Annotated in this window: 33 protein-coding genes, 2 tRNA genes and 1 pseudogene; 20 read left to right on the top strand and 16 right to left on the bottom strand. The window is 61.2% G+C overall.

Going from position 1 to position 40760, the window contains the following annotated elements; genetic code table 11:
• Positions 1-91: 91 nt before the first annotated feature.
• From AC07SU_RS07965 to edd, 4 genes are all read right to left on the bottom strand, one after another.
• On the bottom strand, positions 92-1519 hold the full coding sequence (locus tag AC07SU_RS07965) for an ATP-binding protein (RefSeq protein ID WP_176994414.1): 1428 nt from the start codon (positions 1517-1519) through the stop codon (positions 92-94).
• A 31-nt stretch (positions 1520-1550) separates the two neighbouring features.
• Entirely contained in the window at positions 1551-2327 is a 777-nt protein-coding gene (locus AC07SU_RS07960; protein WP_494996684.1) for a response regulator, read from the bottom strand.
• A 77-nt stretch (positions 2328-2404) separates the two neighbouring features.
• Positions 2405-3361, bottom strand: a complete 957-nt coding sequence (locus AC07SU_RS07955; protein ID WP_494996683.1) for a glucokinase — start codon at positions 3359-3361, stop codon at positions 2405-2407.
• Entirely contained in the window at positions 3358-5184 is a 1827-nt protein-coding gene (gene edd / locus AC07SU_RS07950) for a phosphogluconate dehydratase (protein WP_494996682.1), read from the bottom strand. Before edd ends, AC07SU_RS07955 begins: the two co-directional genes overlap by 4 nt.
• 221 nt (positions 5185-5405) lie before the next feature.
• Between edd and gap the strand changes: the two genes are divergently transcribed.
• The 8 genes and pseudogenes from gap to AC07SU_RS07910 all read left to right on the top strand — a co-directional run bounded on the left by gap (position 5406) and on the right by AC07SU_RS07910 (position 14388).
• Complete coding sequence (gene gap, locus AC07SU_RS07945) at positions 5406-6407, top strand: type I glyceraldehyde-3-phosphate dehydrogenase (RefSeq protein WP_176994352.1); 1002 nt, start codon at positions 5406-5408, stop codon at positions 6405-6407.
• 184 nt (positions 6408-6591) lie between these two features.
• Positions 6592-7110: an RNA polymerase sigma factor gene (locus tag AC07SU_RS07940; protein WP_176994353.1), complete on the top strand. Its 519-nt coding sequence runs from the start codon at positions 6592-6594 to the stop codon at positions 7108-7110.
• 74 nt (positions 7111-7184) lie between these two features.
• Positions 7185-8153: a FecR family protein gene (locus AC07SU_RS07935; protein WP_494996681.1), complete on the top strand. Its 969-nt coding sequence runs from the start codon at positions 7185-7187 to the stop codon at positions 8151-8153.
• Between the two features lie 116 nt (positions 8154-8269).
• On the top strand, positions 8270-10834 hold the full coding sequence (locus AC07SU_RS07930) for a TonB-dependent receptor (RefSeq protein ID WP_494996680.1): 2565 nt from the start codon (positions 8270-8272) through the stop codon (positions 10832-10834).
• Positions 10835-10969: 135 nt separating this feature from the next.
• Positions 10970-11578 carry a biliverdin-producing heme oxygenase gene (locus AC07SU_RS07925; protein WP_494996679.1) on the top strand — a complete coding sequence of 203 codons (609 nt, stop codon included), beginning with the start codon at positions 10970-10972 and terminating at the stop codon, positions 11576-11578.
• Positions 11579-11708: 130 nt separating this feature from the next.
• On the top strand, positions 11709-12110 hold the full coding sequence (locus AC07SU_RS07920) for a YbaN family protein (protein ID WP_176994357.1): 402 nt from the start codon (positions 11709-11711) through the stop codon (positions 12108-12110).
• Between the two features lie 85 nt (positions 12111-12195).
• A pseudogene (locus tag AC07SU_RS07915) lies at positions 12196-13530 on the top strand (methyl-accepting chemotaxis protein); the annotation flags it as partial.
• Positions 13531-13632: 102 nt separating this feature from the next.
• On the top strand, positions 13633-14388 hold the full coding sequence (locus AC07SU_RS07910; protein WP_494996687.1) for a methyl-accepting chemotaxis protein: 756 nt from the start codon (positions 13633-13635) through the stop codon (positions 14386-14388).
• Between the two features lie 120 nt (positions 14389-14508).
• On the opposite strand, the gene AC07SU_RS07905 is transcribed toward AC07SU_RS07910, so the two are convergent.
• A complete protein-coding gene (locus AC07SU_RS07905) occupies positions 14509-15072 on the bottom strand; it encodes an NAD(P)H nitroreductase (RefSeq protein ID WP_176994359.1) in 564 nt (187 codons plus the stop codon).
• Positions 15073-15211: 139 nt separating this feature from the next.
• Between AC07SU_RS07905 and AC07SU_RS07900 the strand changes: the two genes are divergently transcribed.
• Genes AC07SU_RS07900 through AC07SU_RS07890 form a run of 3 tightly spaced genes read left to right on the top strand, consistent with a single transcriptional unit; the run spans position 15212 to position 18835 of the window.
• Positions 15212-16639: a di-heme oxidoreductase family protein gene (locus AC07SU_RS07900; protein WP_494996678.1), complete on the top strand. Its 1428-nt coding sequence runs from the start codon at positions 15212-15214 to the stop codon at positions 16637-16639.
• A 31-nt stretch (positions 16640-16670) separates the two neighbouring features.
• Entirely contained in the window at positions 16671-17735 is a 1065-nt protein-coding gene (locus AC07SU_RS07895) for an imelysin family protein (protein WP_494996677.1), read from the top strand.
• Positions 17736-17737: 2 nt separating this feature from the next.
• On the top strand, positions 17738-18835 hold the full coding sequence (locus tag AC07SU_RS07890) for a DUF1513 domain-containing protein (RefSeq protein WP_494996686.1): 1098 nt from the start codon (positions 17738-17740) through the stop codon (positions 18833-18835).
• Between the two features lie 69 nt (positions 18836-18904).
• Here the strand turns inward: AC07SU_RS07890 and AC07SU_RS07885 are convergent, their stop codons facing one another.
• The 5 genes from AC07SU_RS07885 to colR all read right to left on the bottom strand — a co-directional run bounded on the left by AC07SU_RS07885 (position 18905) and on the right by colR (position 22676).
• On the bottom strand, positions 18905-19132 hold the full coding sequence (locus tag AC07SU_RS07885; RefSeq protein ID WP_494996676.1) for a hypothetical protein: 228 nt from the start codon (positions 19130-19132) through the stop codon (positions 18905-18907).
• Positions 19129-19848 carry a lipopolysaccharide kinase InaA family protein gene (locus tag AC07SU_RS07880; protein ID WP_494996675.1) on the bottom strand — a complete coding sequence of 240 codons (720 nt, stop codon included), beginning with the start codon at positions 19846-19848 and terminating at the stop codon, positions 19129-19131. Before AC07SU_RS07880 ends, AC07SU_RS07885 begins: the two co-directional genes overlap by 4 nt.
• A 4-nt stretch (positions 19849-19852) precedes the next feature.
• A complete protein-coding gene (locus AC07SU_RS07875; RefSeq protein WP_176994364.1) occupies positions 19853-20533 on the bottom strand; it encodes a class I SAM-dependent methyltransferase in 681 nt (226 codons plus the stop codon).
• Between the two features lie 189 nt (positions 20534-20722).
• The gene (locus tag AC07SU_RS07870) at positions 20723-22003 is read right to left on the bottom strand and encodes a sensor histidine kinase (RefSeq protein ID WP_494996674.1); all 1281 of its coding nucleotides are present in this window, start codon (positions 22001-22003) and stop codon (positions 20723-20725) included.
• Positions 21993-22676, bottom strand: coding sequence for a two-component system response regulator ColR (gene colR / locus AC07SU_RS07865; protein ID WP_003175870.1), 684 nt, complete (start codon positions 22674-22676; stop codon positions 21993-21995). The genes AC07SU_RS07870 and colR overlap by 11 nt, the downstream gene beginning before the upstream one ends.
• A 201-nt stretch (positions 22677-22877) precedes the next feature.
• On the opposite strand from colR, the gene AC07SU_RS07860 reads away from it, so the two are divergent.
• Positions 22878-24827, top strand: a complete 1950-nt coding sequence (locus AC07SU_RS07860; RefSeq protein ID WP_494996673.1) for an LTA synthase family protein — start codon at positions 22878-22880, stop codon at positions 24825-24827.
• A 182-nt stretch (positions 24828-25009) separates the two neighbouring features.
• On the opposite strand, the gene groL is transcribed toward AC07SU_RS07860, so the two are convergent.
• From groL to AC07SU_RS07835, 5 genes are all read right to left on the bottom strand, one after another.
• The gene (groL, locus tag AC07SU_RS07855) at positions 25010-26656 is read right to left on the bottom strand and encodes a chaperonin GroEL (protein ID WP_176994367.1); all 1647 of its coding nucleotides are present in this window, start codon (positions 26654-26656) and stop codon (positions 25010-25012) included.
• A gap of 50 nt (positions 26657-26706) precedes the next feature.
• Positions 26707-27003, bottom strand: coding sequence for a co-chaperone GroES (locus AC07SU_RS07850; RefSeq protein WP_016975516.1), 297 nt, complete (start codon positions 27001-27003; stop codon positions 26707-26709).
• A 247-nt stretch (positions 27004-27250) separates the two neighbouring features.
• Complete coding sequence (locus AC07SU_RS07845; RefSeq protein ID WP_176994368.1) at positions 27251-27727, bottom strand: FxsA family protein; 477 nt, start codon at positions 27725-27727, stop codon at positions 27251-27253.
• A 66-nt stretch (positions 27728-27793) separates the two neighbouring features.
• Positions 27794-28525 (bottom strand): HugZ family pyridoxamine 5'-phosphate oxidase, encoded by a 732-nt coding sequence (locus AC07SU_RS07840; protein ID WP_494996672.1) that lies wholly within the window; start codon positions 28523-28525, stop codon positions 27794-27796.
• Between the two features lie 108 nt (positions 28526-28633).
• On the bottom strand, positions 28634-29641 hold the full coding sequence (locus tag AC07SU_RS07835) for a DUF481 domain-containing protein (protein ID WP_176994370.1): 1008 nt from the start codon (positions 29639-29641) through the stop codon (positions 28634-28636).
• Between the two features lie 154 nt (positions 29642-29795).
• Here AC07SU_RS07835 and AC07SU_RS07830 point away from each other — a divergent pair, with 154 nt between their 5' ends.
• The 4 genes from AC07SU_RS07830 to AC07SU_RS07815 all read left to right on the top strand — a co-directional run bounded on the left by AC07SU_RS07830 (position 29796) and on the right by AC07SU_RS07815 (position 34607).
• Positions 29796-30158, top strand: a complete 363-nt coding sequence (locus AC07SU_RS07830) for an MGMT family protein (RefSeq protein WP_256349773.1) — start codon at positions 29796-29798, stop codon at positions 30156-30158.
• Between the two features lie 43 nt (positions 30159-30201).
• Positions 30202-31746 carry an AmpG family muropeptide MFS transporter gene (locus AC07SU_RS07825; RefSeq protein ID WP_494996671.1) on the top strand — a complete coding sequence of 515 codons (1545 nt, stop codon included), beginning with the start codon at positions 30202-30204 and terminating at the stop codon, positions 31744-31746.
• A gap of 171 nt (positions 31747-31917) precedes the next feature.
• Positions 31918-33633, top strand: coding sequence for a proline--tRNA ligase (locus AC07SU_RS07820; RefSeq protein ID WP_494996670.1), 1716 nt, complete (start codon positions 31918-31920; stop codon positions 33631-33633).
• Between the two features lie 20 nt (positions 33634-33653).
• Entirely contained in the window at positions 33654-34607 is a 954-nt protein-coding gene (locus AC07SU_RS07815) for a hypothetical protein (protein WP_176994374.1), read from the top strand.
• 84 nt (positions 34608-34691) lie between these two features.
• Here AC07SU_RS07815 and dinB read toward each other — a convergent pair whose 3' ends face one another.
• A complete protein-coding gene (gene dinB, locus AC07SU_RS07810; RefSeq protein WP_176994375.1) occupies positions 34692-35759 on the bottom strand; it encodes a DNA polymerase IV in 1068 nt (355 codons plus the stop codon).
• Between the two features lie 278 nt (positions 35760-36037).
• Between dinB and AC07SU_RS07805 the strand changes: the two genes are divergently transcribed.
• The 4 genes from AC07SU_RS07805 (at position 36038) to AC07SU_RS07790 (ending at position 40643) form a co-directional block, all read left to right on the top strand.
• Positions 36038-36116 (top strand) — tRNA-Met (locus AC07SU_RS07805).
• 242 nt (positions 36117-36358) lie between these two features.
• A tRNA-Met gene (locus tag AC07SU_RS07800) sits at positions 36359-36435 on the top strand.
• Positions 36436-36714: 279 nt separating this feature from the next.
• Positions 36715-39357 carry a bifunctional lysylphosphatidylglycerol flippase/synthetase MprF gene (gene mprF / locus AC07SU_RS07795; protein WP_176994376.1) on the top strand — a complete coding sequence of 881 codons (2643 nt, stop codon included), beginning with the start codon at positions 36715-36717 and terminating at the stop codon, positions 39355-39357.
• Complete coding sequence (locus tag AC07SU_RS07790) at positions 39357-40643, top strand: virulence factor family protein (RefSeq protein WP_494996669.1); 1287 nt, start codon at positions 39357-39359, stop codon at positions 40641-40643. The genes mprF and AC07SU_RS07790 overlap by 1 nt, the downstream gene beginning before the upstream one ends.
• The last annotated feature ends 117 nt before the right edge of the window (positions 40644-40760 follow it).

The following is a 40760-nucleotide window of genomic DNA, read 5'->3' as shown; positions in this document are numbered from 1 at the left end:
CCCCCCCCCCCCCCCCCCCCCCCCCCCCCCCCCCCCCCCCCCCCCCCCCCCCCCCCCCCCCCCCCGGGCTCCTACAAGGGATGCGGTGTAGTCAGTCGAGAGTGCGAGGGAGCTGCAAGGTGACCCGCAATCCACCCTCGCGCAAATTCTGCAAACTCACTTCCCCGCCATGGCTGTGCGCAATGTTGCGCGCAATCCCAAGGCCCAGCCCGTAGCCCTGCTGCTGGCCGGCGAGGCGGAAGTGCGGTTCGAAGACTTGCTCCAGGCGCTGCTCCGGCACGCCCGGGCCTTCGTCGTCGACGTGCAGGATAAATTCCGCGCCATCGTCCTCGATGTGCAGGTGCGCGTTCTGCCCGTACTTCAAGGCGTTGTCGATCAGGTTGCCAATGCAGCGCTTGAGCGCCAGCGGCTTGCCCGGGTACGGCGCCAGCGCACGGCCGTCCTGGGTGATCCGGCCGTTGCCGTTGGGGGCGAGGTAGGGTTCCACCAGGCAATCGAGGACGTGGTTGAGGTCTACGGGCTCGATGTTTTCGTGGATGTCGGTGTCTTTCACGCATTGCAGCGCACCTTTGACCAACAACTCCAGTTCGTCCAGGTCGCGCCCGAACTTGGTTTGCAGGTTCTCGTCTTCCAGCAGTTCCACACGCAAGCGCAGCCGCGTGATCGGGGTGCGCAGGTCGTGGGAAATGGCGCTGAACAACTGACTGCGCTCGGTGAGGTAACGGCTGATGCGTTCACGCATGGCGTTGAAGGCCCGCCCCACTTCCACCACTTCACTGCCGCCGCCTTCGGCCACCGGTTCTACATCGGCGCCCAGGGACATGTCCCGCGCGGCCCGCGCCAGTCGCTTGAGTGGCCGGCTCTGCCAGTGCACCAGCAGGCCGATGAACAGCAGCAGGAAACCGCTGGTGAGCACGATGAACCACACTTGCTGGGACGGCAGGCCTTGCTCCTCAAGGCTGGTGTAGGGCTCGGGCAGCAGCGAGGCGATGTACAGCCATTCGCCGGGTGCGAGTTGGATCTGGGTGACCAGCACCGGCGGGTTCACCGGTTCGAGGGTCAGCGCATAGTGCGCCCAAGAGCGCGGCAGCTCATCAAGCTTCAAGCCGGCGTTGAAGATGCGCAGGTCTTCGGCGCTGACGAATTCCACCGAGATATGCACGTCGGCGCCCAGGGTCTGGCGCAGCACTTCATCCACCGCCTCCAGCACCGCTTGCTTGCGCGGGGTCTGGGGCAGGATGGCCATGTCCAGGGGACGGTCGTTAAGGGTCACCACAAAACGGGTGCCGCCCATGCTGCGCAATTGGTCCAGGACCAACGGGCGATAGGCCACCGGCAACGAACGGAAGTAACTCACGCTGGCCGTCATCGAATGCGCCAGGCTACGGGCGCTGGTGACCAGGCCTTCGAGCTGGGTGGCGCGCAATTGCGAGACCCAGATCACGCTCGACAGCGCCTGGGCAAACAACACCGCCAGCAACGTCAGCAAGAGCATCCGCCCCAGCAGCGAACGCGGCACCGGGAAGCGACGGCGGCGCTCGGTCAAATGCTCAGTGGGCATTGCCGGCAACCACGCTGGCTGCCAGTTGATAACCGCTGCCACGCACGGTGCGGATCAGTCGCGGAGGTTTTTCGGTATCGCGCAGGCGCTGGCGCAAGCGGCTGACGGCCATGTCGACGATCCGGTCCAGCGGCATCAGGTCCCGGCCCCGGGTGGCGTTGCCGATGGTGTCGCGGTCGAGAATTTGTTGGGGGTGGTCGAGAAACAATTTGAGCAGGGCAAAGTCGGCACCCGAGAGAATCACCTCTTCGCCATCCACGTGGAACAGCCGGTGGCTGATCATGTCCAGGCGCCACTCGTCAAAGACCAATACATCGCCCGCGCCACTGCGCTCCTGGCCAAACTGGGCACGGCGCAGCAACGCCTTGATGCGAGCCTGCAATTCGCGGGGGCTGAAGGGTTTGCCGATGTAGTCGTCGGCGCCCAGCTCCAGGCCGATCACGCGGTCGGTTTCGTCGGAGCTGGCGGTGAGCATGATGATCGGCACCTGCGCCTGGCGCGGGTGCTGGCGGATCCAGCGGCAGAGGCTGAAACCGTCTTCGTCCGGCAACATCACATCGAGGATGACCAGGTCGCAGGGCGCCTCGTTCATCGCCTGACGGAACCCCGCACCGTCCGGCACCCCACGCACCTGGAAACCGGCGCGGCTGAGGTAGGTTTGCAGCAATTCGCGGATTTCCTGGTCGTCGTCGACGAGGAGAATCGATTTACTGATTACGCTCACGGGGTCCTCCTTGTTGTTATGGGGTGTTCTTCGGGGCTTCATCGCCGGCAAGCCGGCTCCTACAGGGAAATGCATTCCAACTGTGGGAGCTGGCTTGCCTGCGATGGCGCCATCACTGTCTACGCAAATGCCTGCTCCAACGCCACGCCCGCCCCAGTCAACCCGGAGTAAGGCGCCGTCACCAACCACACCGGAATGCCTTTGAAGTAGTCACTCATGCAGCCCTTGTCACCGAAGCTCTTGGCAAAGCCGCTGTTGATAAAGAAGTCGGCAAACCTGGGAATCACCCCGCCCACGATATACACACCGCCGCGTCCACCCGTGGTCAGCACATTGTTACCAGCCACCCGGCCCAGCCAGATACTGAACTGGTTCAACACTTCCATGGCCACCGGGTCGCCCGCCAGGCCCGCTGCGGTAATGGCTTCGGGCGTATCGAGCACCGGCGTATGGCCGTCGACCGCGCAAATCGCGCGGTACACACGCGGCAAACCGCCACCGCTCAAGGCGGTCTCGGCGCTGACGTGACCGATATCAGTGTAGATGTGTTGCCACAGCTGGGTTTCACGCGGGCTGCTCAAGGGCAGGTCGACATGGCCGCCTTCCCCCGGCAACGCAGCCCAACGGCCGCCGCCCAAATCCAGCAGCGTGCCGACGCCCAGGCCGGTGCCCGGGCCGATCACCACCGCTGGGCGCAATGGTTCCGGCGTGCCTTCGCAGACCACGCGGAATTCGTCCGGCTTAAGGCGGGTCATGCCCAAGGCCATGGCCGAGAAGTCGTTGACCAGCAGCAGTTCATCCACCTGCAGGGTTTTGCAAAACGCAGTCTTGCTCAGGCGCCAGTGGTTGTTGGTGAATTTAAATTCATCCCCGCTCACCGGCCCGGCGACTGACAGGCACACCGCGCCGATGTCCCCGATTTCCAGGCCCTCTTCCTTGAGGTAGACCTTGATGGCCTCCTCAGGGCTTTGGTGATCCGCCGTGGCATGCACGCGGATCGAATGCAGTTCCTGGTCCCGCCACAACGCAAAACGGGCGTTGGTGCCCCCGATATCACCGACCAGCGCAAGCTTCACTTAAGCGTCTCCAAAGCAGCGGTAAAGGCGCTGGCGCCTTGCTCTGCGGAGCTTGCGGCCAAGCGCATAAATGCAAACAGCTCGCGACCGGCCCCCACGTTATTGCCCAACAGGCCCGTGGCAGGCGTGCGCGCTGCAAATTCTTCGGCGTCCACCTTAAGCTCCAAGGTGCCGGTGACGCCATCGACGCGAATGATATCGCCATCTTGCACTCGCGCCAGCGGCCCGCCGCTCTGGGCTTCGGGGTTGACGTGAATCGCGGCGGGGATCTTACCCGAGGCGCCGGACATACGCCCGTCTGTTACGAGGGCCACTTTGAAGCCACGGTCCTGCAACACACCGAGGAACGGGGTCATCTTGTGCAATTCGGGCATGCCGTTGGAGCGCGGGCCCTGGAAGCGCATCACCGCGACGAAATCCTTTTCCAGCTGGCCGGCCTTGAACGCATCGGCCAGGTCTTGCTGGTCCTGGAACACCACCGCCGGTGCTTCGACGACCTGGTGCTCAAGGGCCACGGCCGAGACTTTCATTACGCCACGGCCGAGGTTGCCTTCCATCACACGCAGGCCGCCTTCCGGCGAGAATGCCCGGGCCACGGGGCGCAGGATGGTTTCGTCGAGGCTCTCGATAGGGCCGTCGCGCCAGATCAGTTCGCCGTCCACCAGGAACGGCTCCTGGGTGTAGCGGCTCAAGCCCTTGCCGGCCACGGTGTTGACGTCTTCGTGCAGCAAGCCGGCTTCGAGCAGCTCGCGGATCAGGAACGACATGCCGCCCGCCGCCTGGAAGTGGTTGATGTCGGCCTTGCCGTTCGGATACACGTGGGACAGGGTCGGTACCACCTCGGAGAGGTCGGCCATGTCCTGCCAGGTGAGGATGATGCCCGCCGACATGGCGATGGCCGGCATGTGCAGGGTGTGGTTGGTGGAACCACCGGTGGCATTGAGGGCGACGATGGAGTTGACGATGGATTTTTCGTCGACGATCTCGCCAATCGGCGTGAAGTTGCCATTGGCCTTGGTCAGGCGCGTGACCTGGTGCGCGGCTTCGCGGGTCAGCGCGTCACGCAGCGGCGTGTACGGGTTGACGAACGAGGCGCCCGGCAAGTGCAGGCCCATGACTTCCATCAGCAACTGGTTGGTGTTGGCGGTGCCGTAGAAGGTGCAGGTGCCCGGGCTGTGGTAGGACTTCATCTCCGATTCCAGCAACTCTTCGCGGGAGGCCTTGCCTTCGGCGTAGCGCTGGCGCACGTCGGCCTTTTGCTTGTTGGAGATACCCGACGGCATCGGGCCGCCCGGCACGAAGACCATCGGCAGGTGACCGTAGCGCAGTGCGCCCATCATCAGGCCCGGTACGATCTTGTCGCAAATGCCCAGCATCAGCGCCGCGTCGAACATGTTGTGGGACAGCGCTACCGCCGTGGACATGGCAATCACTTCACGGCTGAGCAGGCTCAGCTCCATGCCGGGCTCGCCCTGGGTCACGCCGTCGCACATGGCGGGAGTGCCACCGGCGAACTGGCCGACCGAGCCGACTTCGCGCAGGGCTTTCTTGATCTGTTCAGGGAAATGTTCGTACGGCTGGTGCGCCGAGAGCATGTCGTTATATGACGAAACAATTGCCACGTTGGCGGCATTCATCATGCGCAGACTATTTTTATCTTCAGTGCCGCAACCGGCCACGCCATGGGCGAAGTTGGCGCACTGCAGCTTGCCGCGCATCGGACCGTCGCTGGCTGCGCCGCGAATGAGCGCAAGGTAGGCCTCGCGGGTGGCGCGGCTGCGGGCGATAAGCCGTTCGGTGACCTCAAGGACGCGGGGATGCATGTGTAGAACTCCAGGCTAACGGATGTGGCGACCTGAGTGTCTATGCTGGTCAAACGCCCGCCGCGAAGAGGTTGGCAGGGTGTTACTTGACCAATCGGACCAGTTGATTCAGGTCACTCGTTGTAGATTGAACAAAATATTGCCACTAAAAAGGCTTGTTTTCTATTTTTATGCGAATAATCTTGTAATTCTTACAACAAATCGACGACAGGCACTTTCCAATGACTCTTCGTATCGCAATCAATGGTTTTGGCCGTATCGGCCGTAATGTCCTGCGCGCACTGTATACCCAAGGCTACCGTCAGGATTTGCAGATCGTCGCCATCAATGATTTGGGCGACAGCGCAATCAATGCCCACCTGCTCAAGTACGACACCGTGCATGGCACTTTCGAAGCAGAGGTCGCCCACGATCAGGAAAGCCTGACCGTCAATGGTGACCGGATCGCCGTCAGCGCCATTCGCAACCCGGCCGAACTGCCGTGGGCCGCGCACAAGATCGACGTGGTGTTCGAATGCACCGGCCTGTTCACCGACCGCGACAAGGCCGCCGCCCATATTACCGCTGGTGCGCGCAAGGTGATCATCTCTGCACCCGCCAAGGGCGCTGATGCGACCGTGGTTTATGGGGTTAACCATGACATTTTGCGTCAATCCCACCAGATCATCTCCAACGCGTCGTGCACCACCAACTGCCTGGCGCCTGTGGCGCAGGTGCTGCATCGTGAACTGGGCATCGAAAGCGGCCTGATGACCACCATTCACGCCTACACCAACGATCAGAACCTGACCGACGTCTATCACACCGACCCGTACCGTGCGCGCTCGGCCACCCAGAACATGATCCCGAGCAAGACCGGCGCCGCCGAAGCCGTGGGCCTGGTGCTGCCGGAACTGGCCGGCAAGCTGACCGGCATGGCCGTGCGTGTACCGGTGATCAATGTGTCGCTGGTGGACCTCACCGTCACCCTGAAAAAAGACGCCACGGCCGAAGAGGTCAACGCGCTGCTCAAGGAAGCCAGCCAACATTCGAAGATCCTTGGCTACAACACCCTGCCGCTGGTTTCCAGCGATTTCAACCACAACCCGCTGTCGTCGATTTTCGATGCCAATCACACCAAGGTCAGTGGCAAATTGCTGAAAGTGCTGGCCTGGTACGACAACGAGTGGGGTTTCTCCAACCGTATGCTGGATAACTGCCTGGCGTTGTGCAACGCCGAGTAATCCCCACCCTTTGTAGGAGCCGGCTTGCCGGCGATCGCATCGACACGGTTTTCCAGGAAACCGAGTTGCCTGCATCGCCAGCAAGCCGGCTCCTACAAGGTTTTGCAACGCCGGCCAACGTGCCACTTGCCATTTGAGTTGATGATAAGCATTATCATTCACTGCAAATCGGTCTGGTATCACTGTGAGCCAATCTCGCTTCAACCACGTCTTTCTCACCCAACGGGTGATTCTGCTTCGCACCTTGCAGCGGATGGTGAATAACCACAGCACCGCAGAGGACCTGTTGCAGGAAACCTACCTGCGCGTCACCCGGGCCTTGAGCGAGCGGCCCATCGATCACCTCGAACCTTTCGTCTATCAAACCGCGCGCAACCTGGCGCTGGATCACCTGCGTTCGCGCAGGATCCAGGCTCGCACCTTGCAGGAAGATGTACCGCTGGACATCCTGCAAAGCGTCGCCGCCCCCATCAGCACCCCGGAAGACGCCACTCAGGCCGAGCAATTGCTTGAGCACCTGAGCGTCAGCCTCGGCCAGTTGAGCGCCCGCCAGCAACAGATCTTCATCCTCAGCCGCCTGCACGGTTGCAGCTATCAGGAGATCGCCGATCAGCTCGACGTGTCCTTGAGCACGGTGCAAAAGGAACTGAAATTGATCATGGCCATCTGTGTAGGTGTGGCCGAACGGCTGGATCAGCCTTAAGCTTCACCCGGCAGATAGGTCGATCCAGGCTGTAGGAAAGATGAATAAGACGTGGCGAAGACCCGAGGAACACCGTGACGGACCCGAATAAACTGCGCCCCCATGAGCTGGCTCATGAGGTGCTGCAAGACGTGGCTATGGACCAAGCCCTCGACTGGCTGATCGCCTTGCAGTGCCCGCAACCCGGGCAACAGGCCGAGTTCGAGGCTTGGCTGGCCAAAGACCCTGCCCACGTCCACGCCTTCGCCAAAGCCCAGGCTGCCTGGGGTGGCGCGCCGGTGTACAGCGCCGCCGTGGCGCTGGCAGCACCGCGCAAGCCGTCGGCCTGGCGGCGGCTCAAACCGCACTGGAAACCCTTGGCCACCGCCGCCGTGCTGCTGATCGGCCTGTTCAGCTTCAGCAACTTGCCCGTGCGCCTGCAAGCCGACCACCTCACCGTGGTGGGCGAACGCCAGCGCCTGCAGCTGGACGACGGCTCCAAAGTATTGCTCAACACCAACTCGGCGTTTTCCAGCAGCATCAAGGATCACCAGCGCATCGCGCGCCTGTACCAGGGCGAGGCGTTTTTCGAGGTTCTGCCCACCCATGGACTGCCGCTGGAAATCGATGCAGGCCCGGTGCGGGCGAGCGTGCGCGACACCTCCTTCGCCGTGCGTTACCTCAATGGCGAAGCCCAGGTGCAGGTACAGCGCGGCGATGTCGACCTGAGCAATACCGTCAACGATGCACGCGTACGCCTGAGCGCCGGTGAAAGCATCCGTATCGGCCCCACAGGTTTCGGCCAACCGGCCAAGCTTGATCTCAACAAAGACCTGGCCTGGGTGCAGGGCCGGCTGATTTTCGAAAACTGCCCGATGAGCGAAGTACTCGCCGAGCTGCGCCGCTACTACCCGGGCTGGATCGTGAATAACAACGACAAGCTCGCCAGTGTCGCGGTCACCGGCAATTACCGCCTCGACCAGCCGCTGGACGTGGTGCGTTCCCTGGCCCACATCACCTCGGCCAAGCTCTCGGAATACCCCGCGCTGGTCATCCTGAACTAAATGAGAATTATTTTTACTCGATAGCTGTCGGTGGTACGTCTCGTCTTAGCCAATGCAACTGATTCCTATTTGGTTCGGTTCGCAACTATAAGATTCGTACCCCCGGAGCGCTCTCGATGTCCTCTTGTTTCAATCGCCGGTCTTCTTCGCCCGTTCTGTCCTTGCTGACCGCCGCCATCCTGCTGGCCGCAACGCCAGTCATGGCCGCCACGGCCACTGAACCGGCCGCGCGTAGCCACGGCAACTACACCTTCAGCATCGAACAACAACCGCTGGTCTCGGCATTGAACGCGTTCACCGCGGTGACCGGCTGGCAAGTCGGCCTGCCTGCTGAACTGGGCCAGGGTGTGTCGTCACCTGGCGTGCGCGGCCCGCTGACACCAGAAAAAGCCCTGGATCGCTTGTTGGTGGGGACCAACCTGAGCTACCGCAAACTGGGCAACAACAACATCGTGTTGGAAAAACGTGCCGCCGGCAGCACTCTCAACCTGCAACAGGTGACCATCAGCGCCACCCGCACCGAGCAGGACGTGAGCAGCGTGCCCAGCACCGTCACCGTGCATGATCGCCAGGACCTGGACCGCGACAACGTGAACACCATTCGTGAACTGGTGCGCTACGAGCCCAACGTATCCGTCGGCGGTGCCGGCACCCGCGCCAGCAATGCGGGCTACAACATTCGCGGCATCGACGGTGACCGCATCCTCACCCAGGTCGACGGCGTCGAAGTACCGGACAACTTCTTCAACGGCCCCTACGCCAAGACCCGTCGCAACTACGTCGACCCGGAAATCGTCAAGCGTGTGGAAATCCTGCGTGGCCCGGCCTCGGCCCTGTACGGCAGCAGCGCCATCGGCGGCGCCGTCAGCTATTTCACCCTCGACTCGGATGACATCATCAAGCCCGGCCAGGACTACGGCGCCCGCTTGAAAACCGGCTACAGCTCGGCCGACGACAGCTGGCTGACCTCCGGCACCGTCGCCGGACGCGTGCAGGACTTCGACGGTTTGCTGCACCTGAGCCAGCGCAATGGCCACGAGATGGAATCCTACGATGGCAACAACGCCACCGGCCTCGCCCGCACCGGCGCCAACCCGGAAGATGCGCGCACCACCAACGTGCTGGCCAAACTGGGCTGGAACTACGGCGATGACAACCGCCTGGGCCTCACCTACGAGAAGTTCAAGGACGACCGCGACGTGAACCTGAAAAACGCTGTGGGCGGCCCGTTCACCGGCGGCCGTGGCTTCAACTTCTACCGTGCACGTTCGGGTAACGACACCATCACCCGTGAACGTTTCGCCATTGAAAACCGCTTCGCCCTCGACTCGCCGATTGCCGATCACATCAAGACCAGCCTCAACTACCAGATCGCCAAGACCGACCAGACCACTGCCGAGATCTACCAACCCTCACGCCGCGTGTTGCGCACCCGCGAAACCCTGTATGAAGAAAAACAGTGGGTATTCGACGCGCAGTTGGACAAGGCCTTCAGCATCGGCGAAACCGATCATCAGGTGACCTACGGCACCACCCTGAAACAACAAAAAGTCACCGGCTCCCGCGAAGGCGGCGCGACCTGCCTGGCCGTCGGCGGCGGTTGCACGGCCATTGGCGCGCCGAGCCCACAGGCCAGCGACAGCGTGAAAAAGGCCAGCGACTTCCCGGACCCGACCATCAACACCTATTCGCTGTTCGCCCAGGACCAGATCACCTGGGACAAATGGACCTTCCTGCCGGCCGTGCGTTACGACTACACCCAGCTCAAGCCCAAGCTGACCGAAGAGTTCCTCAACACCGTTGACCCGACGCGGATCTATGACCACAGCGACGCCGACAAAACCTGGCACCGTGTCACACCCAAATTCGGCCTGACCTACGCGCTGACCGACCATTACACCTGGTTCGGCCAATACGCCGAAGGTTTTCGCACGCCCTCGGCGAAAGCACTGTATGGCCGTTTCGAAAACCTGAACCAGGGCTACACCGTCGAGCCCAACCCGAACCTCAAGCCGGAAACCAGCAAAGGCATTGAAACCGGGATTCGCGGCAACTTCGACGAGGGCTCGTTCGACATCGCCGTGTTCTACAACAAATACCGCGACTTCATTGACGAAGACGCCTCAGTTGCCGGCGGCACCGTGCAGCAGTTCGAAGCCAACAACATCAAGCACGCCACCATCAAGGGCATCGAAGCCAAGGGCCGCCTGAACCTTGATGCGTTCGGTGCACCGCAAGGCCTCTACACCCAGGGTTCCGTCGGTTACACCTATGGCCGCAACGACGACAACGGCGAGCCGCTAAACAGCGTCAACCCGCTCAAAGGCGTGTTCGGCCTGGGTTACGACCAGGACAACTACGGCGGCCTGCTGAGCTGGACCCTGGTGAAAAAGCAGAACCGTGTGGACAGCACCACCTTCCACGCACCCGACGGCAGCACCAGCGCCCCCTTCAAGACCCCGGGCTTTGGCGTGCTGGACCTGACCGCCTTCTACAAAGTCACCGACGACGTGACCATCAACGGTGGCGTCTACAACCTGACCGACAAGAAGTACTGGAACTGGGATGACGTGCGCAGCTACGACGGTGTCGGCGAAGCCGGCGTGACCGCGCCCGCCAATCTCGACCGTTTGACCCAGCCGGGCCGAAACTTTGCGATCAACCTGATCTGGGACATCTGATAACGCCCGCCTCACCCCGCTGGAATTTCATCGGCGGGGTGAGGATTTTTTACTGTGCTGCGTCTTCTTGTTCGTCTAGTTGATAACAGCTCTCTTTAGAGCCACAAGGCGCTACCCTTCTCAAGGACTTTCCCCATGACCGCTTCCCCTACCGCAGAACGCCCAAGCCTGCGCTCCCAGCGCCTGAACCAGATCACCAACGAGCCACACACCAAGCTCGACGCCCTGGTCAAGGCTCACGCGCCGTTTGAAACCCGGGCCAACTTTGCCCGTTTCGTGGTGGCACAGTACCTGTTCCAATCGGAACTGGTTGCGCTGTACAACGACGCCGAGTTGATCAAGATTGTGCCGGACCTGGCCGAGCGCTGCCGCGCCGAAGCCGCCAAACTGGACCTGGGCGACCTGGACACCGACGTACCGCCCCCTGTTGCCGGCGCGGTGAAAAACCCGAGCAAGGCCGAAGCCCTGGGCTGGCTGTTTGTGTCCGAAGGTTCCAAGCTGGGCGCTGCGTTCCTGATCAAACGTGCCGTGGGCCTGGGCCTGAGCGAAACCTTCGGCGCCCGCCACCTTGGTGAGCCGGCCGGTGGTCGTGCCGAAGGCTGGAAAAGCTTCACCCGCACCCTCGACGGCCTGGAATTCAGCGCCGAAGAAGAAGCAGCGGTGGAAAAAGGTGCAATCGACGCGTTCGTGCGCTTCACCGTGCTACTGGAACAGGCGTACGCTAGCGCCCCTGAACTCGCCTGATTCAACACTCCCTGTAGGAGCCGGCTTGCCGGCGATAAGGCCATCAGCCTTGCGCTGATTTCAAAGGCCTCATCGCCGGCAAGCCGGCTCCTACAATGGGTGTAATCCCTCTCTCTGCAAATCACTCCCCATGACCGGCAAAACCCAATCCACCTCGAAAATCGCGCAGATCCTCTTCGGCCTGCTGGCCTACGTCAGCCTGGGCATCGGGTTGGTGGCGATTGTCATCCCTGGTTTGCCCACCACCGAATTCATCCTGCTCGCCGCCTGGGCCGCTACCAAAAGTTCGCCGCGCCTGAGTGCCTGGCTGGAAAACCACCGGTTGTTCGGGCCGATCCTGTTCAACTGGCGCAACGGCAAGATCATCGCGCGCCGCGCCAAAATCAGCGCCACCATCAGCATGTTGGTCTGCGCCGTGCTGATGCTGGTCATGCTCGAACACGGCTGGCCGGTGTACCTGGCCATTGCCGGGATGAGCCTGGGCAACCTGTGGATCTGGTCCCGCCCGGAACGGCTTGCAGCCCCCGTATAACGCTGCGTGTAGCCTTTTGCCTACCGCTCATCGCCTTCCCCTCATGAAACATCCCGTAACGCCGATGTTCCGGATATAGCGCCGAATGGACTTGGCTCGCCCTGCTTGCATTCCAACAAGTCCATACGCGAGTGAACCTATGTTCGACACCCTCTCAATCCGCTTGAAAATCGTGCTGCTGTCCGGCCTGTGCCTCTTGGGCGTCATCGCGCTGGTGGTGGGGGTCAACCTGTACGAGGCCGATCAGAACAACCGAGTGGTCAGTGATTCAAGCTCGCGGATGCTCACCCACAGCGTGCAAAACCTGTTGCAAGCCAAGGCCGCGGAACAAGCGGTGCAGTTGCAGAAAACCTTCGGTGAAAACCTGATCGTCATCACCGCGCTGGCCGACCAGATCAAAGGCTTGCGCACCACCGCCGCCAAGCGCGGGCTTGAAGCCGGCGCCCTGCGTGAAGAACTCAACCAAAGCCTCAAGACCACGTTCGAGCGCAACAGCAAGGTGCTCGGCATCTGGCTGTCCTTCGAACCCAACGGCCTGGATGGCAAGGACAGCGAGTTCATCGACGACAAGGCACGCGTCTCCAATGAAAAAGGCCGCTTCTCCAGCTACTGGAGCCGCGCCGGCGGCGACGGCTTGAACACCATCATGGTTGAGGATGACCTGACCAAGACCACCCCCAACCTCAGCGGTACGCCCTACAACATCTGGTACACCTGCCCACGGGACACCCGCAATGTGTGCCTGCTGGACCCTTACGCCGACGAAGTGGCCGGCAAATCGATGCTGATGACCACCATCGCCCTGCCCTTGCTGGTAGACGGTAAAGTGATTGGCGTGGTGGGGATCGATATCGCCCTCAACACCCTGCAGGCCGTGACGGACGCTGCGCAAAAAGAACTGTTCGATGGTGCGGCGCACCTGGAAATCCTGGCCGGTACCGGCTTGATCGCGGCCTACAGCGGCCAACCGGACAAAGTCGGCAAGAACCTGATCGACACCATCGGCGCCGAAGGCAAAGAGATTGTGCAGTTGCTGGCCAGTAACACACAGATGATCCGTGAACAGGACGACACCATCCGCGCCGTGTACCCGGTCAAGCCGATTGCCGACGCCAAAGCCTGGGGCATCGTAATCAAGCTGCCCAAAGACGTGATGCTGGCCGATACCGTGAAGCTGCAAGGCGTGCTCAACAAAGCCCAGGCCGCCTCCACCTTCAAGGCATTGCTGGTCGGCGCTGCGGCCGCCTTGCTCGGCTTGCTGCTGATCTGGCTGACCGCAACCGGCGTCACCCGCCCCATTAACAACGTGGCGGCCATGCTCAAGAACATCGCCAGCGGCGAAGGCGACCTCACCCAGCGCCTGGCCTACGCCAAGAAGGATGAATTGGGCGAGCTGGCCAACTGGTTCAACCGTTTCCTCGACAAGCTGCAACCGACCATCGCGCAGATCAAGCAAAGCATCACCGAAGCCCGTGGCACCGCCGACCAGTCCTCGGCCATCGCACGCCAGACCAGCGAAGGCATGCAAGTGCAGTTCCGCGAAATCGACCAAGTGGCCACCGCGTCCAACGAGATGAGTGCCACCGCCCACGATGTGGCCAACAGCGCATCCAATGCCGCGAGTGCGGCACGCGGAGCTGACCAGTCGGCGCGTGAAGGCATGTCGATCATTGAGCAGAGCACACGTGACATCACCACCCTGGCCGAAGAAGTCAGTAAGGCGGTGAGCGAAGTCGAAGCCCTGGCGGTGAACAGCGAGCAGATCGGTTCAGTGCTGGAAGTGATCCGCAGCATCGCCGAACAGACCAACCTATTGGCACTCAACGCTGCCATCGAAGCGGCCCGCGCCGGGGAAAGCGGCCGGGGTTTTGCGGTGGTGGCTGACGAAGTGCGCAACCTGGCCAAGCGCACGCAGGACTCCGTTGAGGAAATCCGCCTGGTGATCGAACGCATCCAGACTGGCACCCGAGGGGTGGTGGCAACCATGCATTCCAGCCAGAGCCAAGCGCAAAGCAACGCCGGGCAGATCCATCAAGCCGTGCAGGCCTTGGGCAAGATCAGCGATGCGGTGACGGTGATCAGCGACATGAACCTGCAGATCGCCAGCGCCGCCGAACAACAGAGCGCCGTGGCCGAAGAGGTCAACCGCAACGTCTCGGCGATCCGCACCGTGACCGAAACCCTGACCGGCCAGGCCACTGAGTCGGCGGCCATCAGCAGCCAGCTCAATGCCCTGGCGACGCAGCAGATGACGCTGATGGACCAGTTCAAGGTCTGACCGCTTATTCAAACCCCACGCTAAACCCTGTGGGAGCCGGGCTTGCCCGCGATGGCGGTGGGTCAGCAATGACTCTATTGGCTGACACACCGCTATCGCCGGCAAGCCGGCTCCTACAGATTAACGCCCGGGCCAGGCCTGGACGAACGCTGCTACGTCTTCTTTGCCCGCCGTGCGCGGCGGGTTCTGCGGCGTGCCCAGGTACAGGAAGCCAATCACTTCCTCATCCGCCGTCAGCCCGAGGCCTTTGGCGACGTGGGCTGAGTAGGACAATTCACCGGTGCGCCACACCGCACCGATCCCCTGGGCGTAGGCCGCCAGCAGGATCCCGTGGGCTGCACAGGCGGCGGCCAACAGTTGCTCGGACTTGGGCACCTTGAAGTGCTCCTGCAACCGTGCAATCACCACCACCACCAACGGCGCACGCAGCGGGCCGTTCTGGGCCTTGTCGATCACCGCTTGCGGCGCGTCGGCGTCTTGCAGGCGGGCGGCCTCGGCCAGCAGCGTGCCCATTTGCTCGCGGGCGGCGCCTTCCACAGTGAGGAAACGCCATGGGCGCAGTTGGCCGTGGTCAGGCGCGCGCATGGCGGCGGCGAACAGCACGTCGCGCTGCTCCTGGGTCGGCGCCGGCTCCAGCAAACGCGGCACGGAAACACGGTTGAGCAAAGCGTCGAGAGCCTGCATTGGCCACCTCCAGAGAAAAATGTGCGGCCATTCTAGCGGGATTGAATCGGATTGGACCAAACGATAATTGCTCTTATTCAATCCGCCCCGCCCTGTTAGACTTTGCGACCTTATTTTCAGCCGCCGTTCAGGAAACTCGATGTTCCGTTCGCTTTTTCGCCTGTCCGCAGCATTGATGGCCTTGAGCCTCACGGCCTGCGATGACGCCCCTCGCTTCACCAAGGCCGAGCCGGGTGAATCGCGCAGCGGTGGCGCCACGACGGTGAACAAGCGCGACCAGAACGCGTTCTCCCTACCCTCGGCCAACCTGCCCCCTACCCGCCGTCTGGACTTCAGCGTCGGCAACAGCTTCTTTCGCAGCCCGTGGGTGATCGCGCCGTCCACCACCACCGCACGGGATGGTCTGGGCCCGCTGTTCAACACCAATGCCTGCCAGAACTGCCATATCAAAGACGGCCGTGGCCATCCGCCGCTGCCCGACGCACCCAACGCGGTGTCGATGCTGGTGCGCCTGTCGATCCCGGGCACGCCGGCCTATGCCAAGGTCATCGAACAGATCGGCGTGGTGCCCGAGCCGGTCTACGGCGGTCAACTGCAGGACATGGCCGTGCCCGGCGTGGCTCCGGAAGGCAAAGTGCGGGTGGACTACACACCGGTCAACGTCACGTTCAAGGACGGCACCGTTGTCGAGTTGCGCAAGCCCAACCTGCAAATCTCCCAGCTCGGCTACGGCCCGATGCATCCAGATACACTTTTTTCCGCGCGAATTGCGCCGCCCATGATCGGCCTGGGGCTGCTGGAAGCCATCAGCGACGCCGACATCCTGCGCAACACCGACCCAAAAACCGCCGACAAGGAAGCCCTCATCGGCCGCGCCAACCGGGTATGGGACGACGCCCAGCACACCACCGTCCTCGGGCGATTTGGCTGGAAAGCCGGGCAGCCAAACCTCAATCAACAAAATGTTCACGCATTTTCTGGTGATATGGGCCTCACCACGTCACTGAGACCCTTTGATGATTGCACCGATGCACAAGTCGCCTGCAAACAGGCGCCCAATGGCAATGGCCCGGATGGCGAGCCGGAAGTCAGCGACAATATCCTGCGCTTGGTGCTGTTCTACACGCGCAACCTGGCCGTACCCGCTCGCCGAGGCGTCAACACGCCGCAGGTACTGGCCGGCAAGAACCTGTTTTACCAGGCCGGCTGCCAGGGTTGTCACAAACCGTCGTTCACCACGGCCGCGACTGCCGCCGAGCCTGAGCTGGCCAACCAGGTGATCCACCCCTACAGCGACCTGTTGTTGCACGACATGGGCGAAGGCCTCGCCGACAACCGCAGCGAATTCAAGGCCGGTGGCCGCGATTGGCGCACCGCGCCGCTGTGGGGCATTGGCCTGACGCAAACCGTGAGTGGCCATACCCAGTTTTTGCATGACGGCCGCGCCCGCAACATGCTCGAAGCCGTGCTGTGGCACGGCGGTGAAGCACACGCGGCGCAGCAGCATGTGCTGTCCTTTAATGCCGAGCAGCGCGCTGCGTTGCTGGCGTTCCTGAATTCTTTATAAGCGTTGCCCCAATTACAGAAGGGAGCTCTACATGTTCCGTCCCAAGTTGTTGTTCACCAGCCTGGCCGCCCTCGCACTGGGCGCCTGCTCGCCACAAGACCCGCAGGCCGTGACCTCGGCGGCCATCGCCAAGCAAGTGATCCTGCCGACCTACAGCCGCTGGGTCGAAGCCGACCGCCAACTGGCCGTCAGCGCCCTCGCCTACTGCCAGGGCAAGGAAAGCCTGGAGACCGCCCGCGCCGATTTCCTGCACGCACAAAAGGCTTGGGCCGAGTTGCAACCGCTGCTGATCGGCCCGCTGGCCGAAGGCAACCGTTCGTGGCAAGTGCAGTTCTGGCCGGACAAGAAAAACCTGGTCGGTCGCCAGGTTGAACAACTGGTCACCGCCCAGCCACAGATCGATGGCGCAGCGCTGGCCAAATCCAGCGTTGTGGTACAAGGCCTGTCGGCCTACGAATACATCCTCTACGACGCCAAGACCGACGTCGCTGACGAAGCCCAGAAAGCCCGTTACTGCCCGCTGCTGGTGGCCATTGGCGAGCGCCAGAAAGCCCTGGCCGAAGAGATCCTGGCCAGCTGGAACAGCACCGACGGCATGCTCGCGCAGATGACCAAGTTTCCGAACCAGCGCTACGCCGATTCCCACGAGGCCATCGCCGATCTGTTGCGCGTGCAGGTAACCGCACTGGACACGCTCAAGAAGAAACTCGGCACGCCGATGGGCCGCCAGACCAAGGGCATCCCGCAGCCGTTCCAGGCCGATGCGTGGCGCAGCGAGTCGTCCCTGCAAAGCCTCGAAGCCAGCCTGGCCGCCGCTCAGACCGTATGGGTCGGCATCGACAACAAGGGCCTGCGTGGCCTGTTGCCGTCGGACCAGAAGCCATTGGCTGACAAGATCGACGCCGCCTACGCCGCCTCCCTCAAACTGTTTGCCAGCAACCAGCGCACCCTCAATGAGTTGTTGGCCGACGATGCCGGGCGCCAGCAACTCAACGACCTCTATGACAGCCTCAACGTCGTCCACCGCCTGCACGAAGGCGAGCTGGCCAAGGCGCTAGGCATTCAACTGGGCTTTAACGCCAACGACGGTGACTGATGATGCTCAGGCGACAGGCTTTGGCCGTTGGCAGCGTGCTGCTCAGTGCGATTACTTTGGGTGGCTGGACGCTGTTTAAAAGCAAAGACAAGGGCCCGCTGCTGCTGTCGGCACGGGATGATGCGGACGGCAAGCACTATGCCGTAGGGTACCGCCTGGACGGTAAACCCGTGTTTGCCACCCAGGTCGGCCAACGCTGCCACGACATCATCAACCATCCGACGCTGCCAATTGCGCTGTTTGTCGCCCGTCGCCCGGGCACCGAGAGTTACCTGATTGACCTGCGCGATGGCACGCTGCTGCAAACGATCACCTCCAAGGCCAATCGTCACTTCTATGGCCACGCGGTCATTCACAAGGGCGGCGAGTGGCTGTATGCCACCGAAAACGACACGTCCGACCCCGGCCGTGGCCTGCTCGGCGTGTATAAATTCGAAGGCGAGCGGCTGGTGCATACAGGTGAGATTTCCACCCATGGCATAGGCCCGCACCAGGTGTCCTGGATGCCCGACGGCGAAACCCTGATTGTGGCCAACGGTGGCATTCGCACCGAGGCCGAAAGCCGCGTGGAGATGAACCTCAACGCCATGGAACCGAGCCTGGTGCTGATGCACCGCGACGGGACGCTGATCAGCAAGGAAACCCTCGGCCAGCAGATGAACAGCGTGCGGCATATGGGGATCGCCAGCGATGGCACGATCCTCACCGGGCAGCAATTCATGGGGCCGTCCCAGGAGCGTTCCGAGCTGCTGGCGATCAAGCGTCCAGGGCAACCGTTCGTGGCGTTTCCGGTGGCTGATGAGCAGTTGCAGGCCATGGGGCACTACACCGCCAGCGTTGCGGTACACAGTGAGCTGCGGCTGGTGGCGCTGACGGCACCGCGTGGCAATCGCTTCTTTATCTGGGACATGGACAGCGGTGAGCTGCGCCTGGATGGGCCGCTGCCCGATTGCGCCGGCGTGGGTGCGGTGGCCGATGGGTTTGTTGTCACCTCAGGCCAGGGGCGCTGCCGTTTCTACGACTGCCGCCAGAAACCGTTGGTGGCCAAACCACTGGAGCTGCCGACCGGGCTTTGGGACAACCACCTGCACCTGGTCTGACGCCAGGGTATTCAAGGCAAAAAAAAGGGCCTCGCATCGCAAGGCCCTTCTCCGGGGGTTTGAATAATTTCAACTTTGCGGCCTCATGCCTTGAGACATCCCGAACATGAACAGCAACAGCTCATGATCGGGTTTGACCGCCACACTGGCCTTGGCGACGCGTGGCAACAGGCATTGCCCGCCACCTTGCACCGCATGCAGAACCTGTGTGCGAGGCTGCTCCCACGCCGCCAGGGCGAGGGCTGCAATGCCCAATGCCCCGACCAGAAACAAACCTCGTGCTATTTCTAGCTTCATCTGGTTAAACCCTTGATAGCGCTGCCAAACGCCGTCTCGTAAAAGTAGCTGAGTTTTTTCCAGTCGGTGCTGTTCCACGACGAATGGCGGCGCAATTGCAGCATGTCGTGGGAGGCGGCCCGATAAGCGGTCAAACGTTGGCGACACTTCTCAAAATCCAGCAGCGCCACCTCCACATTGGCCGAGTCACCCTCACCCGTTACCCGCACAAAAATGTGCTTGATGTAGAGGCAACCATGCTGCCAACGGCCCTTGTGCATGCGCGCCAGGGTGCCCGCCAGTTCCTTGAGCAAACGCTCGTGAACCTGTTCGCCGTACTGCTCACGCCCACCGGCGGCGTACCAGTTTTCGATCTCGTCGAAACCGTCCAGGGATGCGGTCACCAACAGGGCCTTCCACTGATGCTCCGGGTCGCGACGCGCCTCGCAGAACACCAACTCCGGGACCCGCACATCGAGTAAACGCAGGCCCTTGAGGGCGTCACGTTCGCGCAAAACCGTCGGGCGTCCAAAAGGGTGCAACAGGCTGCGGTAGATATGCCCGGTCTGGCGCTTGCTGTAGAGCAAACGGCCATTGGGGCTGATCACCCGTTGCACACCACTTTCACCGCCGCGCCGACGGTTAGGCTCTTCCACCCACTCGCCCTGCTGGCGCCAGAAAAAATCGAATCGTTCTTCGGGAGCTACATGACTGCCTACTGCGCACTCAACTGCCATCCTGTTACCTCTTACGCAAGACATACACTCGCCACATGGCGTAGAGCGGTATGAAGTCCAGGGATTCCTGAACACGGAAACCGGCCTGCTCAAACTCTGCCTCAACAGTAGCAGCCGGTAGCACAAAGCGGTTTTGGTAACCTTCCTGCTCACCTTTCTCGCGACGTTTCGCTTCGGTGCGCTTGCGCTTCCATGCCTTGAAATTGCCATCCACCCACAGCGAAATAATCACGCTGTCACGGGTAACCCGCTGAAATTCCTTCAAAATCGCCAACCGATGCGCAGGCTCACCAATGTGGTGCATCAAGCGCATGCAAAAAATGCTGTCGACCGAGTTATCGGGCAGATCGATATCAAAGGCAGATGTCTGCAAGGGCCGTACCCGTTTCACCACATCGGCGGGCTGGGCGGCTGTAGCAACCTTTAACATCGACGCTGAATTGTCGGCCCCGATAATCACACGGTTGGGTTTTTCGGCCAGTAACGGCCAGAAACGCCCCGCCCCGCAAGGCAGGTCCAGCACCAGGCCGGGCTCACCAGCCATCGCCAGTGCACCACGCGCCAATTGCTCGTCGCGTTTGTGGGACAACCGGCGAGCCAGATTGTCCTGATGCTTGAGCAAATATTTCTGAGCGTGCTGATCGTCGTACTTTTCAGAAAATTCGAGTTTGGTCGGGGTAGACATCAACGGATCTCCAGTTGCTGATGCCTACAACCTTAAGCAGCGAACTGTGATCAACAGGTCAACCCGTTGTGAAAAACTTGTCCTGTCCAATCCCATACATTTCAAGACTTTACAGATACAAGCAGTGGCATGGGGCCATCTTCGCCGAAAAGGTGGGGATCTGCCGCAGGATAGCGGCAGGGAGGGGGCTCAGGGTTTGACCTGGCTCAACTCGACGTGGAAGCGGCAGCCGTTAGGCTCCATGGTACTGAGGCTGACGCTCCAGCCCTGGTTCTCGCAGATGCGCTGCACCAGTGAAAGCCCAAGGCCCAGGCCATCACCGCGCTTCTCGCTGCCACGTACAAACGGCTCGAACATCGCTTCGCGCTTGTCTTCGGGGATGCCCACGCCGGAGTCTTCCACCACAAAACCACTGGGCTCCAGGGTCAAGCGGATAAACCCGTGCTCGGTGTAGTGCAAGGCATTGCGCAACAGGTTGCCCATGACCGCATGCAGGAACGTCGTGTTATAGCGCGTATCCAGCGGCTGGCCAGGCTGGTAGATCAGCTCCAGGCCCTTGCGTTCGATAGGTTCACGCCAGATGCCAAGCAGGTCGTCGGCCACCTGGGAGAGGCTGACCTGAGGCGACATGGCGCCGTTATCGTGCTGGGCACGGGCGAGCATCAGGAAGGTCTGCACCAGTTCGCGCATTTCCTCACACGCCCGGGCAATTCGCTCGACCTGGTTGCGACCGCGCTGGTCGATGGCCGGGTTCTCCAGGAGCAATTCGCAGGAACTGGCCAGTACCATCAAGGGGGTGCGCAACTCGTGGCTCACATCGCTGGTAAACAACTGCTCGCGGTTCAGCGCCTGGCGCAACCGGCCCAGGGTGGCGTCGAAGGCCACGGCCAACTCGCCCACTTCGTCAGCGGCGTAGTCAGGCGCCAAGGGCGGCGCCAGGCCCAGCAACTGGTCACGATGGCGAACCTGGCGGGCCAGGCGGACCACCGGAGCCATCACCTTGCGTGCCAGCACCCAGCCGAGGAACACCGCCAGTGCCAGGCTGAGCACAAAGCCAACCAGCACCACGGCGAACAGCACGCGCTCACGCTCTTCAAAATCGCTTTGGTCTTGCAACAGCACATAGCGCCGGCCGTCGACCACTTCCACCATGGCGTGGTACGACAGCGCCTCGCGGAACACTTCGTGAAAACCCGGCTCCAGGTGTCGCAGGTCCTTGGGCAACTCGAAATCACCGCGCCCACCGCTGAAATAAAACAGCTGGTCCGGCTCAGGCCGGTGGCTCCAGTCTTCGACGCTGTCCATCAGCAGCAGGCGTTGCAAGTCACCGCCCAGGCCAGCCGAGATCAGCTTCTCTTCCACCAAATGCACGGTGGCGACAATGCCCATGGCGAAGGCCCCCGCTACCAGTGCGCTCATCAACGCAAAGGCGATGATGATCCGCTGGGCAAGGCTCTGCTTAAACTCCATCACGACCCTCGGCCAGGCGATAACCCACACCGTGCACCGTTTGCAGCAACGGCTTGGCGAACGGCTTATCGATCACTTGGCGCAATTGGTGAACGTGGCTGCGCAGGCTGTCGCTGTCCGGGCAGTCATCGCCCCACAGCGCTTCTTCGAGGATCTCGCGGCGTAGCACGTGCGGGCTCTTTTGCATCAACACCGCCAGCAATTTCAGGCCGACCGGGTTGAGCTTGAGCAGGCGCCCTTCGCGGGTGACTTCCAACGTATCAAGGTCATAGCTCAGGTCGCCGACTTGCAGGGCACGTCGCCCGCCGCCCTGGGCACGGCGCAAAACGGCTTCGATGCGGGCCGCCAGTTCCGACAGGGCGAACGGTTTGAGCAAGTAGTCGTCGGCGCCGGACTTAAAGCCCTGCAGCCGGTCATCCAGTTGGTCGCGAGCGGTGAGCATGATCACCGGGGTGTCGCGGCGTGCGTCTTCGCGCAGGCGTTTGCACAAAGTATAGCCATCGATACCCGGCAGCATGATGTCGAGCACGATCAAGTCGTAATGTTCGGTGGCGGCCAGGTGCAAGCCCGACAAACCGTCCTGCGCGCAATCCACGGTATAGCCTTTTAGCCCCAGGTAATCCGCCAGATTGGCCAGAATATCGCGGTTGTCTTCAACCAATAAAATTCGCATGGGCAGTGTCTCCGTACGCGGTAACGGCCGTGTTGGCTCACGCAGCTTAAGGCCAAGTGCGGCTCAGGGATAGACCTGGAAGGCCCGTCGATTAAGGTTTTCAACCGATATTTTAGTTGAACGAGATTTTCACTATAGCTTCACAAACTGACTACAGTGTCAGGGCGAAGATCGCCGCCCATTGATATAAGGAATGTAGACATGGGGTTTCTCAGAACGGCGCCTATGCGCTATTTGCTGCTCGTCACCGGCGCCTGGCTGGTTGTTTTCCTGCTCACTCGCAGTGTGTTGCTCGTCACTCACCTGGACGAAGTCGGTGGCAATTTGCTGCCGGTGTTTGGCGTGGGCGTGCTCTATGACTTGGGCTTCTTGACCTATGCGGCGTTGCCGTTAGGGCTGTATTTGCTGCTGTGCCCGCCCGCATTGTGGCGCCGCCGTGGCCATCGCTGGTTCCTGCAGGCGGTACTGACGGTCAGCCTGTTTGCCATGCTGTTTACCGCCGTTGCCGAATGGCTGTTCTGGGATGAGTTCGGCGTACGCTTCAACTTTATTGCCGTCGACTACCTGGTGTATTCCAACGAGGTCTTGAACAACCTGCTGGAGTCCTACCCGATCGGCAAGCTGCTCAGCTTGTTGGCGATGCTCGCCATTGTGCTGAGCCTGGTCCTGCGCAAGCCATTCAATGCGGCGATGAGTGCCCCGCTGCCGCCGCTGCGTGGTCGTCTGCTGAATGCACTGGGCCTGTTGCTGGTTGCCGGGCTCAGCCTGCAACTGATCAGCCAGGACAGCCCCCGCGCCCAAGGCGGCAATGCCTACAAGAACGAACTGGCGAGCAATGGCCCGTACCAGTTTTTTGCAGCGTTCCGGAACAACGAACTGGACTACACGCAGTTCTATAAAAGCCTGCCCGCCGACGTGGTCGCCAAGCAGTTGCGCGCCGAACTCAGCGAACCCAACGCCCGCTTCATCGGCAAGGACCCGCTGGACATCCGCCGTGCCATCACCAACCCCGGCACGCTGCGCAAACCCAACATCGTGCTGGTGACCATCGAAAGCTTCAGCGCCAAGTACATGGGCAGCAATGGCGACGGGCGCAACCTCACGCCCAACCTGGACGCCTTGCGCCAGCAGAGCCTGTACTTCAATAACTTCTACGCCACCGGCACCCGCACCGATCGCGGCCTGGAGGCAATCACCCTGGCCATTCCCCCCACGCCCGGGCGCTCGATCGTCAAGCGCATCGGCCGTGAAAGTGGCTTCGCCAGCCTCGGCCAGCAGTTGAGTGCCATCGGCTACGACAGCGTGTTCGTCTACGGCGGGCGCGGTTACTTCGATAACATGAACGCGTTTTTCAGCGGCAACGGTTATCGGGTCGTGGACCAGAGCAGCGTGGCTGAATCGGAGATTTCGTTCAAAAACGCTTGGGGCATGGCCGACGAAGACCTATACCGGCAAACCCTGAAACTGGCGGATGCCGACTATGCCAAGCAGCAGCCGTTCTTGCTGCAACTGATGACCACCTCCAACCACCGCCCTTACACCTACCCGGACGGGCGCATCGATATCAAGTCTGGCAACGGCCGTGACGGCGCGGTGAAATACACCGACCACGCCATCGGCGAGTTCCTCACGGCGGCGCGCCAGAAGCCGTGGTTCGACAATACGATCTTCATCTTCGTCGCCGACCACACCGCCGGCAGCGCGGGCAAGGAAGACCTGCCCATCACCAACTACCAGATCCCGTTGTTCATCTATGCGCCCAAGCTGATCGAAGCGCGGGAAAGTGCACAACTGGCCAGCCAGATCGACCTTGCGCCAACATTGCTGGGCTTGATCAACCTGAGCTACGAGTCGACCTTCTTTGGCCGCAACCTGTTGCAGGACAACCCGTTGCTACCGCGCGTGGTGGTGGGTAATTACCAGCACCTGGGTTTGTTTGACGGCAAGGACCTGGCGATCCTCAGCCCGCGTTTTGGGCTGCGTCGCCATGACCAAGCGCTGGGCGATAGTCAGGAGCTGCGGGTGGGCAGCGATGATCCGTTGATCCAGCGCGCGATCACCTATTACCAGGGGGCCAGTTATGGGTTCAAGCAGCAGTTGCTCAGCTGGAAAGCGCCCAAGGACACAACCCCGCAACTGACCAACCGCTGACCGTAGTGAGCGGGCTTGCACCGCGCGGCGGTGTGTCAGGAAAATGTGGGGCGCCTGATAGACCGCGGCGCGGGGCGAGCCCGCTCACTACAAAGGCACGGCCCCGCTTAGTAACCGGCAATAAAAAAGCCCCGCCTGCATCACTGCAGGCGGGGCTTTTTCAGTACGGGGGTAAGGCTGGCTTACATCATGCCGCCCATGCCACCCATGCCGCCCATGTCTGGCATGCCGCCGCCAGCTGCGCCTTCAGGCTTCGGCTTGTCAGCGATTGCAGCTTCGGTGGTCAGAACCAGGCCACCAATGGAGGAGGCTGCTTGCAGCGCGGAACGAGTCACCTTGGTAGGGTCCAGGATGCCCATTTCGATCATGTCGCCGTAGACGCCAGTCGCAGCGTTGTAACCGTAGTTACCTTTGCCGTTCTTGACTTCGTTGACCACCACGCTTGGCTCGTCGCCGGAGTTGGCAGCGATCTGGCGCAGTGGTGCTTCAACGGCACGACGCAGAACAGCGATACCCACGTCCTGATCGGCGTTGTCGCCTTTCAGACCGGTCAAGGCTTCCAGAGCACGGATCAGCGCAACGCCACCGCCAGGTACCACGCCTTCTTCAACGGCTGCACGGGTAGCGTGCAGGGCGTCTTCAACGCGGGCTTTCTTCTCTTTCATTTCAACTTCGGAACCCGCGCCAACCTTGATCACTGCGACGCCGCCGGACAGCTTGGCCAGACGCTCTTGCAGTTTTTCACGGTCGTAGTCGGACGAAGTCTCGGCAACCTGGGCACGGATCTGAGTGATGCGAGCCTGGATGTCCTGCTCAACGCCAGCACCGTCAACGATGATGGTGTTTTCTTTGGAGATGGTCACGCGCTTGGCACTGCCCAGGTTTTCCAGGGTGGCGCTTTCCAGGCTCAGGCCGATCTCTTCGGAGATAACGGTACCGCCGGTCAGAACGGCGATGTCCTGCAGCATGGCCTTGCGACGGTCGCCGAAGCCTGGAGCCTTGACGGCTGCGACTTTAACGATGCCACGCATGTTGTTCACAACCAGGGTCGCCAGGGCTTCGCCTTCAACGTCTTCGGAAACGATCAGCAGTGGACGGCCAGCTTTGGCAACGGCTTCCAGTACTGGCAGCATTTCGCGGATGTTGGAGATCTTTTTGTCGACCAGCAGGATCAGCGGGCTGTCCAGCTCGGCAACCATGGTGTCTGGCTTGTTGACGAAGTACGGGGACAGGTAGCCACGGTCGAACTGCATGCCTTCTACAACCGACAGTTCGTTTTCCAGGCCAGTGCCTTCTTCAACGGTGATCACGCCTTCTTTGCCGACTTTTTCCATGGCTTCGGCAATGATGTCGCCGATGGAGCCGTCGGAGTTGGCGGAGATGGTGCCTACCTGAGCGATAGCCTTGGTGTCAGCGCATGGCTTGGACAGGTTTTTCAGCTCGGCAACAATGGCGATGGTCGCCTTGTCGATGCCGCGCTTCAGGTCCATTGGGTTCATGCCAGCAGCGACGGCCTTGTAGCCTTCGTTAACGATAGCCTGAGCCAGAACGGTAGCGGTGGTAGTACCGTCACCAGCGTCATCGTTGGCACGGGAGGCAACGTCTTTGACCAGCTGCGCGCCCATGTTTTCGAAACGGTCTTCAAGTTCGATTTCTTTGGCGACGGAAACGCCGTCCTTGGTGATGGTCGGAGCGCCGAAGCTCTTCTCGATGATCACGTTACGGCCTTTCGGGCCCAGGGTCGCTTTTACCGCGTCAGCCAGGACGTTGACACCAACGAGCATTTTCTTGCGGGCGGAATCGCCGAATTTAACTTCTTTAGCAGCCATGATCGATAATCCTTAAATTCTTTGGAGTAACGGGAAAGTAAGCGGAAAAATCACGCTTCCAGAACGGCGAGAATCTCGTTCTCGGCCATGACCAGCAGGTCTTCGCCGTCAACTTTCACAGTGTTGCTGCCGGAGTAAGGGCCGAATACAACCTTGTCACCGACTTTAACGGCCAGAGCACGCACTTCACCGTTTTCCAGGGTTTTGCCTGGACCAGCAGCGACGATCACACCGTGGTTGGCTTTTTCAGCAGCCGAACCTGGCAGAACGATACCGCCAGCGGTTTTCTTTTCTTCTTCGCTGCGACGGATTACGACGCGGTCGTGCAGAGGACGAAGCTTGCTCATTGTCGATCTCTCCTAATTGTGTTTTTCATCGGCCGGTGTCAGTACCGGCGGGTTGTAATCCGGCTGTGCCGGTCGCGGTTCGCCAAGCGAAACGCGGAAGTCTGTCTGGCGTTGCCACCAGAAACCTTGCGGTGACCGATACATAAGGGCGCATAAGCTTATTACAAGGGGGCTCGACGGATTTTTTTTGCACTCGCCGGGCGGTAAAAGCAACACGGCACCCGAAGGTGCCGTGCTGGTGAAGCGGTTACTTGGTGTCGCGGTGTTCGAACTCGCCTTCAATCACGTCGCCTTCACGCTCCAGCGGCTGGCGCGGGGTCGGGCCGCCACGGGATTGCAGGTCGTCGGCGAACGCTCGCTGACGGATCGCAGCCTCTTCGGCACGCTGGCGCATCTTGCCCGCCAGCAGCTTGCGGGTGAACGGCAACAACATCACCAGGCCGACCACATCGCTGATAAAGCCCGGCAGGATCAACAAGCCACCGGCCAGGGCCATCATCAGGCCTTCAAGCATGGTCTGGGCGGGCAGTTCGCCACGGTTCAGGCTTTCACGGGCACGCAGCGCCGTGGCCAGGCCGGCGACGCGCAGCACCAGAACGCCAAGCATCGAGCCGAGAATGATCAGCAACAGGGCCGGGAAAAACCCGATCGCGCTGCTGACTTGAACGAATACGAACAGCTCCAACACCGGGAACAGCAGAAAGAGCAATAAAAAAGGGCGCATCAAATGGTTCCTCAACGCAAGAATGCCTTGCCAGTCCACCTTAGATGACGTCGCCGTTTCGTGAATTCAAGCGCTGGCCGCCGCTTTTTTCGGCCAAACCTCGGCGTGAGCCAATGAAACCAGGGCTTCGCGCACTTGTGTCGGAGTGTTGCAAGACTCCGCAAAGGGCAACCAATATAAGGATTGGCCTATACGCAGGTGCATGCCTTCACTGTCTATGCCCGCCAGTTGTGCAGGCTCGGAGGTCGGCAAACCGGTGAGGTCGACGTAATGGGCAATAGCCTTGGTGTGATCGCTGTTCATGTGCTCGATCATGCTGCGCTCGGCCTTGCCCGCGAACGGGTTGGCGAGCGTCAATTCATCGACCCAGTGAATCGCACCAAACCCGCCGATATAACGGTGACGCACCGGTTTGAGCACCCAGAAATCGAAGTCATGGGCCTTATGGTAGTTGGCCGAATCGGGGAAATAGCGGTAATAACGCTCGGCGGCCGCCTCGATGGCTGTGGCGTCCTCCAGCTTCTCGGCCTCTGCCAGGTAGGTCAGGCGCCCTACCGCTTGTACATCATCGGCCTCGCGCTCACCCACCAGCAGCGAGCACTTGGGGTCTTTCTGCAGGTTATGGGTGTGTTGGGCGATGCGGCTGATGAGGATCAGCGGGCGGCCTTGATCGTCGAGGCAATACGGCACCACCGAACCGAAGGGAAAGCCAGGCATGGCTTTGGACAGTGTGGCGAGCGCCCCACGGTATTCCTTGAGCAACAGCTCTCGGGCGTTCTTGGCAACCTGTGTGCTCAACGTATGACTCCTCGGGGTATTCAGCCGCCCATGGCATATGGGAATGGATCTCAACCACAAGGTAATCAATATCGGCAAAGGTTGCCAAGCAGGTTTTGTGCGGCCTTATTACCAGGCGACACCGAACCCGGCGGTGTAGCGGGTTTTGCTCAGACTGCTGTCCGAATCGCCGCTGATGATGTCGCGCTCGGCCTTGAGGTTGAGCGAGGCCCATTCGGTGACTTTGTAGCGCAGGCCCATTTCCGCATCCAGGGAGTAATCCACCGGCCCATCGATCGGCCGGCCCAATTCGCCGTTGGTGAAGAACTCGACGGTCTTGCCCACCAGGTAGCGGTTGTAGTTCCACTTCATGGCCACGGAGTAGAAGTTGTCCTTACCGCCGTCGGAATATTCGTAGTCAGTACGGTTGACCAGCGAACCCAGGGAGAACGCGCCCAATTCATCGTCCCAGAACTGGTAGCCCGGGCCGGTGCCGACGGTGCGTTGGCGGGACAGGTCTTCCACCTTGTCACGCTTATAGGTCAGGCGGCCCTGCCAGAACCAGTGCTCGGTGAGGAAGCGGTCCAGGTCGTATTCCAGGGCCCAGTTGTCGGTGGTAGTGACGTCGTCCTGGAACTCGCGGTTGTACTCGCCCTGCCCCGTGTGACGCCATTGGCCGTGACGGGCGGTGGTCTTGAAGTCGATGTCGTAGTCGTTGGTGTCTTTTTCTGCGCGCTTGTAGTCCAGCGCCAGGTCGACGTTGCCTTTCCACACCAGGTCTTCGATCACAGGCTTGGGCTTGATGATCTGCTGGATGCTCGCCAGCTCCACGGTCTTGGGCGCTTCGCCATTGGCCAGGACCACTTTGCCGTCATCTGCGGCTTTGAGCGACTTGGCTTTCTCGCCCGTGTAGGCATCCTGTTTGACCAGCAACTCCTGGTCGCTCTCCAGGGTTTTCACCTGTTTCCAATCCACCGGGATGGCCCCTGCGTAGTCGGTCTGGATCAGCAGCTTGCCACCGTCGAAGACCTTGATCTTGCCGGTCAGGCGGTCGCCGTTCTTCAACCAGACGGTGTCGGCCAACAAGGGCGTGGAGGCGCTGAAAACAGCGAGGCACAGCAGGGTTCTGGACAACATAAGCAGGTTCGGGGCTCAAGTTTGACAAAAAAGGCGGCATTATCGTGTTAGATAACGTCTTAGCAAGGACTGACTCAGGGATTTGGGTTGAGTTCAGTGTTCACCGCGATATTTACAGACGTTTCTGACAAAGATGCCGACGATCTCAACGGATATGCCCACAGTGAATGAACCCGCCGAAACCCCGCAAAGCCCCGCCGAGATGCGCCGTACGGCGCTTTACCTCACCTTGGCGCAGGTCCCGCCTGGCTGCGTGGTGAGCTACGGGGAACTGGCGCACCTGGCTGGGCTGGGACGCGCGGCGCGCTGGGTGGGGCGCACCTTGAGCCAGCTTCCCGAGGACACCAAGCTGCCCTGGCACCGGGTGCTGGGTGCCGGTGGTCGGATAAGCCTACCGGTGGGCAGTGCCTCAGGCGACGAGCAACGCGCGCGATTGCGCAGCGAAGGCGTCACGATCCGCAACAATCGCGTGGATATTCAGCGTCATGGCTGGCGCCCGGTAGAGCACAGCGGTTAGAGTGCGCGCTTTGTTTCCGCAAATCTGAGGCAGACTCCAGCCCATGCCCCGTAAAACCTGGCGCGCCGCGCTCGCCGCCTATGCCAGCCCCTCGACGTTAGTGCTGTTGTTGCTCGGCTTCGCCGCCGGCTTGCCTTACATGTTGGTGTTCTCGACGCTTTCCGTGTGGCTGCGTGAGGCCGGTGTGGCCCGCGAGACCATCGGCTATGCGAGCCTGATCGGTCTGGCCTACGCCTTTAAATGGGTCTGGTCACCGCTGCTCGACCAATGGCGCCTGCCGCTGCTCGGTAAACTCGGGCGCCGTCGTTCCTGGCTGGTACTAGCCCAGTCACTGGTAATCCTCGGATTGATCGGCATGGGCTTCTGCGATCCGCAGAAACACTTGTCCTGGCTGATCGCCATCGCTGTCATCGTCGCCTTCGCGTCGGCCACCCAGGATATTGCAGTAGACGCCTATCGCCTGGAAATCGCCGACGACAGCCGCCAGGCCGCCCTGGCGGCCAGCTATATGTCTGGCTACCGCATTGCCGCCCTGCTGGCGACGGCCGGCGCGCTGTTCTTTGCCGAAGGCTTCGGCTCGACCGGCTTCAACTATAAGCACTCGGCCTGGACCGGCACCTACGTGCTGTTCGGCGTGCTGATGATCCCGGCACTGCTGACCACCCTGTTCATGCGCGAGCCGAACGTACCGCTGCGTACCCAGTTGCAGGCCGGTCGCTACAGTTTCATGCACCAGTTGGTGTCGGTGTTTGTCTTGATTGTGCTGCTGGTGTCGGTGCCGGCGATGTTCACCCAGCTGTACAACACGGATTTCGCCAGCGTGCTGTTCCACGGCGTGAGCCTGTGGGAACTGCTGATGGAAGACCGCGCCTTCCTGCGCGCCATTCTCTACATCACCCTCACCTGCCTGTGCCTTTCGGCCATGGGCCGCCGTGGCCTGGCGCCGGTTCTGACGCCGGTCAACGACTTCATCGTGCGCTACCGCTGGCAGGCGCTGCTGCTGCTCGGGCTGATTGCGACCTACCGCATGTCCGACACCGTGATGGGCGTGATGGCGAACGTGTTCTACATCGACCAAGGCTTTACCAAGGATCAGATCGCCGGCGTCAGCAAGATCTTCGGCCTGATCATGACCCTGCTCGGCGCGGGCATGGGCGGCCTGTTGATCGTACGATTCGGCATCCTGCCGATCCTGTTCATCGGCGGCGTGGCCTCGGCCGCAACCAACCTGCTGTTCGTGATGCTCGCCGACATGGGCCCGGACCTGCAGATGCTGATTTTCACGATTTCCCTGGATAACTTCAGCTCCGGCCTGGCCACTTCGGCGTTCGTGGCCTACCTGTCAAGCCTGACCAACCTCAAGTTTTCCGCGACCCAATACGCGCTGCTCAGCTCGATCATGCTGTTGCTGCCGCGCCTGATCGGCGGCTATTCAGGGGTGATGGTGGAGAAGTTTGGCTACCACAACTTCTTCCTGATCACCTGCCTGCTGGGCGTGCCGACGTTGTTCCTGATTGCCTTGCATTGGTTCCAGGAGAATCGGCGGGCTCGGTTGAATCCGCCAGCTGACGAAGTATCTCCCCTGTAGGAGCCGGCTTGCCGGCGATGAGGCCCGCAAGCCTCGCGTCAATCTCAAAGACGCCATCGCCGGCAAGCCGGCTCCTACATACCCCTCTGTATTCTGATGCCTGTACTCCGGCAGTTTGCGCCCGTACAATCCAGAGTCATTTCAAGTCCAAGCAACCGACAACGGCCTACCATGCGTACCAGTCAATATTTGCTCGCCACACAGAAAGAAACGCCTTCCGACGCGGTTGTGATCAGCCATCAGTTGATGCTGCGCGCCGGCATGATCCGCAAACTGGCCTCCGGCCTGTACACCTGGCTGCCCATGGGCTTGAAGGTGATGCGCAAGGTCGAAGCCATCGTTCGTGAGGAAATGAACGCCGCCGGCTCTCTGGAAGTGTTGATGCCGAGCACTCAACCGGCTGAACTGTGGCAGGAATCCGGGCGCTGGGAAGAATACGGACCTGAGTTGCTGCGCTTCAAGGACCGTCATGGCCGCGATTTCTGCGCCGGCCCGACCCACGAAGAAGTGATCACCGACCTGATGCGCAACGAGCTGAGCAGCTACAAGCAGCTGCCGCTGAACCTGTATCAGATCCAGACCAAGTTCCGTGACGAAATCCGCCCACGCTTCGGCTTGATGCGCGGCCGCGAATTCATCATGAAGGACGCGTATTCGTTCCACGCCGACCAGGCCTCCTTGCAGGTCACTTATGACCGCATGCACACCGCCTACTGCAACGTGTTCACGCGCCTGGGCCTGAAATTCCGCCCGGTTGAAGCGGACAACGGCTCCATCGGCGGTGCCGGCTCCCACGAATTCCACGTGCTGGCTGAGTCCGGCGAAGACGATATCGTGTTCAGCAACGGTTCCGACTACGCGGCGAACATCGAGAAAGCCGAAGCCGTGCCACGGGAAACCTCCCGTCCTGCTCCGGCCGAAGCACTGCGCCTGGTGGATACCCCAGAGACCAAGACCATCGCGGCCCTGGTGGAAAAATTCAATCTGCCGATTGAAAAGACCATCAAGACCCTGATCGTGCGCGCTGAAGAAGAAGGCAAGCTGATTGCCCTGGTAATCCGTGGCGACCACGAGCTCAACGAAATCAAGGCGGCCCAGCAACCTGGCGTGGCCAGCCCGCTGGTCATGGCCACCGATGCCGAACTGCGCGACGCCATTGGCGCCGGTGCGGGCTCCCTCGGCCCGCTGAACCTGCCACTGCCGATCATCATCGACCGCTCGGTCGAGCTGATGAGCGACTTCGGTATCGGCGCCAACATCGACGACAAGCACTACTTCGGCGTGAACTGGGAGCGTGACCTGCCGGTTCCAACCGTGGCCGACCTGCGTAACGTGGTGGCCGGCGACCCAAGCCCGGACGGCAAGGGCACCCTGGAGATCAAGCGCGGCATCGAAGTCGGGCACATCTTCCAGCTGGGCAACAAGTACAGCAAGGCGATGAAGTGCGAAGTGCTGGGCGAGAACGGCAAGCCGATCACCCTGGAAATGGGTTGCTACGGTATTGGCGTGTCACGCGTGGTGGCAGCTGCCATCGAGCAGAACAACGACGAGAAAGGCATCATCTGGAGCGACGCCCTGGCCCCGTTCCAAATCGCCCTGGTACCGCTGCGCTACGACAACGAGCAAGTACGCGAAGCCACTGACAAGCTGTATGCCGAACTGACGGCCGCCGGTTTTGAAGTGTTGCTCGATGACCGGGACAAGAAAACCAGCCCGGGCATCAAGTTTGCCGACATGGAGCTGATTGGCATCCCGCACCGTATCGTGGTCAGTGACCGCGGCCTGGCGGATGGCAATCTGGAATACAAGAGCCGGACCGAAGCCGAAGCCCAACCGTTGCCGGTGGCTGACGTGCTGTCTTTCCTTCAGGCGCGTATTCGTCGCTGAAAACCAGATCAAGAGAAGTCATGTTCAAGCGAAACACCAGAGCCCTGGGGGGCGCCGCCTTGTGCGGCGCCCTGCTGGTCAGCGGCTGCGCCAACCAGATGTCGCAACGCAGTGAGCACGAGGAACGGGTCGAGCGTAAGTTGCTCGACCACAGCCTGCAGATCGATGTAGGCGAGCCCAAAGTGCTGGAACTGCCGCAACGCCGGGTTCGGATTCACGAGCAAAAGACCTTTGAGGTCACCGAGTTCGAAGTCACCCGTCGTTACGATCGCTACACCCCCTACCAGCCCTGGCGCAAACTCTACGAGATGCCTCTGGGTGCCGTGGCTCTGGTGGCTGGCGCCGGCGCCAACGTGGCGAATATCTTCGCCCTCGGCAACCTGCCCACCAGCATGACCCGCGACTGGCTGAGCTACGGCGTGGACGGCATCAACCCGTTCATGAACGTGCAATCCCATGGCCGTGCGCAACAGAACCTGGCGGGTATCGATGAAGTCCAGCGCGACAAGCGCGTGGAGTATTCGAGCCTGCCCTGGAGCGAGCGCCCGGTGCAGGTCACTGCCGGCAAGCAGACCCATGAACTGACCACCGACCGCAACGGCGTCCTGCGCCTGAACCTGTTGGACAGCCCATTTGCCGAACAGGATCTGAACCGCGTCAGCACCTTGAAGATCAGCGTGGAAGATGGCCAGGACGATGTGCATTCGGACTCGACCCTGGCGATCAGCAGCACCCTGCGCAGCAAGTTGCTGGAGGCCCACGGCCTGATCTACGACGACCTGGAAGACGACGAGGTCAACCAGTGGGTGCACCGCGTCAAGCGCCTGTCGGAGTTGGGTCTGGAAGAAGAAGCCAGTGAACTGGAACAAAGCCTGATCGAACTGACCCGCAATGATCCGGAGTTACAGCAGGAATTCCTGCAGGCATTGACCAAGGATGCGGGGCGTTTGGTGGCAGACCCCGGCGCACGCTGAAACCTGATTCGCACGCTTCCTTGTAGGAGCCCGGCTTGCCGGCGATGGCGATCTTGCGGATGCCATCGCCGGCAAACCGGGCTCCTACAAGGGGTGCGTGAACAGTTCCAGCTGTTCGTTACCGCCGCTGAGGTCCAGCAAGCGTACGCCAATCCCCAGCAACCGCACCGGCTTGCCACCGCGATTAAACGCCTGCGTCAGCAGCTGTTGATAACTCTCCAGGTCCCGCCCTGCCCCCGCCTGTTCCAGTGTGGTCTGGGTAAAGTCATGAAACTTCACTTTCACGAACGGCTTACCGGCGCGGTAGCTGCTGTCGATGCGCGCCATGCGCCCGGCCAGGGTTTCCATCAGTTCAGGCAATTTCGCCAGGCAGCTTGAAAGGTCCGGCAGGTCGACATCGTAGGTGTTTTCCACGCTGATCGATTGGCGGCGGCTGTCGTTCTGCACGGCGCGATCATCGATCCCACGGGCCAAACTCCACAGTCGTTCACCGAAACTGCCGAACTCACGCACCAGCGCCAACTTGTTCCACTCGCGCAATTGCAGGCAGTCCTCGATGCCCAGGCGCGCCAGCTTGTCCGCCGTGACCTTGCCCACCCCGTGCAGCTTGCTGACCCGCAACTGGGAAACAAAATCCTCGACCTGATCCGGCGTGATCACATACAGCCCGTTGGGTTTCTTCCAGTCGCTGGCGATCTTGGCCAAAAACTTGTTCGGCGCGACCCCGGCAGACACTGTGATATGCAACTGGTTGGAGACCCGCCGACGGATGTCCTGGGCGATACGCGTCGCGCTGCCGCCAAAGTGCGGGCTGTCGGAGACGTCCAGGTAGGCTTCATCCAGGGAGAGCGGCTCGATCAAATCGGTGTAATCGCGAAAGATCGTCTGGATTTCCTTTGACGCTTCTTTATAGGCGTCCATGCGCGGCTTGACGATGGTCAGGTCCGGGCACAGCTTCAAGGCGTGACGGGAAGACATGGCCGAGCGCACGCCATAGGCCCGCGCCTCGTAGTTGCAGGTGGCGATCACCCCACGCCGGTCCGCCGAGCCGCCCACGGCCAGGGGCTTTTGCGCCAGGCTCGGGTCATCGCGCATCTCGATGGCGGCGTAGAAGCAATCACAGTCGACGTGGATGATTTTGCGCTGCGTCATATAAAGGGGTGTGGTCCTACGGGTGGCCAGTATCGCATTCACCCCTGTATATAGCACCAGTAGTTTGAATCTTCCGTCTGAGTGGTAGGAAATTTCGCCAATGAATTTATTTTCTCAATCGAAATCGGCAATCCGATAGAGCTGAAAGCCACGGCCTGACTGGCCCCAAGCCCTTTCGGAAACCCACCCCGGCACGCTAACCGATTGAAGCAGAAGCGCTTTTCCTGGAATCTACGGTTGACACACCGAAGTTCCTCTGTAGAATGCCGACACACAGACGCGGGATGGAGCAGTCTGGTAGCTCGTCGGGCTCATAACCCCCGAAGGTCGTCGGTTCAAATCCGGCTCCCGCAACCAAACATCAAAAAAGGCTACTCGAAAGAGTGGCCTTTTTTGTGCGCGCTGATTTTGTAGTGAGCGGGCTTGCCCCGCGCCAGCGGAATACCTGACACACCGCCGCGCGGGGCGAGCCCGCTCACTACAAAAGCGTTTTCAATCGGGAACTTAGGTGGGCTGAGTGGCTAATTCACACTTATTTGACTCATATGGCCATTAACGGTTGACACCCCGCCGCTGGACTGTAGAATGCCGCCCACAGACGCGGGATGGAGCAGTCTGGTAGCTCGTCGGGCTCATAACCCGAAGGTCGTCGGTTCAAATCCGGCTCCCGCAACCAAACATCAAAAAAGGCTACTCGAAAGAGTGGCCTTTTTTGTATCCGGTGAAAAAGTTCTTCTGAAACAATGACATGGCATATTTCATGAAACCCTACACGGTTTGTTGAGTCCATGTCTTTGCAAGCTATGCTCAATGCTCAAGCGCTACCCTCTACGACCAATGGCCGCTGTCGCCGCCCCCGGCGATACGCGTTAATATTTGTAATTATTTTGTCCATAGGGATTGGTAACTTGGCTGGATACCTCCATCCTGTCGCGCACAATCCACGAGGTGATTGATGCGCGCCAACTCGTCTGAACCACAAGACACTGTCACAGCAGAACAACCGATCACTCCCACTCGTTTGCGTTGGCTGGATCTGTTGAGCAAATACCGTCAGCCCATCGGGTTGGCCGTTACCCTGTTGCTGTTCGCAATCGCCCTGATCGCCTGCCGACACCTGCTGCTGGAACTGGACCTCTACGCCCTCCACGACTCGATCCTGGAAGTGCCCAAGCCTGCCCTGCTCGGTGCGTTTGCCGCCGCCGTGGCCGGTTTCATCATTCTGTTGGGCTACGAGTTTTCGGGCGCGCGTTATGCCGGCGTGAAGCTGCCCGCCAAGACCCTGGCCCTCGGCGGTTTTACCGCCTTCGCCATCGGCAATGCCATTGGTTTATCGATGCTCTCGGGCGGCTCGGTGCGTTACCGTTTATATGCACGTCATGGCATCGGGGCTTCGGAAGTGGCCCACATGACCGTGTTTGCCAGCCTGGCCCTCGGCACCGCCTTGCCCCCCCTGGCCGCACTGGCGACATTGAGCAACCTGCCCGCTGCCGCGACCTACCTGCACCTGCCACAGATGGTGCTCGGCGGTATTGCAGGCGCGGTGCTGCTGCTGTCGACCGTGCTGTGCATCGGCATTTATCGTCGCCGCCTGCCAGAACAACCCTACCCCGACAACCTGCTGGTCAAGGCTGGCCGTCGTACCCTGCGCCTGCCGGGCCGCCGCCTGACGTTCCTGCAACTGATCATCACCGCACTGGACGTCGCCGCCGCTGCAACCGTCCTTTATATGCTGCTGCCGGAAGCGCCGCCGTTCGGCCCGTTCCTGCTGGTGTACCTGCTGGCCCTGGCGGCGGGTGTACTCAGCCACGTACCGGGCGGCGTGGGTGTATTTGAAGCCATCCTGCTGGCCGCGTTTGCCGACAAGCTCGGCGCCGCGCCACTGGCTGCGGCCCTGTTGTTGTACCGAATGATCTACGTGGTACTGCCGCTGTTGATCGCCTGTGTGTTTCTGCTGGTCAACGAAGCACAGCGCCTGTTCCAAACGCAGCAGAGCCTGCGGGTCGCTTCCGGGCTGGCGGCGCCGGTACTGGCCGTACTGGTTTTTTTGTCAGGCGTGGTCCTGCTGTTTTCCGGCGCCACGCCGGAAATCGACTCACGCCTGGAAAACATCGGCTTCCTGATTCCCCACCGCCTGATTGACGCCTCCCACTTTGGTGCCAGCCTGATCGGTGTGCTCTGCCTGCTGCTCGCCCAGGGTCTGCGCCGACGCTTGTCGGCAGCCTGGATGCTGACGATGGTGCTGCTGCTGACCGGCGCCCTGCTCTCGCTGCTCAAGGGCTTCGACTGGGAAGAAGCCAGCCTGATGATCATGACCGCCGTGCTGCTGGCGATCTTCCGTCGCTCGTTCTACCGCGCCAGCCGCCTGACTGAACTGCCGTTCTCGCCGCTGTACCTGGTGGCCAGCGTCTGCGTACTGGGCGCCTCGATCTGGCTGCTGCTGTTTGCCTACCAGGACGTGCCGTACAGCCATCAACTGTGGTGGCAGTTCACCCTGGACGCCAACGCGCCACGTGGCTTGCGGTCGTTGCTGGGTGCCGCCGTGCTGCTGGTGATCGTGTCGCTGACCTGGCTGTTGCGTACCGCACGCCCGGTGATCCACCTGCCGACGCCTGACGAGCTGGAGCGCGCCACCAAGATCCTGATGGCTTCATCCCAGCCTGACGGTGGCCTCGCGCTGACCGGCGACAAGGCGCTGCTGTTCCATCCCAACGACGAAGCCTTTTTGATGTACGCCCGTCGTGGGCGCAGCCTGGTGGCCTTGTATGACCCGATCGGCCCGACCCAACCCCGGGCCGAGATGATCTGGCAGTTCCGAGACCTGTGCGACATTCACCACGCCCGCCCGGTGTTCTACCAAGTGCGCGCCGAGAACCTGCCGTACTACATGGACATCGGCCTCACCGCGATCAAACTGGGTGAAGAAGCCCGCGTCGACCTGAAACGCTTTGACCTGGAAGCCAAGGGCAAAGAGATGAAGGATTTGCGCTACACCTGGAACCGTGGCACCCGGGACGGCCTGTCCCTGGAAATCTTCGATCCGGGCCACGCCCCGATGGATGAACTCAAGGTCATTTCCGACGCCTGGTTGACCGGCAAGAACGTGCGGGAAAAAGGCTTTTCCCTGGGACGCTTCAGTGACGACTACCTCAAGCACTTTCGCATCGCGATCATTCGCTTCGAAGGGCGCCCGGTGGCCTTCGCGAACTTGCTCGAGACTTACAACCACGACCTGGCCAGCCTCGACCTGATGCGCGCCCACCCAGACGCGCCCAAGCTGACCATGGAGTTCATGATGGTCGGCCTGATCCAACATTATAAGAACCATGACTACGCCCGCTTCAGCCTCGGTATGGTGCCGTTGTCGGGCCTGCAACCGCGTCGTGGCGCCCCACTGACCCAGCGCCTGGGTTCGATGGTGTTCCGCCGTGGCGAGCAGTTGTATAACTTCCAAGGTTTGCGCCGCTTCAAAGACAAGTTCCAGCCTGACTGGGAACCCCGTTACATGGCCGTGCCCGCAGGACTTGATCCGCTGGTGGCACTGGCCGATACCGCCGCCCTGATCGCGGGCGGCTTGACTGGATTGGTGAAACGCTGATGATTCGACGCTCCTGGCGGTATGTATTGGCCTTTGTAGTGCTGCTCGCCCTGATCCTGGGTGGCGGCTATTGGTACTGGAACCGCCCTGCCCCGCAACCGACCCTGGAACAATTGCCCCAGGCCGACGGCTCTGTCATGACCCGCGTCACCCCGGCCGGCACGGCCAAAGCCCGCGTCGCCGTTGCGGTGCTGGCCGCTGACACCTTGAGCGACAGCCAACTGATTGCCCTGAGCCAGGGCGGCAAGGCACAGATTGTCCAAGTAGTTCTGCCCAAAGATGACTGCTTGTTGCAGGAGCAAGCCCTGCAAGGCGCCCTGAGCCAACTCAAGGGCCCGGCAACCCTCGTCAGCGGCATCGGCCCTGGCGCAGCGCTGGCATGGCGCTGGCTGGCTGCACAGAGCGACGACAAGGCCAACGCCATCTCGGTTGGCTTCGCCATGACGCAGGAAGGCTGCAAGGACCCATTGCCAAAAACCTCTGCCCACGGCAGCTGGCTGGTGGCCTGGAACGATAACCCTGACGATGATGCCGCCAGTTTCGTACGCGATACGCCGCGCGCAACCACCAGCATCAGCGACTACGACATTCACTACCCGCAAGTGCTGAACAACGAACTGCGCAAGCAGCTGGTGGGTTCGGACAACGGCGGCCTGGCCATTCCCGTGGTGGAAGTGCCAGCCGGCCAAGCCAAGGACACCGTGACCCTGTTCCTCTCCGGCGATGGCGGCTGGCGTGACCTGGACCGCGACGTGGCCGGCGAGATGGCCAAGATCGGCTACCCGGTGGTGGGCATCGACACCCTGCGCTACTACTGGCAGCACAAGACCCCGGAACAAAGCGCCAAGGACCTCACCGAGCTGATGCAGCACTATCGGCAGAAGTGGGGCACCAAGCGCTTCGTGCTGACCGGCTATTCGTTCGGCGCCGACGTACTGCCGGCCATCTACAACCGCCTGCCGGAAAACGAGCAGCAGCGCGTAGACGCAATCATCCTGTTGGCATTCGCCCGTACCGGCAGCTTTGAGATTGAAGTGGAAGGCTGGCTGGGCAACGCCGGCAAAGAAGCCGCCACCGGCCCGGAAATGGCCAAGCTGCCAGCGGACAAAGTGGTGTGCATCTACGGTGCCGAAGAAGTCGACGAGAGTGGCTGCACCGACAAGACGGCCGTGGGCGAAGCCGTGAAGCTGCCAGGCGGCCATCACTTCGATGAGAACTACCCCGCGCTGGCCAAGCGGTTGGTGGACATCATCGTGAAGCATCAGGCCAAGGATAAAGCCGAGTAATTCCCGGCCTACACAGGCTTATGTGGGGCTGGCTTGTGTGGGAGCTGGGGGGGGGGGGGGGGGGGGGGGGGGGGGGGGGGGGGGGGGGGGGGAGGGGGGGGGGGGGGGGGGGGGAGG

The organism is Pseudomonas sp. GW821-FHT05H12 (assembly GCF_059419385.1).
This window is presented reverse-complemented; position numbering and strand designations above follow the sequence as displayed.

Bases quoted from the DNA above. Each gene is read 5' to 3' on its own strand.
- AC07SU_RS07920 (WP_176994357.1), top strand. From the start codon at position 11,709: ATGACCGGCAAAACCCAATCCACCTCGAAAATCGCGCAGATCCTCTTC.
- AC07SU_RS07815 (WP_176994374.1), top strand. From the start codon at position 33,654: ATGTTCAAGCGAAACACCAGAGCCCTGGGGGGCGCCGCCTTGTGCGGC.
- AC07SU_RS07860 (WP_494996673.1), top strand. From the start codon at position 22,878: ATGGGGTTTCTCAGAACGGCGCCTATGCGCTATTTGCTGCTCGTCACC.
- dinB (WP_176994375.1), bottom strand. From the start codon at position 35,759: ATGACGCAGCGCAAAATCATCCACGTCGACTGTGATTGCTTCTACGCC.
- AC07SU_RS07925 (WP_494996679.1), top strand. From the start codon at position 10,970: ATGACCGCTTCCCCTACCGCAGAACGCCCAAGCCTGCGCTCCCAGCGC.
- AC07SU_RS07830 (WP_256349773.1), top strand. From the start codon at position 29,796: ATGCCCACAGTGAATGAACCCGCCGAAACCCCGCAAAGCCCCGCCGAG.
- AC07SU_RS07825 (WP_494996671.1), top strand. From the start codon at position 30,202: ATGCCCCGTAAAACCTGGCGCGCCGCGCTCGCCGCCTATGCCAGCCCC.
- AC07SU_RS07850 (WP_016975516.1), bottom strand. From the start codon at position 27,003: ATGAGCAAGCTTCGTCCTCTGCACGACCGCGTCGTAATCCGTCGCAGC.
- AC07SU_RS07790 (WP_494996669.1), top strand. From the start codon at position 39,357: ATGATTCGACGCTCCTGGCGGTATGTATTGGCCTTTGTAGTGCTGCTC.
- AC07SU_RS07870 (WP_494996674.1), bottom strand. From the start codon at position 22,003: ATGGAGTTTAAGCAGAGCCTTGCCCAGCGGATCATCATCGCCTTTGCG.
- AC07SU_RS07930 (WP_494996680.1), top strand. From the start codon at position 8,270: ATGTCCTCTTGTTTCAATCGCCGGTCTTCTTCGCCCGTTCTGTCCTTG.
- AC07SU_RS07895 (WP_494996677.1), top strand. From the start codon at position 16,671: ATGTTCCGTCCCAAGTTGTTGTTCACCAGCCTGGCCGCCCTCGCACTG.
- edd (WP_494996682.1), bottom strand. From the start codon at position 5,184: ATGCATCCCCGCGTCCTTGAGGTCACCGAACGGCTTATCGCCCGCAGC.
- AC07SU_RS07900 (WP_494996678.1), top strand. From the start codon at position 15,212: ATGTTCCGTTCGCTTTTTCGCCTGTCCGCAGCATTGATGGCCTTGAGC.
- groL (WP_176994367.1), bottom strand. From the start codon at position 26,656: ATGGCTGCTAAAGAAGTTAAATTCGGCGATTCCGCCCGCAAGAAAATG.
- AC07SU_RS07905 (WP_176994359.1), bottom strand. From the start codon at position 15,072: ATGCAGGCTCTCGACGCTTTGCTCAACCGTGTTTCCGTGCCGCGTTTG.
- AC07SU_RS07835 (WP_176994370.1), bottom strand. From the start codon at position 29,641: ATGTTGTCCAGAACCCTGCTGTGCCTCGCTGTTTTCAGCGCCTCCACG.
- colR (WP_003175870.1), bottom strand. From the start codon at position 22,676: ATGCGAATTTTATTGGTTGAAGACAACCGCGATATTCTGGCCAATCTG.
- AC07SU_RS07910 (WP_494996687.1), top strand. From the start codon at position 13,633: ATGCAAGTGCAGTTCCGCGAAATCGACCAAGTGGCCACCGCGTCCAAC.
- AC07SU_RS07880 (WP_494996675.1), bottom strand. From the start codon at position 19,848: ATGGCAGTTGAGTGCGCAGTAGGCAGTCATGTAGCTCCCGAAGAACGA.
- mprF (WP_176994376.1), top strand. From the start codon at position 36,715: ATGCGCGCCAACTCGTCTGAACCACAAGACACTGTCACAGCAGAACAA.
- AC07SU_RS07960 (WP_494996684.1), bottom strand. From the start codon at position 2,327: ATGAAGCCCCGAAGAACACCCCATAACAACAAGGAGGACCCCGTGAGC.
- AC07SU_RS07820 (WP_494996670.1), top strand. From the start codon at position 31,918: ATGCGTACCAGTCAATATTTGCTCGCCACACAGAAAGAAACGCCTTCC.
- AC07SU_RS07890 (WP_494996686.1), top strand. From the start codon at position 17,738: ATGCTCAGGCGACAGGCTTTGGCCGTTGGCAGCGTGCTGCTCAGTGCG.
- AC07SU_RS07875 (WP_176994364.1), bottom strand. From the start codon at position 20,533: ATGTCTACCCCGACCAAACTCGAATTTTCTGAAAAGTACGACGATCAG.
- gap (WP_176994352.1), top strand. From the start codon at position 5,406: ATGACTCTTCGTATCGCAATCAATGGTTTTGGCCGTATCGGCCGTAAT.
- AC07SU_RS07885 (WP_494996676.1), bottom strand. From the start codon at position 19,132: ATGAAGCTAGAAATAGCACGAGGTTTGTTTCTGGTCGGGGCATTGGGC.
- AC07SU_RS07845 (WP_176994368.1), bottom strand. From the start codon at position 27,727: ATGCGCCCTTTTTTATTGCTCTTTCTGCTGTTCCCGGTGTTGGAGCTG.